Genomic DNA, 57671 nt, shown 5'->3' with positions numbered 1-57671 from the left:
TTTGGAAATTCCACCGATGACAACCACAGAATTAATGGCGACACCTTCTTGTTCAAAGCGTTCGGTAATGGCGCGAGAGCCAAATGCCGTGGCTTCAACCAATGCTTTAAACAAGTGAGGAGCTTCTGCCCCCATCTTTATGCCCATTAATGCCATGCTTACTGTCTGATCGGCATCAGGAGTGCGTCGACCATTGACCCAGTCTAGTGCTGTAATGTCAGAGGTTTTGACCGGTAACTCAGACGCCGCTTTAGATAAATTAGCTAAAATATTGTCTTCTAAGGTAGACAAAAGTGCTTGTTGAGAGTCGTCACTAGCATCTAATAATTGTCGTGTTGGCCATAGGACAACATTTTTAAACCAAGCATATAAATCACCAAACGCAGATTGTCCCGCCTCAAGTCCGATCATGCCAGGAATCACAGAACCGTCCACTTGACCACAGATGCCTTTCACACAGGTGTCGCCTAACTCTTGTGGTGAAGTGACAGTGATGTCACAAGTGGATGTCCCCATTACTTTGGTTAGTACGCCTGATTTCACATTGGCAGCTACCGCTCCCATATGACAATCAAAAGCTCCATACCCCACAGCAATACCCTTAGGTAAACCTAATTTATCAGCCCATTCTGAGGTTAAGTGACCCGCAACTTGATCACTGGTTTTGGTTGAGGCATTTAAGGTATCAACCACTCCATCAAGCAAAGGATCGATTTTGGTGAAAAATTCATTGGGTGGGAAGCCTCCCCAGCTTTCGTGCCACATTACTTTATGCCCGGTAGCACATCTTCCTAGCGTGAGATGTTTGGGATGCGTGGTACCGCACATCAAAGCAGTCATCCAATCACAATGTTCAACCCAACTATAAGTAGCAGCCTTTACATTTGCGTCCTGTCTGAACACTTTAAGAGCTTTTGCCCAAAACCATTCAGAGGAATAAATACCGCCCATGTAAGCAAGATAATTAACATCATTTTGATTGGCGGCTTTGGTAATTTCAGCAGCTTCAGCAATTGCGGTGTGGTCTTTCCAAAGCACAAACATGGCATTTGGATTATCTGAAAAGGCCTCCGTTAGGGCCAGAGGTGTCCCCTCTTCATTAATTGCCACCGGCGTAGAGCCTGTGGTATCAAAACTCATTCCAATTACATTTTCAGCAGTCCCAGCAGGCACCTTTTGCCATAAGGCGTTGACTACCTCAACCAAACTTTCTATGTAATCGAGAGGATGTTGGCGATATTGATCAATATCAGGCGCGCAATATAGTCCTTGAGTCCATCTTGGATAATTGACCATATGGCTTGCAAGCTCTTCACCAGAACTAACATCAACTAAGAGTGCGCGGACTGAGTCTGACCCATAATCAAGGCCAAGAGTATACTGTGGCATAAACACCTTTAAAATCTTGCGTTCAAATGATCAACCAAACAGTTAATCAAAATTAATTGTATGATAATAGCAATATTTAAATAAATGTAAAGATGTTATGAAAATAATTCTATCATCTTGAGGTGTTTTCTTAAAACCAAAAAGCTTTATATTTAAGGTACTTGTAATTACTTTTATTAGTCTTGTCGTTATTATTTTCTAGAATGAAAAAGACCTATTGAAAAAGGGAACGAGTACTTTTTATCCTGAACAAGCTGTGACACTGGCTAAAATTTTGACTGATTGCAGATGAATACGCGACAGATCGGTTTACTATTATAGTATAAATAATTGCGCAGATTGTGGGTGTGCTAAAAGCAGCAACTGAAATGCGTTACTGCTTTAATTGATTAACTTACAGGTACTGGGCGTGAAACCTTAGATGATCTTCAATGTAGGTCGCAATGAAGAAATAACTATGATCATGCCCTTGTTGATAGCGGATGTTGGCATCGGTGGGTACCACTGCTTCAAGGGGTTTAGTTAACTTCTGACTATCTAAGAAGTTATCTTTGTCTCCTTGATCTACCAACAAAGGTAAATCAAATTTAGTAGATCCGCTTTTCAGCAGTTCTGTGGCGTCATAGGCTAACCATTGTTGCTGATCGCTACCCAAATATGCCCCTAACGCTTTTTCTCCCCAAGGACACTGCGAAGGATTTGCAATAGGCGCAAATGCACTGACAGAGGTAAATAATTGTGGATTTTTGATAGCAAAGATCAAAGCTCCGTGGCCACCCATGGAATGTCCAGAAATGGCTATTTTATTGCCTTTGGCATAGTGGGTCTGAATAATCTCCATCAACTCTTGGGTAATATAAGAATACATTTTAAAATGCGCATCCCAAGGCGATTGGGTTGCATCGACATAAAAACCTGCACCCTGACCTAAATCATAGGCGGCGTCATCGGCGACCTCCTCACCGCGAGGGCTTGTGTCTGGACAAACAATGGTAATACCCAATTCAGACGCGACTCGCTGTGCCCCTGCTTTAGTGACAAAATTTTGATCAGTACAGGTTAGTCCACTTAGCCACAATAAAACCTTCCCATTGTCGTAATTAGGATCAGGCTGATAAACACTGAACTGCATGTCGCAATTTAGACAGTCGGACTTATGTTTAAACTGGTATTGCGTACCTTCAAAGCAGCGTACTGCACTTAATTGTTCGAGAGAATCGCTCATTTTAGATAATTGACCTTATTCGATTGTTCACATGTTGATATTACAATTATATTTTTCCAACATATTTTTTAAATTTAAGCTTAACAGTTATAGTGGAAAATACCCCGACTGGTTTACTCTCAGCAAAGATATTTTGCCGTACAATTCAAATTATTGGATAACGGCTAAATGTGGCAGAATCGCCGCTTTTAATTCTGGTAATTTAGCTTCTAATTGTTCATTTACAGCGTCAAACCAATGATGGCTAGAGATAAAGAAGCTCAAACTATCTGAAGGAGGCAAATCTTCAATTCTCAGTGGTAAAATCGGCATATTAAGCGTAACACTCTGCTCTATTTCCCTTAGCACATAGCGTGATTCATTAGCGGGACCAGAGAAGATTAGCACTGTTACCTTACTGCCCTTGATTCCCTGCATGATAGCTTGTGACCACAAATCACCAACGGGAATGTCTCTAGGTGCCATCCAACAACGAATCCCTTGAGACTCAAGATAATGGCAAACCGCTTTAGTGGTTAAATGATCTTTACTGCTATGACTGAGGAAAACATCCCATTTACCTTGAGAAGATACCGCTTGGGGCATTATCGACTGCTCTGTAATTTCAGGTGAAGGTACAGAAAGCGTTAAGGCATTAGACAATTGTTGAGTGCTGATAAGTTGACTGGCTTCTTGTGCAATCGAAAGAGATTCAAAGGCACGAGCAAGCAGTCCCGAGATGAATTGGTCAGCCACTTCATCATTTTGGGCTAGCGCTACATTGGGATAACCAAATTTTGCGTTCTCGTCGGCAAAATATTCTTCGACTAGATCACCGATATATTGAATACCTTGTTCTGTACTACAAGCAAAATATTCTTCACCAATCCAATGGGCTTTTTGAGCTCTAGCTGCAAATCGTCGTTGCTGTTGGACTAACTTTGCAGGAATACCCGGTGATTCTTCAAGTTGCACTATTGATTTTCGAATAAATCGATTCACTTCATTGCTATCAGTCATTAATCCGAAGTTTAATTGGTAGCAAAAATCCACCTGACTCATGGTCAAGCTGGTGACAATTTCCTCAAGATTTGTCAGTAACACATAGTCTGTCACTAACTCAACTTTGCCAGCTATATATACTTGATTAGGGACCATTGCCATATGGGTAAATTCTTGAGCAAATTGCTCATCGAACCCAACTCTGTCAGTAAAAACCTTTTCCACAAGCGCTTGTCTTTCAAGCAAATTAATAAGCTCAAAAGCCTGCGCTTGATTACCTTTAAACGCAATTCGAATGGTGCGATTAATCTTGCCTTTTTTCACATCTAAACGTAGAGATAAACTCGACTCTTGCAATCGATGTAACTGAGATTCTAACCAAAGCAACAATTGCTTAGACTGGGATTCATCTGCACTACCTATGCAAGCGCCAATCTGCACTAAATCAAAACTATCGAATTCATAAACTGCGCAATACGACATAATTAGCTCCTACGAAGGAATCCTTTTCTACCTGATTTAGCCTTAGAATCCCCCTCTCTAAGCACTGATCGGCGGTCACTGCGCTGAATTTGAAAATCAAATTCTTGATCAATATTCTTTTCTTTTTTCAATCTGCGGACAACACGCGTTAAACAAGCATGCACCCACTCAATAAGAAAGTTAGCATCGGAGATGTCATATTCATTTAAAGCTTCTAACGAGCGTTGCACATCTTTGTATTCGACCTTAACTTCATTAGTTGCATCATAACCAACACCTGTACTTTGCTCATCCCACACCCCTAAGTTTAAATAGGCTTCCCAATCCACATACAAGTCATTGCCATAGCTATGCACTTCAATAAAGGCGATAGCGCGTCGAAAATTAACAACAATTTGCGTACGGTTTGCTTTACCCGTATTCGCCAAATATGACACTTCTTCGTATTCAATTAATGCATCTGGATGTTTGCCGTCGACGAGTTCTTGAAATACATCAGTGCGCACTTGTTTTGCGAGCTCTCCAAGATCAATAATCACACTTTGCCAAGAATCCATTCGCACTAAATTTCTCGGATTTTGCGGTGGGCGGCCTATAGCTTCAACACGTACCGGCGCAAAGATTAATTTAATAAGTGGAATACTACAGGCCAGTATTGTCACCACACCTAAACCAGGGTGAATGGCCAATCCAAATGCGCCTATCATTGGTAAAAAACCAAAAACCGCGACTAAAGTGGCGCCAGGACGTTTTTTGACTTTATTTTTATCGAATATGATGCCGTGACGCTTATAGTTACTTTTACGTAACTTTTGACTAGGGGCAGAGATAAAACTTATAAGATCATAGGCAGAGGTTTCGTTAAATTCAGTGATTCTTTTAAGCGTTCTCTTTTTACCACCTGAAGTCGCTTTAATTTCTACCACAATGGGATACCGAAAGGATGGTTTTGCGATAATGTCTATTTGCGCTTCCCCACGATGCTGGCGAGAAGAATCCTTGTCGCTGGTTTTCCACAATCGAATTAGCACCCTAGTGTTATATTCATAAGGGGCCGACTTAGTCACTTCCCCCTTAATTCTCAGTTTGACTAAAGCATCATTGAGCAACATATATATTTGATCGCGATAATCTTCCACCTTTTGGAACAAAGACTCTTTGTTCACGTCTAACCGTGGGCAAGCATCTATTATTTCATGCATATTTTGGTTATCCACTGTTTGTTCACTCATCTCAAGTTCCTTTGCTAAAAATTATCGCACTGTAAATATGAACTATCACTTGGTAATGGCGTGGTTTTGCCAAAATAGTCATAGTTTTGGTGCCATACGTTGAACTGTAATTGATCCACAGGATCGTTAAATATCTCGCCATGGCGTAACCAACTCATAGCGATACTAGGTGAAAATTCCGTTTCGGATTTACATTCTTTGGCGCATACCCAGCGAATATCGTCTTGGTTATGCATCACACCATCAGGCCCTGCTGAGCGCAGTTCATAGGATTCATTGGTTAGCCAATGAAAGATAAATTTGTTATCCCAAAAATCCGTTTCAATCACTCTATAGGTCGAATCGGGATAATATTCTTTGATAAATTCATTTAAAAACCCTAACTCTGTTTCATCATCTTCAATATAGAAATCATTGTTGTAGTATGCTGAAATAGCGGTTCTAAGTGTATTGTCTAGTAACTCTTCTGTTGCGACTATTATTTGGTAACTTCGTACGCTAAGTTGACTTTTACCTTGGACCACACTGCTGTAGCCCATATTCTCCTGAAACCCAGATTCGTGATTGGCTAAAATACTGTTGTACAACCAGAAGAGTATCGAAAAGACTATGGTGATGATTAATTTGTAAGAACCTATCCAATCCGCTGTTTTAAATTTATCTAAGCTAAACTTACCAGCACCAAAGATGATCAAGAGGACATTAGCAAATGCAAATATCATCAAAGTGTCGAAATCTTTTTCCAACAAATCGAATCCTTGGGAATATAGTCCGTCAATCACCAAAGCTTGCAATAAGCAGGTAATTACCAACACGCCTGCAGCCAATCGAGTAAATCTTCCCAAAAGAAGAAAAAAGCATGCAATCAATTCGATAGCAGCCACAGAAACAGTGACCATTGAAACATCGCACATCGCGCTATTTTGGAAAAAACTTAATGTTCGCCCAACTTCCAAAATAAACACGAAAGAAACTACAATGCCAAGCCTGAGAAAAAACAAGCTTGTGGAAGATATAACCCATAAAGTATGGCGGATATTTAACTTAGATTTGTGACTTGGCGCTTCATCTAAATAGGAATACTCATCTTCATAATGCTCATAATCTGACTCTGAATTTTCTAGCCAATCTTCGACCTTGCCCCGCACCCTAGTCAGTAGCGTAAATAAAATGAACCCGCAGAAAATCAGTAAACTGAACGCCCCTCCCGACGAGATCAAGTCATCAAACGGCGATAGCATCAAATCGAACAACGAATACAATGATGATGATATGGCAAGAACCACCGCCAACCGTTTAACACTGTCCAAATTTACCACTACTATATAGGTTGCTAATCCAAAGAAGAGCAAGTAAGACGCAGTGTGCAGTGGGATTAATAACCACCCCATAATTTGTAAGCCATTTCTATTTAAGCCACTAAAAATCGGTAAGTTAAATAGGAGCGAAATTAGGACCAGTAAAATAGGGGTTACCAGCAGGATCTTTTTAGCTCTAGCTAGACTTTGATTTGTATCTAACTTGCCAATCCAAGCCATGACAAAAACAACATAAACGATAGACAGAAAGCGTGCGATTTGCGGAGTACTAGAATTAAGTTCCCTGTTGCCTCCACCATAATACGACAAAAATATTATGGCGATGACTAAAGAATATAGGGCATACAGATGCCATAGTCTGAAGATAGATGTAGAAGGTGGTTTCGTAGTTTTCTCAGAGGGTGGCAATAAAAACAAAGCGAAAAACACCAAGGTTAGTGCAATAAGGATAATAGCGCCAAAGTCTTGCTCAGTTACTGTTGCTATATCAAACACTGCATAATAAACATAGCCTGAATATTCGTTAACAATAAGCGATACAAATACAATGACCAGCAAATGTTTGGGGGAATGCTTTGCGTTGAGATGTAAAAATAAACTAGTAGCAAGCGCTATAATCGCAACCTTAGTTGCGTATGTTAAACCTATTAAAAGATTTCCCGAGAATTCAAATAAAACGTCATAAAATCCCAGCGTATTAGTAACGATTAATAACTCAAAAAACAGTAGCAAACCTGCCGCGATAAATCTTATGCGATTGTTTTTAAAAGCGACAACAATGAATACCGTCAGAAGTATTCCAAGCGCAAGCCCAGATGCCCTTGCTTGATAGAGGTCTAGGTAATCGTTAAAAGTTTCACGATAGGCTTCAATAACATTGAAAGAAAAATGAAAGTTACCGGTTTGCGCCACTGCAAGAATGAATATGAGCAGTAAGAAAAACAAATTCCGTATTGTTAGAACCTTATCCTGCATGTGCGAGCGAGTACGACTTTTTATTGTTGTAGATTGATACTAATTTATATCCTCACAAAAGTAAAAATTTGAGTGGACAAAAAATAAACTATCTTTCTTTAATCAAGTTTACTCATTATCAACGACATTTCCTTCTGTGTTATTTTCTTCTATATTATCTCCAGGAGGCTGCGCAAAAGGCGAGCGACTGAACCCTGGAAGCTCAGCGTTGCCAATGCTGTCAGTATACCAATCAGTTGCATAGGAGTGCGCTTGAATAAACAAATCGATATCTGGCGGTGTCGGTATTTCAAACAAGGTGTAGTTAGGGTGAAGATTACTATCCGGCGTACCTTCCGCTAACAAGGAGGTCACATAAAAATCGACTTGGGCAAACTCTGCCGCTCTCAGCAAATCATCGGTCACAGCTACTGGAGTATCCAATATAGTAATAGTTGTATCTTTGCTTGCTAGACCCAGATCATGCAGAACTTGAGCGGCTCTAGTCACTAAAAAGCCCCCTGCACTATGACCGATGAAATGCATAGGTTTATCTTGACGAATTTCGCCACGCGCTATCTTTTGGGCAATCTTGTACCCGACTAATTCACCTAAATCTTCTGCACTGGGGCGAATGGCAGATACATCCTGAAGCATTTCTAGCATTGAGAATGTCCCGCTTTCAAAGTCTTCAGTGTCTATTCCCAACAGCGAGGTTTTCGAAGGCCGAGCTAAGTTTTTCCAATCTATTAGCGCAATGTTAGGTTGATAACCTTGCGTTTTGCTTTGCAGTCGCTTTTGCAGTACCGCCATCCAATGAGGATTACCTTGGGCATCTATTTCACTGCTAACGCCATCGTGTAATCCGTGCGCAATGAAAATAACCCCGTTTTGAGCACTTTCGTCGATAAACCAACCTTTGGCATCTGCACTGGATAAAATTCGCCCATCAATTAATCGCAATGTACTGAGCTGTTCAGCGTCTTCAGGCGTCACATATGCGATGCCGGCGGTAGTAATAATAAACGAGGCTGCCACGACCAAAATGCGATCGAATATCAGCTTAAATAAAAAGGTCAATGGCGTTGAGATATTACTGAAAATCTTACCTTTTACCGTAGGGGTTATATCTTCAGTTGAAATTCCATCAATAGGTCGATTCTTTTTATCTGCTCGCTTTTTAAGGCGATAGTAAATCTCAGAGTTTTTGGCTTCATAATACCAATCGATGACTTCTGACACTAAAGCATGCTCTATTTCATAAATAATAATTTCAGCTTGTGATGGATTCGGGGCCGCAAGTAGCTTTGATTTCAAATGTCCAAGGATTTGCATCTGTTGAGCATATTTACCGGTTCTTCTGTCCAGCTCTAAAAACGATCCCAGTTTTTGTATTAACACAGCGACTAATGGCAAAGTACAACCAATTAGCCCAAGAAATAAACCAGCGCCGGTTAATCGAAATAAACGTTCACTGGAATCCCCAAACACTAATACTAATCCAGCAACAGCAAAAAACACTGAAGCATCCATGGCCCAAGTAATATAGCGGCTAAGTTTAAGTCGCTTTTGCTGGGCTTGGTCATATTTGCTCTGATAATAACTTAGCTGGTCACTTAACCGATGCTCGATATATTCATCGATATTTTTATTTTTTATGTCCTGAGTATCGTCAGTGGTATCCTGAATTAAATGTTGAGCAAAATGTTCAAGATCTGGGTGTCCCTCGACGACCTTTAAAGTAAGTTCTTTATTAAAGTGCCTAGAGTGTAAGTAAGAGCGTGTCACTTCTGCCAACAAACGAAGCTGAATCCAATTAGTTCGTAATGCTCGCCAACGTATCCACCAAATAAACCCCACCATAAACACTGTAAACAGCAGCACTAAAACAGCAATCACTGAGGGTTCCCAATACTGCTTTGTTGTCATAAACCAAGATAAAGGCAGAGTGATTGCCAAGGCTTCTAAAATAACCAGTAAACGCCAAGATTTACGGTTATCAGGTGCCATATTGGTAGAATGCTGGTCGGTGACATTAAAGATGTCTTGAGCTGATGTAGAGTCAGTTAATCCCAAACTCTCCAGACAATTAGTTGTCCAATCATTTTTATTTTTTTCTGTCATTGATTAATCTCTGCGCTTACCCAGGCTCTGACTCTTTTACCTCATAGATTTCAAGCCAGTCTGATACTTCTTTACTACTCACTTTGGTTAATTCGTTTAATTCTGGATCAAAAATGTCACTGATAACTACCTCGGAATCACTTTCAACTTTATAACTGAAAAACAAGGTGATCTTATGGTTTAGACTACTGATAATGCCGTTGAAAAACGCCAGCATCGAACGTGAACGTTGCGCCGATATATCTAATTCAGAATGGTTTCGGATAGCAAACACAGCTGTACCTAAAATGGGAAATACCGCCGTGAGTAACCCGCTTAATTTATACACAATGTAGGACACAGGATGAGCACTCACTTGTACCGCAAAAAATTCTTCTGCAATATAAAGACCTGCCTTAATACTAAGGGCAAAAACCGTGCTGAAGAATAAGGTTAAGGTGAGTTTTGACAACCGAGCGCCTATGCTTTGCATCACTGTACAATTAACACGGTGATATTGCGTTTGTCCGTTTATCCAGCGTTGTTGCAAAAAATGTAAGACATTTTTTATGTTGCTTTTGCGATAAATACAATTAGTAAATCCATGATGACGGTTAATTAATTCCGATTGAATACAGACCCATTCAGCGCCACTGTCTTGATGCCCGATCAACCCTCTGTACTTATATTCATTGGAGTTTTTATCACGAATAAAGGAAAAGTTTCGTCCTAGTGGACTCAAATAGATATTAGGACGAATAGCCTCTGCCAAACATCGATTTTGAAGCCAACGATGATGGTTACCATGATCAATCTTGTACAGTCGGTATATTCGGTACAAACATATAGCCTCAACGATAATTAACACGCCAACGAGGCCATGATATTTTTGAAAAGTTAAAGCTGTAGCTGCGGTGATTAGGGCAAATGCTGCAAATACATAAATTAAGAAGTAGGTACTTCTATGGATTGAAGCGTATCGAATAGCAAGAGAGTCTGCTCGCAAAAAATGCGCAAACATATTATGTTGATATTGAATGGAAGCATCATCTTCAGAATAATCCTTTGAATCTAAGACGCTCTGAACTATTGAAATTTTTTCCTTATTTTTATCCACATCTTTTCGGTTAACTGCCAAACGTTTAAAACTATCAAACGCAAAAAGTCCCTTGACGTTATCCATAATCGAAACAGGTGAGAGTATTGGCCCTGAATAGTCGAAATCTGGTTGCCGCTGCTCATCTACAGCTAAACAGGTTTTATCTGCAATGTGAGCTTTAAATTGTTTGATAATGGTTTTAGCTCTTTTGTCTGTCACAGATAATAATGCCGAATCTTGTACTTCGGCGTCTAAAACTGGTTCGAGTTTTAAAATGTCTGTAAATAAAACAACTTGACTTAAAACTCCAAAAAGTGATTTTTTTCCATATCGTTGATTTTCTATATTGGCATCAAACTTCGGCGATTGACTTATCTGTATATTGGCAGCGTCATTGTCATCTAAATGAATTTCAATACAGGGCAGACCAGCAGCAAGCGCAAGTGATTTAGTCGTAGCCGTGCCTGCCCTGTGATATTTTGGCGCGGAACTGGGCGTTGATGGGGTGACCACAATTAGTAAATCAATATTCTGCGTTAAAAACTCGGCACATCGATAATGGGCTTTGTCTCGTGAATCAGCATCAGTCAAATCGCCATCTAAGGCTACAACTCTAGGTACAGGTTGATTTTCGATGCGTTCATATAGCGCACTAAAGGTAAGTTGATTGTCTTTAAATGTCGGGCTGTTTAATGATTCATCCGCCTCTTTTTCACAATATTCGGGAGCAAAAGGTAAAACTGTTGCAAACTCAATGGTTGATGTATTCGACAAACCCGCCAATACATCTGGATGCATCAGTAATCTATCGGTTCCTTCTGCCAACGATGAGGTTAATCGTAAAATGGGTAAAGGATGCTGTTCTAAATTATAAAAATGAGCCGCAACGGGTTCTTCATCAATCCACTTACATAACTGATGATTAATATCTTGGGTAATGGTTTTTAAACCATCGATAATTTGCGAGCTTTGGGCTTCAGTTAAATGTCGAGGTCCGGCGATGCCTATTCTCAGCGTCAACGGAGTTTTCGGATTATCAGCAATTCGCTGATAAATAGATACCAAATCCTGTTGTGCACTTGAGGCGCCTGTCTGCTCCATTAGATTCAATCCTGTTTACAAATAATATTTTCCAGTATTTGAACTGACCATTGTAAGAGCATTTTCAAAAAAATGACAAATAGAAATTTATTTCTCGAAATTAAATGTCAGAAACTTTTACAATAATTCATTCAGTTTGATTTAAAACTTAATATCTATTTGAATATTATACTTTTTATTTCTTGGCATGAAATTAGCTGGTAAAAATTTTCACAGAGGTTGTCCCCTCAAAATTGTTAATGCAGTAAAAGGTAAATTATGAAGTATTCCCTTATAAAAGCGTCAGTTTTTGGTTTTAGTTTAATCATCAGTGGCTGGGTAAACGCCAGTTTAGTCATTGGCAATCAAGAATTTCTCGATCTAGGTCTCACAAAAGCAAAAACCGTAGCAGAAGTAGAAGCTATGATAGCTTCGGATTCCTCTCTAGCAGGTTACACAGTAGCAACCGATCTAGACGCTGCTATGATTTGGTCTAGTCTATTGTCTTTTACCGGCACTCAAACTGGTTGGTATAGCCTAGCACCGGTAACATTAAACGCTGAACAACAGGATATTTTGACTTGGGCAACCACGGGTATCGCGACTTATGTATATGGTAATCGTAATAATTTAAATCCGGTTAATGGCCAAGCGTTTTACACCGCACAATACTATGGCTACATAAATTTTAAAGACGCAGTCACTGGTCAGTTTGAGTCCGGACATTATAATGTATTAGTGGATGGTAGTTCTCCTTCCGCCGTTTACAAGCGCTCTGCTACTGATAATAATAATCTGACCCTGCCTAATCTTACTGGCAGTGATCATTCAACTCAAAATCGCCTTTATAACTATAGTTTGTTTGTTAGAAGCGCTACGTCGCAAGCAGATGCTGTTCCGAGCCCTTCCTTAGCAGCTTTATTTGCTCTAGGCTTTTTAGGTTTATTTTTTTATAGACGCAAATAGGCGAAATATTAAAAATAAGAATATAAAAACTAGGTCATTTTTATGATGAAAGAATGACCTAGACTGCTTTCCAGTACTAACTGAACCAATGCTGCGTTCGATTAGCAAACCATACCAAAGATAACATTACCGGTACCTCAACCAACACACCAACAACTGTTGCCAAAGCAGCGCCTGAATGCAACCCAAATAATGAAATTGCAACCGCAACGGCGAGTTCAAAGAAATTCGAAGTACCTATCATGCACGCAGGGGCAGCTATTTTGTGAGGTAGTCTGATTTGTTGTGCGATGATATAGGCAATGGCAAATATGCCATAAGTTTGAATTAATAATGGAATCGCAATGAGCACAATTGCTTGAGGTTGTGCCAAAATTGTTTCTGATTGAAATCCGAACAGTAAAACTACAGTCGCCAGCAACCCTATGATCGACCATGGCTTCAAAGTTGCCAACAATTTATCAATCTTAGAATGATCATCTGCCTTGTCTAAGGATTTACGGGTGACTGCCCCCGCAATTAGAGGAATTAGCACATACAAGACAACGGACAAAAACAGGGTATCCCAAGGTACTGTAATGTCAGTGACACCAAGCAACAGGCCAGCAATAGGTGCGAACGCAAATATCATAATAATGTCGTTTATAGACACTTGAATAAGGGTGTAATTTGCATCACCTTTGGTTAATTGACTCCAAACAAATACCATGGCAGTACACGGAGCAACGCCGAGTAATATCATACCAGCTATATATTCTTCTGCGGTTTGCGGATCGACCCATTCAGCAAAAATTCCTTTAAAGAATAACCACCCTAAAGCTGCCATAGTAAAAGGTTTAATTAACCAATTGATGACTAAGGTTAAGACTAAACCTTTAGGTTTTTTGCCTACATCTTTAATAGACGAAAAATCGATTTGTACCATCATCGGATAAATCATTAACCAAATAAGTACCGCTATCACTAAGTTCACTTGGGCAAGTTGGATGTCAGCAATAATGGAAAACATGTCAGGCAGTAAATTACCTAAAAGGATACCCACTAAAATGGCTATTCCGACCCAAACCGATAAAAAGCGTTCAAACAATCCCATTGGCCTTCTCCTTAATCTACTAGCTCAAGTAGAGCGCGTTTTAATTCTTCATGGGACAGGCTTTGCTCAGCGATCTTTTTAAGCTTTATTGCTCTTTGTTTGATCTGCGCAATACAAGCACGAAACCCTTCAGCCTTTTGTTGTTCGCTACCTTCTATTTTTGATGGGTCTACCAATCCCCAATGAATTTTTATTGATTTACCAAACCAAACTGGACAAGCTTCACCCGCTGCTGAATCACACACAGTTACTACAACATCAGGCGCAAAACTTTCGAACTCATCCCAAGATTGGCTTTGTAATCCTTGAGTAGAAATATTTGCCTCTTGCAAATATTGAATTGAAAGGGGATGTACTTCACCCACAGGTTGGCTACCAGCACTTTTGGCGTCGATAAGGTCACCTGCTATATGATTTGTTATTGCCTCTGACAAAATGCTACGACATCGATTATGAGTACAAATAAAGAGAATTTTCATTGTGGTCCTTGGCAAAGTTAACAGATAGGTTTATTTGTTTTAGTCTTATCGAGCTTTGCTAATGCTTCCCGATAATAGTCTTGATTATTCTGTGCTGTTTGCGCGATAACATTAATCGCCCACTCTGGTAGCCTTGGATGCAATCTGTAATACACCCATTTACCCCTGCGCTCATCGATTAACACATTGCATTTACGTAACTCAGCAAGATGGCGAGATACTTTCGGCTGTTCAAGTTCCAGCGCTTGCATTAGGTCACATACACAAGCCTCTTCTAATTGGTGGACAATTAACACAGATTTAAGCCTTGTATCATCAGATAAGCATTTAAAAAATTGTAGAGGAGACATTTAGGTTTCCATAGCTATAACACATTCGAAATATCATATATATGAAATAACGAATGTCAAAGTGATCTTAATGAAAGTTTTGTGACGACTTATAAATGATACCTAGGACATCTTGATTTGAGACCACACTGTTAGCATTTGAAATCAAGAAAATAAAAATTTATTTATTTCTGATCTTTTTAGAAATCTTCAGCATTTAAACGGTCTATACACTATAATTTTATTAGATCTTGATTTTTAGGGAAATTCAAAATGAAGCGTTCCGTCTTGTTGGTGATAGGGGTTGCTCTTCTGTCGGGTTGTATGAGTAAAGAAGCCGTAAATAACGATCATCAAATGCGAATGCAAAGATGCGAACAATATATTGGTGACGCTAGAGAAAAATGTCTTCAGGGTGAGAATGTGACCATTGAAGATTACAAGGAAGATCTAAAAGAATTCAAAAAGCAGGAGCATTCTGAGGAAGAACAAGTCAATCCAGTCACAAAACCAATAGACTAAGTGATAAAGACTTTTGAAAGTGGAGTTAATATGGACAACCCAGATCTTTCGCAATTGTCTGATGAAGAATTATTAGCCGAAGTAAAAAAACAGCAAAATGTAGCCTTAATTGATGCTGTTATCGTGGGCTTTTTATTTGGCGTAATCATTTATAGCATTATGGTTCAAAGCTTTAGTTTACTAACTCTGATCCCTTTGTATGTCATGTTTAAATTTATCAATAAACCTAAATTCGATAAAAAAGTGTTCGAAGAGGAAATTACGAAAAGAAATCTTAGGTAATAGAACGCCTTTAAGATGACAACATTTGCCGCATTAGAGAAATTTGCTGCGACAAAGTGTTCCGGATTATTCTCGCTAATTGCATGATTGGTTTAACCTTTTAATTTTTGAAACCAACAATGTCAACCAAAATTTGGCACCTTGTTTGCGTATCAATGTGTGAATTTAATACCCAAAAAGGAGTTCCGATATGAACACAAATGGTTATGCTATACCAAATGGTGCAAAGTCTATTACCCATCAAGTGAGTCTAGAGTATATTTTCGATAAATCTCAAGGCATTCGTGGTGTAAATACTGAAAGCTACGGAAACTTATCATCTTAACAATACGAATTTAGTTTTAATAACCCAATCAACCCTAAGCATCCACTCATGACCCACCGTTACACAAATTTAATAGAGAAAACTGTGAAAGTCTATATAAAGCATGAGATACAGCGATTTCACAAAATTTTCTTTTATTCTCAATAAAAAAAATGAGAATTGTGATTGATAATTTACTAGTTTTCTCACGTTGTCTCAAAGAGTTAGAAAGTTCACTTTCCGAAACAACTTAACAGCTAGGTCAGTTAGCTGAATTGGTTACAACTTTACCTGACAGTTTCGCAACTAGAGCTGAACCAAATCTGACAGTCTTTTGTGTACGGTTAGTTTAATCTGGTGCATTCATTCTTTCAGATATCTAGGCTTCATCAATTTTGGACTTTTCGCTTTTTGCGCTTATCTGATGCCAAACCGTGCGGTTGTTGTAAGTAGCCTCATCCTATTTTATGTCGTAACTTTAATACCCGTGGACATAACCTTCCTTAATTTTGATGTTCCACCAAAGTTGGTTCCTTATGTTATTGGTATGCCGACGGATGACGTCATTTTTGCATCTTATAGAGGGGACGTTGTTCTTGGTGGCTGCATATTAAATGGTTTGCAAGCATCGAAAGTTCTAGTGTGGTAATGACTTGAAAGGAAATGTCTCTTCAGACGAACTATACAGCAAACACTGTGAGCGATAACCAGAACTTCATTAATGCCCAAAAAGATGTCTGCTTTTTGAGTGTAAGCAGATATGAAGCTTATAGCTTACGTGTTTCTGAAATTCTGAGCAGCTATCATGATTGTATTTAAGTGTGCAGGCATTTATTAGCATCTGTAGTGTTCTCATGCCATTCGTAATTTTCATATCCAAAACTTGTGGTATTTTTTCAATCGACTTAAACGAGCTTTGGGGCACTTTCACCTCTTAAAATTTTAAATCCTAAAACTTCATTCTTGTGGCTGTTTGCAATAAACATTTCCGCTGCTTTTTGACCTTTCTCAACGCTAAATTGTTGAACTGTAGTCAGTGTTGGATGAAAACGCTGCCCCTGTTCTATTCCGTCGAAACCGATAACCCTTAATTCATCAGGAATTCGAATACCCAGACTTAAGGCTTCCTTCATTACCGACATTGCAATAACATCACTCATGCATAGTACAACGTTTGGTCGGGGCTGCAGAGAAAGAGCTTGTTTGGCTGCAAGAGAAGCATTTCTATAGGTGTTTTCAGGAATATGCCATATACGGTCATAACCTATTGAAATATGTCTTTCCTTAAGCGCTTTTAGATACCCATCTAATCTGCGATGCGCAATTGAAGACTCGTGTTCAATTAATGATTTATCTTTGATTGTGCAGATTTTGTTTTCTGCAATAAGTCGTAACCCTAATATCACGGGAACAGCATTGTCCTTCTCGAGTGCTATGCATGCGGATTGATATGCAGCTTCTTTGTTATCAATATTGATTGAAGGAGCTTTTTCAATATCGAAATCAACAGTAACTATTTTTTTATTTAAATGGGACAACTGCTTTAGCAGGCAGGCGTTTCTTGGAGATCCATAACAAATAAAGCCGTCAACAAAATCAATAATTTCATTAAGAGAATCGTTGCTACCTGAAAACAAAAGTAAGTGCTTTTCCGTCGTTTTCAGAGTTTTGGCAACGCCTTCAATAAATTCACTTGCAACAGGATCACTAACCATGTAATCAAGCTCATCAGGTAGAATCAACGCAATAATATTTGACTTACCCTGACGCAAAGATCGAGCTGCTTTATTTGGACCGAAATAACCAAGATCATTGCATGCCGCCAAAATACTTTCGCGTTTCTTGGCTGAAAGTTGGTCAGGTCTATTAAACGCATTTGAGATTGTCGCAGTGGACACTCCCAATTCGTTTGCTACCTGTTTGATTGTCAGTTTATTTGCGCTCATTAATATGCTTGCTTTAATGGATATTGCTTCATGGTTATCATACTTTATTTTGTTCTTCGTTAAGAAGTGAAGCTAAATTAATTTTTTTATTCTCTTTTTCTTGGTTAATTACTATCGTTGCATCAAGCGTTTCAACATCAAGATCCAAACGCGCGATTTCTGTATCCAGTTTCCATTCCAAAGAAAGGTTGCTACCTTGACCTTTAACTGAAAACTCACCACTAAAAGCTGAGCAATTATTGCGTGTATCAATTAATGAAATAAGTGCTTTCACAACAGGTTTTTTGAGGGATTCCAACAAAACGTCTTTGGAAATATAGGGACGATTGATGTCCCGACCAACGTTCGTTTTTTCAAGTAACCCCATATCATTTTCACATGCTAAAAAGCCTGCATAATAAATTTGCGGTATCCCAGGGCAGAACAATTGAATCGCTCGAGCTAGGAGGTAGGCCTTATCATCTCTAGCTAAAGCATCATAAAACGTACAATTAACTTGATATAAATCTACATTGCTTGCAGATGCGCCTGTTGCTTTGCGAGATTGATTCGCTGAATTTCTATGTATAGTCTCCACCAGTAGGTCAATTTCTTTTTCACCTAACAGTCCTGGTTTACCCGAGGAAGGGCCTACATCTACAATACCAATGCCATCATGCGTATCGAGCACAGTAAAACAGTTACGTGGTGAGATTTTGAGCCAATGACTTAATGCATCAACGTTTTTTGAAAACAGGCTATGGAGTATGAGCGGTGGCAATGCAAAATCATAAACAGCACTACATTTTTTGGCTATATCTATCTGTGTTTGATAATGGCTGTGTACCTCAACTAAGCATTGCAAGCCTAAACACTGTGCTCTCTCGCTAAGAGCTTGAATAAACTCGAATGTTTCGTTTAGCATGAAACAACTCGAGCCAGCCTTTTTAATCGCATAACCAGCGGCGTCCAAGCGAATCAATTTTATATTATTTTTTGCAAAAGCAGTTAAAATCGAATCAAGATAATTTTTTCCTTGTTTTGATGTTACATCAATATCAATCTGCTTAGCGGTAAAAGTTGTCCAAAACGGTACCTTTTTCCCATCCGCAAGTGTGTAATCAGAAAAAAATGATGTCGGTCGTGGACGGAATACTTTTTTGATATCTTCTTCCTGCTCTTGCTTAAAGACCGAATCTTTTCTAAGAAACAGCTCCCAAAACTTTGATTTTTCACAGTGCTTTAATACATCTTTAAAGGCATCACTGTCGGCTGATATATGGTTGACAATCATGTCAGCCATAATATCGAATTCACTGCCAATAGCGGCGATATCTGACCAACTTCCCAAACGATTGTCAACGGTCGTATGATCAATTGGATCAAACCCTGCATCAGCACCATCAATCGGATAGTAAAATGGCAATAAATGTACACCCGCAAAAATTCCTTTTAATTCTTCAGTTAATACGTTGTGTAACTCACTAAGTGTTTTTCCACCAAAGCGGTCAACGTAGGTTATAAGTTGAACCTTATTGTTATCAGACATTTTGCTGCTCCAATAAAAATTAAATGATTTTCAAATTGAATGTGGTCTCGATTGCGCCAATGCAAACGCGCCCAATAAACCGCTGTCTTCCGTTAAACCGGTTGGCACTATTATTTTTGATAAAGATGCTGAAATAGGACGACTGAGATAGCCACCAAGACTACGTTCTGTTTTTTCGACAATTGTGTTTATTAATCGATTGCTAGCGAGAACCCCACCACCCATGATAATCTTTTGCGGTGAAAATGTGACTAACAAATTGTGACATAACTGTGAGAGAACAAGCGTTATAATGTCCCATGCTTCATGTTTCTCTTCTATATCTTCCGCAGATTGCCCCCATATTTTTCTTATGGCGGTACCTGAAACTAAGCCTTCTGCACAGTTAGAGTGAAAAGGGCAAGTACAGGTTATATCAGGATGACCAGGCAATAGTATGTGCCCAATTTCTGGGTGAATAAGCCCGTGTAATGGTTGGCCATTTATAACTACACCGCCGCCAACACCAGTACCTACCGTGATGTAGATAACTATATTTTCTTTCTTTCCTGCACCCCAATGATATTCGGCAAGGGCCGCACCATTCACATCGGTATCTAAGATCACAGGACATTCCAAAATGTTTTCCAGCGGCAGGATTATATTTGTGCCTGACCACCCTGGCTTAGGCGTTTTTGTGATATATCCGTAGGTACTAGAACGCGGCTGTAAATCAAGAGGACCAAAACTTGCGATACCTAAAGCTTCATATTCCCCAATGCTCTTTTTGTGGAGCTTAAAAAAATCTCCTACTTCCCTAAGCGTTGCTTCGGGGCTTGTTGTTGGTATACGGGTCTGTGCAATAATCTCACGTTGTTCGTTTATTACAGCACATTTAAATTTAGTACCACCGGCCTCGACGGCGCCAAAATATTTAGTCATATCGTGTTTCCCTTATCCATTAACGGAACGTTGAAGAATTGTTTCAGCATCGTCATTAACCAAGTATTCTGATCGTTCGATCTCTGCTAATCGTTGTTCAGTAGGTTTTTTTATTACGTTGTAGAGCAATCCCAAAAACAGCAACCCTGAAAAAATCGTTGCAACGATAAAGCCATATTTTGCATCCCCTCCGTTTGAATCAGTTACAATACCCATAATAAGCGGCCCTGCAGCAGCGCCTGCCGCAGTGAAAAACAAGATCACGCCAGCGACAGAGCCATGTTGAGCTTTTGGAAAGCAGCTAATACCTTTTGAATTGAAAGTAGGGTAAATAACAGACATAAAGATACCTGTAAGGGGAAATAAATACACAGCCAAAGATTTTCCTCCCAACAAGCCTCCGATAAAGCAAACAAGAATAAAAAAGCTAAACCAGACTAGAACTTTGCTCCATTCAAATCGTTGCATCAACCAAATGCCAATAAAGCGACCGATTGCACGTAATGAAAAAAAGATAGAAACAGCATACAGAGCTAACAATTTATTTGTGTCATTTGAATAACATGAAAATATATCGCTTGCAGAACTCGCATCACACATAAGATAGCTAGGCATCCAAACATAAATTGCACTTTCGGCGGCAACATATAAAAATGCACCGATCGAAAACGCGATAGCATACGGCTCTTTCAAGAGGCGAACACTTTGCCTGATATTTATAGGCTCTGCGTTTGCCTGTTTGTGTGTTTTGGGATAGTCAATAAAAAGTGCAATCACAATTAACAGAGTGCAAAGAGCACCGGCGATGACATAAAGCCAAATCCAATCAATACCAGCCCTTATCAGATAAGCAACGATTAAAGGACCAATTATGGCGCCAACACCAAAGTATGCTTCAGCCCCATTCATGGTGCTTGTATGCTCTTTGGTCGAGCGAGATATATCTCCAATCAGCGCAAGAGCTGCTGTTTTAAAAATTCCAACTGCTAAGCCAGAAAGTGTTATAAGCCCAAGAATAAAGTTAAAACCACCTCCCAGCAGAAATAAGTAACAAGACACTGCAAATAAGCCAAGACCTACAATGAGTGTCGGTTTGCGACCAAACCGATCAGCAAGAAAACCAAGAAACAGACCCGAAAACGCTATTCCAACCATGAAAAGTGAATGCAAAAGACTCGCTTGCGTATTAGAAACATCAAATTCTGCTTTTACCTCTTTTATGATTTCGCCCACGGAATCAGATGTCATTGCAAACATCATGAACATTAAATAGGTCAGCCACCGGATCAACATAAGATTTTTTTGTGATGCGACTGCATTTGTCATGAATTACTCCTGAATGAGGATTAAGCATGCAGAGACGAATGTCTCTGCACATGCAAGTTAGTCGAATTGATACTTCAACTGAATTGAACTTGTTCGTCCATTTAACGGACGAGCTCTTATAATATCGCCAGCTATTGCGTTTGCCTCTTCCGATTCAGTAATGACAAACTCGTCAGTTGCATTGTTGATGTTCAGAGATATTGAGAATGCGTCAGATATATAATATGTGGCAAATAAGTTTACTAGCATATACGCATCTTGCTTGAGTTCATTTGAATCTTGTACAAAGTATTCAGTTGACCCCTGTAATGTAGCTCCAATTGAAAATTTTTCAGCATCGTATTGTGGCGTAATGGTGTAGATAAAATCAGCTTGACGACGCGGTGTTTTACCCACTAATGCAGGATTAAACCGGTCTTTGCTGATTTCTGCATCTGTCCAAGTTCCATTTCCCGAGATCATAAATCCATTGCCAAAATTATATCTCCCTTCTATTTCAATGCCTTTTGCTTCGTATTCACGAATAAATGTTAATCCGCTAGTCACCTCAGCTTGAGTATCCTGAGTTACAGTGCTGAAAAAAGTACCATTCAACAATAAGTCGCGAGTACCATATTTTATACCAATCTCCATTTGTTCTGTTTCATCAAAACCCGATGTTGTGCGCGTTAAACTTCCGTCGTTGTTTAGCGTGCCGGCAATCTGTAGAAGCCGATCTGCAAGTGCTCTTCCGCCCTCACTATAGCGGGCAAAAACTGTCATTTCATCACTGTAAAGATATGATCCGCCAAGAGAAAAAGAAGTGTTACTCGCTTCGTAATTAATGATTTGGCTAGCTGCACCAGCGCGGTTGAGGTTGATGACTCCGCCACCAAAACCAAATCCATTAGATGCAGAAGCATCTTCAGTATTACCCGAGATAATACCGTCACCATTGAGATCGAAATCCGTATTACCACCACAACAAGAATTAATTAATTCGCCATTCCCTTTGACAGAGTCGCGACGTGCACTCACGTCAAATAACCAATTGTCGTTTAATTCAAACCCTATATTTATATATGGAGCAGTAGTGGTGTAGTTCAGATCCCATTCCCAGGATAAGAAGCTTGGCGCCCACAGCCCATTGTTTACGAGTGCCTGTCCATCAGCATCCTCAATATGTAAATATTGTGAGTTACTTCCGTCAATAGTCTGAATGAATGTACTCCAGCTATTCCAACTCGCGGCAATATCCTGCTTGGAGTAATAATAGCCGCCGGTTATAGAGAGACCATTATCGTATTGCTTAGTTAAGTTAAGATCATTGATAACATTACCCAAATCATTCAATGAGGTGTCAAATAGTAAATTTAAAAATGCTAGGCCATTATATTCTTCGCCAGCTCCTGGTCCATTTGCCAGGCTTACAGTGGTTGAAGTACAGTTAAAGGGATTACCTTCACCATCTAATGCAGAAGAACAAATAGCAGATGCCATATCACTTGCAGATTGAGGGCCATAAGCACCAAACGTATCTGTAAATGGCGATATAAAGCTTCCAGATACATCAGACATTCTGAAGCGATTAAGGAGTATAAGTTCAGGTGCAACCTCTAAATCCAATTCGAACCCAATGGAAGTTACTTTCGATTCTATACCATCTGTTAAATCACGATTTTTAGGGTTGCCGAATGAGTCGTAGGTTGAGATATTTGTGGTGTATGCGGAATGAAGTGTTTGATTACTTGCATCAAAATTTTCTACAGGGCCATAGTCACCATTTTCATTTACAAGTACAGGGGCAGGGAGATAGGTAGTGACTCTATCATTCAAGTTTTTGAAGTAAAAACGAACATGACCATTATCCAACATCTGAGTGACATTGAATTTTACTTGACCACCCTGGTCACCATTGTAACCAGTCTCCCGAGTGCCCTCTCCGCCGCGAGCAAAACCTCCAATATGAAAATATAAATCATCATTTATTTCACCACCGTATGAAAAGTCTAAGCGAAACTCTTCATAGTCGACTCCGAAAGAAGTCCCGATAGCTCCCCCTCCGGTCTGCCCAGTTTTGCTGATCATATTGATTACGCCACCAGGAGAGTTACTGGCAAATGTAGATGCTGATCCCCCTCGCACTGATTGAATGGACTGCACAGACCAGTCATATCGCAGAAAGTTATCGGCATTACCAAAATTGATGTCTCCAAATTCAAGTACAGGTAATCCGTCTTCATGTAGTTGCATAAATTTTGAACCACCCGTCGCTAACGGAATTCCTCGGATTGTAATATTGGCATTACCGCCTCCGCCGGATGATTCTGCGCGAATTCCTGGCAACCCTCTGAAAACTTCTGCTGTAGAACGCGGAGCAAGCTTCAAAATATCATTAGGTGAAAATGTACTGACAGAAACTGAGGCCTCTTGGGCTTCGACACCGGCTGGCGCTGCCGTCACAACGATAACTTCATAGTCTTGTCTTTCTTCATTTTCATCCACATTCTCTTGCGCTATGACTGAACTACTTAATGCTATTGTGACTACGAGCGAAAGTGCTGTTTTGTTGTATTTAAACCTCATTTGTTTTGCCTCATCTTCAATTTGTTAATTTGTTATCACATTTAAAAAATGTTGATATGATTAAATAACGAACAACTTAATCGATTAAGTAAATGTTAATTAGATTAACTTATGATGTAAACAATTATTTGTTGTTATTTTGTTAATTTGCTTTAAACGCTTGTTCTTATTGAATATATTTATTTTATTATAAGGATTTTTATTAAGAATAATTTTAACAGCCAAGTGATTACTGAAATAAACTTAATATATTGAAAATTAAATATTAAATATGTAAAAACTGAAAATATGGCATGGCGGACAAATCTTTTGTAGATATGGTGGTGCTTCAGTATTTGTAGAATCGAAATGAATTAAAAAGTAGCTACTTTAATCACGTGTCGAGAGTTTTCTTTTATACTTCGTGATAGACCTTGCGAAATTTTTCATAGTGCCAATAATACTTTGAAAGTCAGCTGTTCAACCACACCTGCTTTTCAAGTAAAAAATTAAAACGTCGGCAAATGGCCTTGAGTTCAATTGGTGAGTGCAACACTATCCTTATTGCGAGAGGACAGTGCCATGAAACAAAGAAAACGTACTTAGTACTCACCTGAACAGAAAACACTCATATGGGATAGATATAAACAGGGAGATTCCTTGCATGACATTGTAAGAATGTTTGACAGAGGACATTCTTCCATTATGCCAACTATCTACCAAGCGGGTGGTTATCGTCCTCCAGAAAGAAAAAGACATTCCCAATCTCTTTCACTTGCCGAACAAGAGGAAATCTCTAGATGCTTAGTCATAAAACAGTCAATTCGAGAAATCGCTAGGCGTTTATCCAGAGCACCATCTACTATCAGCCGTGAAATAAAACGAAATGGCGGACTAAAGAATTACCGAGCCGCTAATGCAGAGCAAAGAGCTTTGGATAAAGCATTACGACCCAAACAGTGCAAGTTACTTGTTTGCCCAGACTTATGTAGACTGATTGCTATTAAACTTGGAAGAGCATGGTCGCTCCAGCAAATAGCAGGTTGGCTGAAGCGACAATACCCTGATAATGGGGAAATGCAGGTGTCCCACGAAACCATATATAAAACACTTTTTATTCAGACTCTTTGAGGTTGCAGGTGCAGTCATTGATTCGTGAGAAATATTTTGACGTAAACCTTTTACATCTTAGTGAATTACTGCAAACCAATGAACACCTTCATGTTAAGCGAGAGACACTGCGAAAATGGGCGCATGACATTCATCACGTTAAGCCCGCGACAACGGATAATGAGTATCGACCGATGCCAGTACACGTCAACCTCGATGATATCTGCATTACCAAAGCTCACCGTAAAATACGGAATGATCATAACTTCACCTACAAAGGCCAGTTTTACTTTATTGAGTCGCCTATCAAACACTCTATTGCTCATCAGAAAATAGAAATCAGAAACGTCCAAGGTAAGCAATTTGAAGCGTACTTTGCCGATAGAAAGTTGACAGTATCACCTGTGAATGAGCCGACCAAAGCGCCATTAACAATCTCTAATAATGGTTTTTTAAGTGATCAAAATAATGCGCTTAAAGATTTAGGAATTAGCCAAAAAGATATTGAATCCTGGTCACATTTAACTGGACCTGAACTAGCCAAAATCCGGGCGGAAAAAGTAGCAGAACTGACAGGAGGCAAAATAATTATGGCTGACTCTGCCGTTACTAACAGCAGTTTGTATCCACAAACATTCACCTATAACAGTTCTGAATTAAAAGCGATAGACATGATTACTCGCATGAAGGTCAACCACGCTATGGAATTTGGGCTCTTTCAACGCTCAAGATAGTTTTTGGCCTGAAAAGACCAATAAGAACAGCAGGTGCTAAACCAATTCTCATTGTAGAAGAATGATTTTTTTGAGTTAGTTCTGTCTATTTTATTTCTAATGTATAACCAGTAACAAATTGTAAGATTGTATTTCGCCCTATTGTGATCTTCAAACAATTTGCTAACCTTTAAGCTCACTTACTGGATTAAGGAAAAAGTTATGCAGTTGACCAAATTAATGAGTGCAGCAGCATTGGGTGTGGCATTGGCATTGAGCAGCGTTAGTTTTAGTCATGCCTCTCAAGTGAATGAAGAAAAGTACTGTTCCGATCAGGACTGTCAGATTCAATTAAGAAATCTTAGCAAGCTAGCCAAAAATGGAAGTGGGCGAGCTGCGGCAATAGTAGCCATGGCCTATGCTTCAGGTGATGGGCTAGAACTAGACCATGAAAAGGCAAAACACTTTATTACTTTAGGTGTTCGCTATAAAGATCCCGTTGCAACTCACTTGATGTCAGATTGGCTTCGAACTGGCTTTGTGGTTGAGCAAGACGTTGAAAAAGCCGATCAAATGTTAGAGCGGGCTGTCAAATATGAATATGGTCCTGCGATGTATCAAAAAGCCCTAGCCCTTTTACAAACAGACGAACCTGAAAACGCCACCGAAGCGGTTGAACTACTTGAGCTAGCCTCTGAGAAGAAGCTTATGAGTGCGATGTTTTTATTAGCGCGCTTAAAGCAAACAGGGATAGCAACAGAGAAAGATTTAGAAGGCGCAGGCCAGTTATATAAAGCATTGACTCGAGCTAAACATCCAAAAGCTCATACACATATGCAGGAAGTGATTGAAGAGATGTCGGGTAATGCGCAAAACCCAGAACTTGTAGCCGAACTACGAAATGTCAAAGATGTAGAGGTGATAAAAGTAAGCGGTGAGCGTTTTCAAGTAAATTTAATGCTTGATAGCTTAGTTGATTCCCTTAGAGCCTCCGGGAAATTCGACAGCAGATCAATTGGCAGTCGCATACGAGGCGTCAGTTGTGCCGAAGTGAGTAATTGTGGGGCGATAAGCCCTAGTGACTCCCCGGGCGCAAGTAGTGTGCTTGAACTTATGTCTGGTACACAGGGTAAAAGGTAAATCCAATCGGTAACATAATGAGCACCAAGGCAAGTATTGTCCTTGGTGCTGAACAACATACTAATTTTTACCTAGTAATCTAATAAATTTTGACTCTCTATTTATGCTTTATAATTAGAGTGTCTTTGTTTTTGTTCGTTGGTATTCAAAGCAAATTCTCTAAATATTCTCCCTCATTGGACATTAGTCCGATATTACTATCATTACCCTTTGCTGCCTTTAGGTTGAATTATTCCTATCAGCCCAGTAACTGATAGAAGGATGAAAATAAAAGCAAAAACCTTATTCCAAAGGTGATTAAAGTGCCCTTCCCCAGAAAAATCGAGGAAGTGTAGACGTAACATCCATGTATCAACTAAAGATTTTAGATTTGAGGCTCCCACGTACGAAGCGGTGGAAGCATCCAAGTAATGTCGAACATTCTGTTCATCTACAAATGAAATAACCCTGTGTTCATAGGGATAAAAAGAATCCGAGTCGCGAAAGCTATGAGGTTTAAAAGGTAAGCTTTGGGTAATTAAGAGTTCATTAATTTCTACAGGCCCTTGCATATTCAATGTATAAATTTGCGAGGCATTTTTCATTGCTTCTTGGGGAGTATTAGCCTCAATTTCAACAAACCAATTATTTAATCTGCTCACAACAGACGCTCGATTAATGCTTGAGCCAAATTGGAAATTCGAGAATACCACCTGTTCTGATGAAACCAAAAACTCTGGCGGTTGAATAGGAATCGGTTCTGGTTTTTGGCCCTCAAACCATACCAAATAGCTACCAGTAACTAGCCAAATTGTTACTGGCGCCAAACAAACTAGCGCCGTAAACCTATGCATATAAGCGTTTAATTTTCTGCTATTTTTCCTTTCCATGGCTGGTATTGCAAAGGGCTTTTTAAAACACAAAATACGAAAGCATAGAAAGCAAAATCCACAAACAAAGGCCATCAAAGCTAAAACAGAGAGCAGTTTAATTAACCAGTTTTGCGGGTTGGCTCCGTCATCATAATCCATGATGTGAAACTTCCACATCCAATCAAATACTCGCCAGCCCCAATAGCGTTTTGTGACTATTTCGCCAGAAACCGGCTCAATATAAAAGGTATGAGACTGCCAGCCTTTAAATTCAACAATAAAGGCCTCTTTATATCTTGACGATACTTCATCGGGCAATTCGTCAGAAAGCGCAATATGCTTTATGTCTTCTTCAATAAAACCCATGGTATTGCGTTCAACTGCAATCTCCATCACTTGGGACTCAGTAAGCACAGGCATTTCTTGCCCGGTCTTTGCATCAACAAGCCGAATTGAATATGGGATATTACTTAACACAAATTTATAAACCGGACGCTGCAATCGGTATTCGAGGTCTATTCGTAGAAACGGGCGAGAGTTGTTTATCACCTCGGATAAAGGAAAGCTGAAATCTGAAACCCTGACGGATGGCGTTGGTTTGACAAAATTATCACCTCGTATCTGGTGAATATTAATCAGCACCATAAAACAGCCAGTCACAGCCCAAATAGCCCATTGCCACCCGCTTACGCGCATCAGTTTCTTATGATATTTAAAAAACAGATTAGCGTTTGCTTTTAAAGCGCGCATACGGGCGGTTAACTAGCGAATTTTTGAAAGTAAACGATTAGATAACAGCATCTTATTATTCTGACTTTTTCTCATCTGACGCTTCGTTATTTCGCAAAAATCCAGCCGCTTCTTCGTCTTCCTTGCTCAGACGCTTTTGATCATTTTCAACAAAGGCTCTGGTTTGTTGATTTACTTGGTGAATATTGGATGCGTTTTTTAAGTCTGATTCACTGGTAATCGATGCAATGGATTCTCTATCACGTAAGAAACCCTTAATTTCCTTTACGATCTGCGACATTTCTTCGTCATTTTTCGACATGCCCATTATCAAACGAGGGGATTCCAAATTGGCCGTTCCACTAGTCGCAAAAATCGAAGAATCAATTCGAGATGTTATGATCCAAGGCGTAATGGAGCTTCTAACCACTACATTCTCAGAACGCGTAGAATCATGAATAGACATACCTGTAGATACTTTTGATTCCGTATATGTACCTTCACTTTTCAGATACATTAATAATGAGTTAAAATGAATTTCACCCCAAAATAAATGTGCGCCATTGTTTAAAATACTGCCCGCGGCTTTAAAGGTTAACCAAGCAAATAATGAGAACAGGGCACTGTTATGCAAGGCAACCAAACTGGCATTTGCCACACTTGCGCCATCCTCAGAGTTCAATGCAGCTTTTACGATATCCGCAATGTCCATAATCAACATGTACAGTAAGCTAAAGGCAATTAGCACAACCAATTGAGCCAATGCCGAGCAAATAACACGAAAGATATTTTTGTAACCAATTTGGCTTTCATCCGCTAATTCTGGCTGGGTTTCAATTAACAGCTCGCCGTTAAAACTGCCTTTGCCTTCCGCCTGTTCATTCAATCTTGGATCGAACTCTCGGTATACCCGGTTAGGAATCTCTTTATATCGGCGGTTCGCCAAAACGATGTTTTCGATATTAATGAAGATTTCATTAGGATGTACATTTTCCTGAAAATTATCTCTATATTCGCTGACATCGGTCTTTGGCGTGACCTTACTTAATCTGGTAAATAAATTTGGCAAAATACCCGCTAGCACTAACGCAATCGCTACTAGCAACAATAAAATATTTGGCCAAGCACTGAATAGCGGGACTGATTCACTGAAATCCTGTACTTGTTGAACACTGATGCCAAAAATCTTTTGCACAACATAACCGACTATTACAGGTACTAGAATAGATAAAGATATCAAAGTAGCAATAGAGGCATTTTTGGTTTTGGTTACGCCTTTTTTGCCAGGGTTATTAATATGTTTTGCAGTGCGTTGCCATCCCACCAATAGATAAACGAGCAACAGAATCGAGAGTATGGGAATCGCTACTTCTTTCGCAACTTCACCAGCCAAGCCCGTCGTTACCACAAAAAACACTATAGCCAAACACAAAAGGGCCGTAATTAAGTTAGCCACCAAATTGCCGATTTCTTGGGCAAGATTTCGAATAGGATGAGGTAAAAAAGTTAAGTTTGGTAAAACAGAATGAAGCAACCTGGCTACCCAACCCATAGGCTCAAGAAACGTCAGGTTCTTTCGTCCCATGAGCATTGAATGTAATTGTTCATCATCATAAAACAAAAAGCGTCTTTCATGTTCTGCATTGTCTCGTTCAGAGCGCGCTTTATTAAATGCTAAAGATGTCGGCACTGAACGCCCGACAAAATAGCGAAATAATTGAAATAGACCTATTCCAATATGGGTAATCCCAGCAGCAACCAAAATAAATCCAGCGATGGCATATGCATAGGCATAAGCAGGATCTGAAGGTAAGGTCGTTGCAACGTTTAACAGTGGCACTATTCCAGCTAATAGCAGTAAAACACCAGTTACAGTGCGAAGTTTACCTTCTGTTTTAAATGGATTTTTTATTCCAAGGGTTTGCGAACCAAAATCGTATGCCATTTGTCATCCCTGTATCTGTTTAAAGCAGGTTAATAAGAAATACTCAAAAATATCGTTAGATGCTGAAATATAAGAATGATTCTATATTAATTAAATTGAATTAACGATAGAGAACTTGCTTACAATGTTAGTTCTGGTAATAAGCGAATTTGATCTTTACGGGTGATTAAAATTCAGTATCCAAATCTTGCCGAAAATTAAAATATGAATCATTAATTAACGATTTATAAACTCCTTCGATATTATATGTTAACCATTCATCATACATTTTAAGATTACTAAACTTATCAAGCTTTATGCTATTTTGAAGTTCCGGTAATGTTTTACCTGCTAGCATCCCCTCCTTTACCGCAGAATACAACGTTTCTAAATAATCTAGGTAATGCTCAATATCTTGCCTCGTACCCATACTTGCATGCCCACCAATAAACAGATCAAAGTCTTTAGTAGCTAACACTTCTTTGGTTGAATTAATCATCCCCGTTATGTCATAGCCTATAAGATCTTTGTATGGCATTCGACCCACGACGATCCAATCTACTACATAAAGAACATTCGCAGGCTGGATTAAGTAACTAACGGAACCCAAGCCATTATTTGGTCCATGATAAGTAAGATCGACACTTGTGGTACCAGAGTTTACTGTAAGGTTTCGAGTAAATGTAATATCTACGAGCCGAGTGGGAGCCTTGGTAAATGCGATATTCTGAGCGGCTAATTTGTGAGCAATAACCTGCGTCGAATCTTGCGATAAAATTTCGCCACCTGTTACATGGTCAACATGATTATGACTATAAAACATGTATGTTATGGGAAGTAGATTTTGTTCGCGTAAATAAGCGCGAAGATGCTTAGCTGCGTCTTCGCTTATGGGATCGGTTACTATAGTGCCTTCTTCAGTGGTTATAAAAACCGAATGATAGTTGCCAGCAGTAAAACGAAAAACATTATCTTTAACATTTTCAATGGAGTAAGTCTGCGCAAGTACAACGTTAGATAAACTCAACATTGATACTAGCATCACTACTGAAGCTATCATCACTAAACACTTTCGGTATATCACCATTTAAAAACACCTATCCATTTTTTCTTTTAAAATAGTTACGGTGTTTGTCATATATTAGCTCAAAATTCGAAAGTAATTTAGGCAGGTAAGTCCTTAAAAACTTGTCATAACACCTATACTTATCGCCGAATTAGACAAATCATCTCCAGCATGATTTTCAGCTTTTATAGCGGAAGCTTCAAACGCCAATGTGAATATATCCATTACTGGATGATAAACGCCAAAGGTAGCTTTAGTTTGTTCCGCTACTTGTACACTAGTATCCAATTCAGTTAAGTCGACATTAGATTGACCATAGTTTACGCCGACCTTTGTATTTCCTAATATGTGCGTTGCTTGCAAAAACCAACCATCGCTATCTCTTGGATTCACTTGAGTATCTGCAGCATCAATCAACAAACCATAATATCCCATGCCTTTAGAAGAATATGCTGAAGCGACTAAATGAGTTTTGCCTATATCTATCGCACCAGTTACATCAATAGCAGACGCTGAATAGTCATTAAATGAGGTTTGTACATCTTGATTAATGAAGGTTGTTGATACATAACCTGAATCAAAATTAAATCTCAGTTTTCCGTGCACACCAAAACGACTTGAACCAGTATCTCCAGTGTAACCATTACCACCGAATGAAATGAGATCTAAAGGCTGGTAAATACCTATTGCCATATCAACGCCCGAGGCAGTGGAATATGAGTAAGTAATTTGTGACAGACGGTCAGTAAATATATAGCCATAACCTGCACCACCAAGGCTGGTATTCAATGGAGTTCTTACACTTGCTGAGGCTCCGACACCACCGAGTGACATATCTTCTAACACAATGTCAATGCCAAACACGCCATAATCGCGACCGGCTTTTAAACTACCATAATCAGCGTGAGACACATCAAAAAAAGCTCTGTAAGCTTTGTTATCACCACTGCCATTAAATGCTGTGTTGTCGGTATTTCCAGGTTCTATTGCTAAGGTCGCTTTTAACGTCCATCCCTGTTTTTCAGTTTTAGCTGAAAAACTAAAACTTGCAGGACTGTAACCATTGGAAACTGAAGTGGCATTCTCGCCCAGACACAACAAAGCGTTACCAGCAACTACTGCACTGCCACTATCGCAATCAACATAGACTGCATGAGTGTTGAGAAAACCATTGAATGAAAAATCCCATCCTTTATTGCTTAGTGTCACTGCGCTGGCTGAAAAAGTAGTGCTGAACAGTAAGCCCGCTGAAAGGGCTGTTTTTTTGTTAAAAACTTGCATGTAAAAATTCCTTCTAATCAAAATTTGGACACAACTATCCCGTCGAGCCATGCTTGATGGCTCTAAACAATGTTGTTAACGGGAAGTTTTAGTTTGGGGTTATCGAATAACCATAGGGTTGACAGGCGATCCAGTTCCACCTTCCATCTTCAATGGAGTAGCGGAGAAGAAGAATGTGTATTGGCCGTCTTTTGCACTTGCATCGGCTAAATCATCTAACCAATAAAGCTCGGTTAACACTATGCCCAAATCACGAATTAGTGCGCCATGCAGTGGAATAACATAATCTTGGCCATCAATTTTTTGGAAGGATTTTTCAACTGCTAAGTTATCAGCTGCGATAACTGGAATTTCCATTTGATCGATCCAATCAATTAATGCTTTGCTGTAGCATAATCCAGGCTCTGTTAACGCCGACCAATTTTTTGCGTCGTTTTCATCATAAAATCTTCCCATCGAACCGGTTCTAATGACCAAAATATCACGTTTTTCAACACTGACTTTTTGCTCTTTCGCAGCCGCTTTTAAATCGTCCAAAGTGACACAGTCGTTTGGTGCTAGTCTATGGTTGGTGTCACCACGTAAACGACCAATATCGAGTAATACGCCGCGGCCTGTTATCCCTTCTTCACCTAATTTTGAGATATCCACAAAATCATGACCATGAATTGAAGATTGCGAAGATTTTCCATTATAGACTTCATCGCCATACCAAGCGTGACCTAAGGCATCTACGTGAGTGGTCCCTTGGAGGTACATAAACACAGCATCATCAGAGTACTTCATACCGCCGGCCAAGGGTTCAGATTTCTTAGATGAATAAATACCTTCATCTTGTGACATAAAGTGCATTACTGGTACTCGTCCCGGAAAAACAGGACCTACACCATGAATCATAGGTAGTTGTAACATGAATTTTTGCCCTTGTTTTACTGCTGACAAACCGCGCATTAACTGTGCTTTGTCTAAGTAGTTCAAAGCACCAATTTCATCATCATTTCCCCATTTTCCCCAATTCTTAGGTTTATCCTGCTGAATGGTTGTCATAGGGCTGTCGTCAGCTGCTATAGAAGTACCAGCTAAACAAAAACTCATGGTAGCCAAAGTTACTGCTGTTTTTATTGCTTTGTGTGTAATTCGGATGTTGAACATAATTATTCTCCTATTTAATTCATTCCTTAAATATAGCAACGAGATAAGGAACATCCTTTGTTGACGCTATAGCCCTTTTTGGCCATAGCATTGATATTTCATTTCTAAATATTCTTCGATGCCAATGTGCGCACCTTCGCGTCCAATACCACTCGCTTTAACGCCTCCAAAAGGCGCATTTGCGGCGGAAATAACACCGGTATTGATTCCAACCATGCCACTTTCAATGCCATCGACAATACGCTGGACTTGGTGGATGTTGTCTGAAAATAGATAAGCCGCTAAACCAAATTCGGTGTCGTTTGCATATGCAAGCGCTTGCTGTTCATTATCAAAGGAAATTAGCGGAACCAATGGGCCGAATGTTTCTTCTACACAACATTTAGCATAGCTAGGCACATCTGACAGAACAGTTGGTGCAACCCATAGCTTTTCTTGAGTTTCATCTATGCCACCACAGAGTAATTTAGCGCCTTTTGCTAAAGCATCATCAATATGCTCTTTCACCTTATTGACAGCACTTTGATCAATCAAAGGACCAATATCCGTATCGTTAGAAAGTCCGTCACCTAGCTTAAGTTTTGCTACTTTTGCCACCAATGCATCGCAAAATGCTTGGTAGATACTACTCTGTACATAAACTCTATTGGGTGAAATGCAGGTTTGCCCCGCATTTCTGAATTTAGCTTTAATTAATTCATCAGCTACAAAGTCAACGTTTGTGTCTTCGAAAATTAATAATGGCGCGTTTCCGCCCAATTCGAGTGATATTTTCTTTACGTCTTTTGCACATTGCTGCATCAGCAATGAACCAATTTTTGTGGAACCAGTAAAGCTTAACTTGCGTACTTTGCTATTACTTGTGAAGGCTTCGCCGATTTCTGCGGCCTTACCTGTCACCACTTGTAGCACGCCATCAGGCAACCCAGCTTTGCAGGCTAACGCCGCCAGTGCTAATGCAGTAAATGGGGTTTGCTGCGCTGGCTTAACCAACATAGTACAACCAGCAGCCAGTGCAGGAGCTACTTTTCTAGTGATCATGGCTGCAGGAAAATTCCATGGAGTAATTGCTGCACAAACACCCACAGGATCTCTAGATACAATAATTTTTTGATCATTGTTTAAACCGCCTAATGATTCCCCTTCAATACGCACTGCTTCTTGTGCAAACCAGCGCACATAACTTGCTGCATAAGCAATTTCAGCTTTTGCTTCATGCAACGGTTTACCTTGTTCACAGGTCATAATAAATGCTAATTCGTCTTCATGGTCTTGAATTTCATTAAACCAAGCTTGTAATAATTCACTGCGGTGTTGAGGCGTTTTTTTACGCCAAAGCTTAAATGCTGACTCTGCATCATCAATCGCTTTATTGACCTGCTCTCCAGTAATAACTGGCACTCTTCCTATCACTTGTCCAGTGGCAGGATTTTCCACATTAGACGTAGCGTCAGTTTGGTACCATTGCCCATTTAAGAGACATGATTGTTTAAAGATTGGTAGTTCGGTTAATTTCATTAAGAGGCCTTGAAGTTAGCTTGATAAGCTTGTCTTTTTTTAACTAAAGTTGATTGGGTAATACCGAGAGCCGCTGCAGCCGCCCTGGTTGTTTTATGATTGTGTAACGCGGTTTCAATTAAGCGTTGTTCTAATCCTTGGACTTGCTGCTTTAACGTTATTCCCATCTGATCATCGCCAATAGCTTGAAGCGCGCGCATTTCCTCCGGTAAATCTTGCGCCTTAATTATTTTTTCTGGACTAGTTACAACCAAACGTTCTGCGGTATTAATTAATTCTCGAATATTGCCAGGCCAATCATAGTGAGTTAACCATTCTAAAGCTTCTTCAGAGAGTTGATATTCGCAGTCATACTGTTGGCTAAAATAACCAAGATAATGCTGCAACAGGCTAGGTATTTCTTCTGTGCGATAGCGCAAAGCTGGCAATTCAATAGGTAACACATTAATTCTGAAATAAAGGTCCTGACGAAAATGCCCTTTATCTATGGCTTGACGAAGATCATGGTGGGTAGCCGTAATTAATCTAACATTTGTAGATTTTTGTTTAGTACCACCAATGGGTAAGTATTTATTGTCTTCGATGACTTTTAATAATTTGGCCTGTAGTGAAAGAGGTAAATCACCTATTTCGTCTAAAAATAAGGTACCGTCGTTAGCAACCTCTAATAATCCAGCTTTACCTTTACTAGATGCGCCAGTAAAAGCGCCCGCTACATAGCCAAAGAGCTCGGCTTCAATTAATCCTTCTGGCATTGCTGCACAATTTAATGCAATAAAAGGCTTGTTGGCACGTAAACTTTGTTTGTGGATAAATTTGGCCAGCCGTGTTTTCCCAGTACCTGTTTCTCCCTGAATTAACACTTTTACATCTGTTTTAGCTGCTTTTTCTGCAATTCCATAACAGGCCCTCGTTGCTCGGCTATGCACCAAACCATCGGGGGCATCGGTAATTTTATTTTCTTCGTTGTAATGTTCAACACGATTTAGAATATCCTCAAGCTGTTCTTGAGCATGTTTTGCTTGCAGTAATTCAGTCACATCTCGAACATTGAGTACAACATAATCCAGTTCACCGGCTTCATTGAACATGGGATTACCGCTGACTAAAATTTTGCGATCTCCCATTATGGTTTGTTGTAACGTAACGGGTCGACGTTCGCGTATCACTTCTAAACTTACACTTCGAGAAATCAATCCATCAGCTACCAGTTGGCTAACGTGTTTCCCTATTATTCGGTGTCGTTGCAACCCAGTGATTCGCTCATAGGCTTTATTAATACTTAATGCTAAACCTTTGCCATTAGTAATAAATACGCCGTCTTGAAGGGCATCTAAAACCTTCGCAATATTGCTTAATTCACCCACATTATTCATCATTACTTGTCCTGATGTTTAGTGAAAGTTTTATCAGTTTCCCCGCGGAAAAAATCCCGTCCGTAAATCAAAACTGTTAACAATATACCCACACCAAAAGCCCAAGCCGCCCCTTTTACTGAAAGTACTGCGGCAATAACGCCTGCAATTCCTAGATCTCTTTGAGAACGGGCTTCCAATACCCCAATGCGAACACTTACAAATCCTTGAATTAGTAGCGTCAATGCTAATGCTATTCCGAGAATTGGTTGCACAAGACTGACGATGGGTAATAACAATAGTCCAGTGTTAGTTCCCCATCGAAATGATCCTGAACCACCAAAAATTGAACGCATAGCTTCTTTACCTTGCTTATAACGTTCAACTATCACAACATGCATTGCCGCCCACAGAGGTCCGCACATAACAACATCAGGTCCAAAAATACTCATTATTAAATTGCGTCCACCGAAGATTAGGTGAGACCGATTTGGGTCATAATCGATTTTTTCGTCTTTTCTTATTTCATCAGCTTCTGCAAGTAACGCCTCGGTCTGTAACACGTCACCAAACACCACTATGTAAGCAGCTAATACTGTGGGAATTGCAGTTAAAAACATTAACAATGGAGGAAACCCGATACCAAACACTGTGTATTCTGTCCACATGAGCATAAAATCAGGCTGAGTAAATCCCCATTCAACATCTGGCCAAGGCGCTTCACCGAACAAAGGAGCAATGATCACAGCAAGTACGATGATGGGAAACACACCGAGTTTACCCACCAAAGCCCAAATACTATTGTGATGGCGTAATTTGGCAAAATGGGGAGAAAATATCAGATAAAATGCGACACCCACGGCAATACTGATAGTAAATGGGTATTGATCAAAGCGACCACCGGCTTTAAAGACAACTGCTATCGCCGCTATACCCGCGCCAATAATAATGCCGGATTTAATGGCACTTGGTATTTTATACACCACCTTGGTTGCCAAGCCTGTGATGCCTAAAAAGATCACCAGCAAGCCAAACATTATTTGAAACGCAATTAACGCATGCACCCTATCAGCACCAGGATCAAAGGTTTCTACATAGGCCATTAATATTGGAATTGCAGGCGTTATCCAGCCTGGCACTACTGGGTCACCTAATAAATGATGCGCTAGATACAGCAATCCATTTAGCATAACGATGGCAATGGCTGCCTCAAATGGCATACCGAGCAACTCGGTCATCAATGGAATAGCCGCAAGATCCACGGCGCACATAAGTAAACCCTGAAAATAATCTGGCCATTCCATTTTATAATGTACAAATGGGAGTCGGACTTTGAATGGTCCTAGGGGCCAGTGGGCTGTTTCGTTTGATTCCGGTGTAGGGTTGCTTGAGGACATAACTAATTGCTCAATTAATAGGCTTGGCGATAAATTGACTCTATGTCAACAGGGTCAAGATCTCGAGGATTATTTCTTAATAAACGCGTTACCTTACTAGCTTCTTGCGCTAAAACGGGAATGTCACTTTGCGCAATATTAAAATGTCTAAGATTGGAAGGTATTTCAACTTGACGGCAAAGTGATTCAATAGCGTTTAGTACGTTATCTACGATAGCGTCTTTGCTCAAACCCTGTGTGGGGAGCCCTAATACTTGAGCCACTTCAATAAAGCGTGACTGACAAGCTATCGCATTCCATTTCATTACATGAGGCAACATCACCGCATTGCTCATGCCATGAGAAAGATGGTAGCGACCACCCAAAGGGTATGCTAACGCATGAACAGCACCTACCCCTGCATTTCCGAATGCTAAGCCTGCGAGCAAACTGCCAGTTGCCATATGTTCACGGGCTTGCAAATCGTCTCCCCTCGCAAACGCTTTAGGTAATGCATTAAAAATTAATGGTAGGGCCTGTTTCGCTAGTGCATCGGTCAGCAAACTAGCATTTACAGACAAAAATGCTTCTAACGCATGTACAAATGCATCTATGCCACTCGCCGCTGTTATTTTTTTAGGACAACTTACTGTCATCTCAGGCGCTACAATTGCGATGTCAGGCAAAAGGAAGTCACTTACAATTCCCTTTTTTAATTGTTCTTCGGGATCAGATAAAATTGCAATATTGGTAACTTCAGACCCAGTGCCAGCAGTGGTTGGAATTGCAATTAAAGGCGTTGAACGACCCTTTACGTTATTTTCACCAAACATGCTGCTTATTACATCTTGGTGCTCAATTGATACAGCAAGAACCTTTGCACTATCGATAGCACTGCCACCACCAACGGCAATAATGCCATCAACCTTATGGTCTCTTAAGTGACTGACATAACCTTCAATCACATTCACTTCAGGTTCTGGGGGAATATCATCAATAATAATTAAATTATTGCTTTTAATTTGTTCAGTAATATTGTCTAAAATTCCAGATTTGGTTACGCCTTGGTCAGTAATTATTGCAGGTGACTGTATATTTAATTGTTGCATTTCTTCTGCAAGTTTTTTTACTGAGCCAGATCCCGTGATAAGTTTTCTCGCAGTTTTAAAATAAGCTACTGACATTTGATTTTATTTTTATATTCCTTTGGTGATAGCCCCTCTGCAACTGTTAGGCCAACTTTGTTAAATAGCTGTAAACAGCCAAAAATACGATGTTACAACATTGTTACTCATAACTTGGCTTTCTCAGTTGATATATTTTTTGCATCAATTGATTCGATATAGAATCAAATTATAAATAAAATGAGTGAATGCCAATATAGCCCTATGGTATTAGGCAAGTGTTAACCTTGTACCTTGTCGACTTATATTGGCTGTCTCTCATGATGACTACTATTTTAATAGGCGATACTACTAGCAATGGCTAACCGTGCAGCCTCAGTGGCGTGAATTCTGGTGGTGTCGTAGATGGGAACAGTTACGTGAATTTGTTCAATTAGCATGGCAATTTCAGTGCAACCTAAAATGATAGCTTGTGCACCTCTATTATGTAAGTCTGCCATAATCGCTTGATAGCATGCTCTTGATTCTTCTTTGACAACTCCTTGGCAAAGCTCCTTGTAAATTATGTTGTGAACCTTGGTTTGTTGTTCATCATTTGGAACGATAACTTCTATTCCAAACCCTTTAGTTAGATGTTGTTTGTAAAAATCTTGTTGCATAGTAAAGCGAGTGCCAAGCAAACCAACCTTTTTAATACCATCAGTCTGCAATCGAATCGCGGTCGTATCCGCTATATGCAACAAAGGAATAGAAATACTTTCCCTGATTTCTGGTGCTATCTTGTGCATAGTATTGGTACAAATAACAATAAAGTCTGCCCCTGCTACTTCTAACGATCTAGCTGAATCACATAAGATCTTAGTCATTTCTGGCCAATCACCCTGTTGTTGCAATTTTGCTATTTCATCAAAATTTAAACTGTTAAGGAGTATTTTGGCGGAATTCAATCCACCTAATTCTGATCTCACTACTTCATTGATAATTTTGTAATAACTGATGGTAGATTCCCAACTCATACCGCCTAACATACCGATTGTTTTCATTAAAGTGTCCTAACTTTCTGTCGTAATTGACTGTTATTATTATAAAATTGTTACAACTTAATATTCTCGCGCTCTATACTTGAATATTAAAATCTGAGTATACTGGTAAATAGTAAATGATTAGCGCTTCGAAATGGACTTTTTTTATGCTTATGCTAGGTATCTTGGATGAAAAACTATCTTACTTCTTTGCCCAATAAACTGCCTTGGTTCAATAGGCTAATTGCTTTTTTTGCAACTAGGTTGGTTAGGTTTAAACGTTTTTTTTTCAAACTTAATTTTTCCCAGAGAGCTTATCTGATAGCGGCAGCGCTTTGGTTATTGACAATAATCTTAACTAGCGAACCTGAGTTCTTATCTTATCTAGCGCTATTCTTCTCGGTCATTGGGTTTGGTCGCGAAACCTATTTGTTATTTCACAAATTTTGGGAAACCAAAGGCGGCAAAATCGCCATTATTGTGCTCTATGCTTCCATGGCGAATGTATCACTTGCCTTCGCAGCGCTCAAAATAAATGAAATCACCGGCATTGAACCCTTCCCTTTTGTATTTACTTTGGGGTTTAGCACATTAGTTATTGCGCCCTTCTGGATTGGTGTTTCTTCGCTGATGATATTGATATTGACGCTAATCATTCTAAATATCTGGATCATTATTCGCCTGCTACTAAAACCCTTTGGGGTCAACATTAATATCCATTGGGAAGATAAGGAGTACGCTGGCAGAACCATGCTACTTAGAATTTTATTGATCCCACCAATGATTGCAGGTATGACAGTACTTATTGCCCCTTATGTGGTAGATGATCCTGAGTTAAGCACGTTAGAAATAAACCTGAGTGAACAGAATGATAATGTGGTAAATACACGCAAAGTCAGTGATTTATCAGAAGAAGACATTGAATATTTTAATCAATTTAAACAGGTCAACCTGTCGATTAAAAAATTAATCGCAGATTTTATTTTCACCTTTGAAGCATACGAAAAAAGCATATGCACGAAAGAAGAAAATCAGCGCAGCGTAATTATTGATGAAAATTCAGTGTTGCTGATCAGTGAAGATCCTGACAGTGAATTAGGGTACAAGTACACGCTGAAAGCTTGTGATCCCGCGTATGAATAAAAGGTATTAGCTTAAAGGTTCAGCACTTCGTCTAACCTCGCGGGGGCTCTTACCTATGACCTTTTTGAATACCCGCGAAAATGCCGATTCGGATTGGTAACCAATATCCAACGCGATAGACAATACTGTGTCTTTGCTAAGTGTTAACTTGGAAAACGCAAGCGACATGCGCCACTCAGTTAAATATTCCATCGGCGTATCTCCCACCAAACGTTTAAATTGCTGAGAAAAGCTCGTTCGAGACATTCCGACTTCTTTGGCTAATCCCTCTAAGCTCCAGTGTTTGTCCGGTGAGTCATGAATCAACTTCATGGCTTTTCCTATACGGTCATCTTCCAAAGCTCCCAACCAAGCAAGTGATGTTTCATTCAGTTGACCTAAAAATTCGCGTAATGCTGCTATTACCAAGATTTCGGCCAATCGGGAAATGACGGCTTCTGCACCTAAAGAAATTTGTTGTGATTCTGATTTTAGTAACTGGCTAATGCTTTCAATTAAACTCGCAGTTTCTACGTTAGACTTTTTTATCAAAATGAAAGAAGGCAGTATTTCGACAATTTTTTTTGCTAACGGATGATCAAATACCATGGCACCACAAACTAAACGAGTAAGCTCCCCATTGCCTCCAAAGGTTAATTTTTCATAACGCTCAGTAATGCACTCAATAGGCAGTTCGGCCAAGGGCGTTGCCGTCTTGCATTCTCCGTCGGATACTATATGCCCTTCGCCTTTTGGAAAAAGGATGAAATCACCTTGCGATAATTCAAGACTCTCGTCACCGCAAGAAAAGGTCGCATCTCCTTCTACAACAAAATGGAACATCATACATTGCAGCATTGGTGGCATCTGCGTTGACCACGGCTTTCGTAGCTCAGAAGCAGTATAGAATGCGCTTTTCATTTGCAGATTGTTCAGCAGCTTACTAAGAGAACCATCGTCAATTGTAGTGGCTGTTCGCTGAGTATGATCAAACTCCATTCGCCTATCCAATGTTACATAACTTATATCCACGACCAATATACGATAGATGATCATGAAATTCGACTGCTATCTACTCTGGAATAATCAAGCATTTTTAAATCTCGCAAAATTTAAAAAAACTCGCCATTATTTGGTGAAAATATTAGCTCTCACAAAATATTGCTTTTCTATTCACCTTACTTTTCATGAACTTAAAGGACTGGTTTGATTTTTGCGTTCGTACTGTGAACAAACTTAACGAGAATCTAAGAATGAAAATTTCTATCTCCATTATTTTTCTATTCATTACCACTTGCGTTTTCGGCGATGAATTCGACAGCGAAGAAATAACCTTTATTAGTCATAAGGAAAAACTTTCTGGCACCATTGTTTTTCCAAAGAATGGAGAAATCCGATCTGCGGTTGTTTTTGTTCATGGTTCAGGAAAACAGAAACGAAATATGCATTGGGCGACGCGCTTTGCTTCAGATGGTGTTGCTGCTCTGGTTTACGATAAGCGAGGTGCAGGTCGTTCGGGCGGTAACTATGAAAGTCAGCAAAGTGTGGGTGAAAAAAACCTTCAATTGCTAGCTGATGATGCAATTGCGGCACTAAATGTTCTGCGCGATCATCCAAGAACAAAAACGCTTCCTCTTGGTTTAACTGGTATTAGTCAAGCCGGTTGGATTGTTCCCTTAGCTGCTGAAAAAAGCGCGGAGGTGGATTTTTTGGTGTTATGGAGTGGGCCGGTTTGCAAAGTGAGTGAAGAAGACATTTTTAGCAAATATACCTCAGATTGGGATCAAGAAAATGTTCCGAGTTTTAAAGAAGCGCTTAGCGCCAGACATCAAAGGTATATTTGGCCAGATTTTCTCGGTAAGGATACGGACTCAAGTGAAAATTTGGCAACACTGGATATTGCTGGTCTTTGGATATTTGGAGGGAAAGATGGAAGTATTCCTGTTGATTTGTCTATTAGCAAGCTCAACAAATTAATTGAGAGTGGCCACAAATACGAATATATCCTCTATTCAAATCAAGGTCACAACAACATGGAAGCAACATTTTCTTCAGCCACTAATTGGATAAACAATTTCGCCAACAAGCACTGAAATAATCTTTATTGAACTTCGGCTAACTTGTTTGATAACTGCCGTGCAATGGGCAGTAAATTGTGAGTTTCGAAATTTTTATCAGCAGTTCCAAACCAAGCCATGACAAAATTATTTTCGGATGAAACATATAACCCTTGCCCAGAAAAACCATCTTTGAACATATCACCGTTAGACCAAATTAGATCCCATTGCATTTTACTTTGTTGTGGCGGGTCGCCATTAAACAATTGGTTTAAGCTTTTTTTTCGGGCTGCTGAAAAAGTTTCTGACCTACGCTCATAATTGAGACCGTAAACTTCTTTGTGAAATTTTATCGATGAATTTGCGTTCGAAATCATCAGCAAACCAAATCTAGCGATATCGTTTAGCCTAGCACTAATACCACCACCAGCATACGACTCACCAAAACTATTTATTAACATCAAACCATCAGATTCAGCTCCCATCGGTTGCCATACAAGCTCTGCCAGAGCTTGGTACAAAGGTTTGGTTGTTACAGCTTCAATTATAAATCCCAAAATAAGTGTATTTGCCGAGTTATATTCTGAAAATGAAGTAGCAGAAGGGTTTGTTTTTACCGCCATTAGGTAGTCTTGGGCACTACTTAATGACAGCGTTTTTTGCGGTACTATGTTAAAAATTTCATCAACACGATAGACACAGTTTTGAGGATCATCGTACTCATGACTATCGTTGCAGCCCATTTTTGACTGCATGTCAGCTACGCTCTGAACCGACACCTGCCCCCAATCAGAATGAGAAAAAGAAGGTAAATAGGTTTTTACAGGCGCTGTTAAGTCAATTTTTTCTTGCTTTACTAATTCAGCTAAGGCAGCTGATACCATTACTTTTGAAACCGACCATGCCGCATGTCGGTCCAAGGCTGTATGTGAGTTGTAGTGTTCAAAAATTATATTGCCTCTATACACCACAACTACGCTATCAATACGATCATCTGATTTTATATAAGCGTCTAATGTTCGCGGTTTTTCATCAACTATAATTTGCGTCTGAGCAAAATCTAGGCTGTTCTCGTTCTCCAATGGTAAAGCTTCAGCCGCCGTTATAGCAGTGTGATTAAAAAAGGCAGGCATATTTAACCATACAAAACGTGTTTGCTCGCCCCCGAGGGGAAAAGACGTTATCTCAAAATGTTTGAACTTATCCCTACTGTGCTCAAGCTCGTTAATAGGTTGATTCGCCATCGCAATGTGAGGTAATAAGAAGAGAAAAGCGACAAGTATTTTAAAATAGATAGACATAGCCTATGACTTGTTAAATTACAGACGTTGTTGCCAAGCTAATCTAACTGAATCGCCATTAATTTACCAGCCCCCTCAGAGTTAGATACAGGGTAAGCCAATATTGATGGATTTCCTATAACTAAAATTTACGCATGGAGATGAATGAGGGGTTATCACAGAAATAGTCCAGATTTGAAAGGTAAATCAGGTCTTCGATTTTTTATAAATTAGAGGCAACACTAACCACAATATAGCCATCGAATTTTCGAATGCGAGGTTTTATACCATGAGTAGACGAGAAGAACATGAGCGTTTGACAGGGTTGTAATTTCCTGAAAAAGGAACGTATACGCAAGAACAGTTAGCGCCAGAAATTATGAAATAATGTCTATACTATTCTGAACACATTTCTAGGTAGCGAGAAAGTCCTAGCCCTTACCATCTTATTCGACTTTGGGGAAATTAAGCTATTCCCCCACGATCATCAACTTGCATCCTACGCCAGATTAGTCAAATGCAAGGCCGTATCCGCCCTTGCTCATAAAATTGGCTTTATCTTGAAAAAGTGAGCAAAGGATTTTCTTTTTTCATTGACAGGCCTGAGGCTCATATGTGTTATGTGACTTTGCCAATTTAGTCTTCGAACTCTTCAGGTATTTCTTGTTTGAATATTTTGATCGCTCTTTCAATCAGTGCAAGTGGTAACTCTTTTTTGTACAAAGTTACTTCTCTGGTTCTTTTCGTATCGTCTCTGAAGATTTCCATGATCATTATTCCATGGCAATAATACTCTACTCCTATGCCGTCTCTGTCGCCTACGTCACTTGCGATAGTATAAGATTCAATTTCCAAAAATTCCGTTTCCATATGGTCAACAACCAGTCACATAACACTTTCGATAAGCGGTTTTTACGCGCTCTTTGTAAAAATTCGTTTTCATCGTTTTGTTAACTTTTTTCCCATCTATCAATAATGATAACGGCAAGAGATTACGACTATTGAATCGCTCTCTACGGCATAAACTAAACGATTGGTGTCATCAATTCTTCGCGACCAGAAACCGCTTAGATTTTCTTTAAGCGGTTCAGGCTTTCCAATTCCTTCAAAAGGTGAGCGTTTTACATCCATTAAAAGTTTATTGATGCGTTTAAGCGTCTTCTTGTCCTGAGTTTGCCAGTACAAATAGTCTTTCCAAGATTCATCAGTCCATGACAATAATCTTTTATTCATCCACCAAATCCCTCTGAGTATATTCACCCTTTTTGTATTGGGAAATAGACTTTGCTAAATGAGCAGCATTAGCAGGCGACTTAAGTAAATAGACTGTTTCCATCAAACTGTTGTAATAGTCGAGGGACATTACCACGGCATCTTCAGCGTCCCGTCTAGTAATTACTGTGGTATCTGCATCATTGACCACATTATCTAAAACCGTCTTCAATCCGTTTCTGGCTTCTGTAAAAGATACAACTCTCATAATATTTTCTCATGTACAGGTTATAAGACAAGTCTATCTAATAAGTACTAAGTTGTACAGTTAAAAAGACAAGTCTTGTGCGATTGAAAGTTAACGATCTTTTTATCTACACGTCTAGATATGACCAAATTGACAGTTGCTAGATATGCTTACATAAGTCAATTTCATGCCAAACCAGACGAAATGTCAATGTAAGGCGTATTCTTTCGCTTCAACAACTCTCAAGAAAAGATCCATGGGGTGAATTCTCGCTTTCAACATTATTATTAAATTCAATTGGTTACTTACAATCTATTGTTTATTGAGTGCAGGAAACCGAGACTAGCTATGTATTCGAGTCGTTTTTCATGCTTAGATAAAATAAAAGTCCGCTAAGCAGAGCTTAATTTCACTGATTAAAGTAGTTCTTGATATAGAAGCATTAGCGTATTCCAAGGAGATAGTGACTTTCGTCACTATGGCGCTTCTTCGTAGTTAAGGGCTAAAATGCGTACTAATAAATCCTCAATTTCTCTTGGATGACCCATAAAAGCCCCTGCAATCAGTTTGACCAACTAAAACAGAAGCGGTTAGGCTTAAGCGGACACATCCGCTGGCATAAAGCACTCAAGATTACCCGCAATAAATTGCTTGAAGCTATTTGCGGGACGACCTAACGCTTGATGCACACCTGCGCAGCGGTATTCATTCCGGCCATCTAATACTTCATTAAAAAGATAGGTCAACATACCAATAGTGTCCCCATCAACGCCTAATGCTTGCAGATTCTGCTGAAATTGCTGCATGCTAATTTGTTCAAATTCAACCCTTTCTCCCAGTTGTTTACTAAAGAGATCAGCTAATTGCTGAAAGTTTAACAATTCAGGCCCCGTCACTTCATACAACTGACCGCTGTGGCCTTCTTGAGTCAAAGATGCCACTACTACGTCTGCAATGTCATCCACGTCAATAAAAGGCTCTTTTACATGACCGACAGGGAGGGATAACTTTCTATCCAAAATGAATTGTGTAAATAGACCTTCACTAAAATTCTGATTAAACCAACTTGCCCTCACTATGGTCCAAGAAAGCCCAGAGTCTTGTAGAATTTGCTCACATTCTTGGGCCGCTTTTTCGCCTCTACCGGAAAGTAATGTAATGTGTCTAACGCCGTTCTGTTTGGCAATTTGACACAATGCGAGAATATCACCTTTAGCTTGTGGCATCGCCAAGTCTGGAAAATAAGTGGCGTAAATGGCATCAATCCCATTCATTGCCGGTGCCCAAGTCGAGCTATGCGACCAATCAAAATAAACTTCAGCCTTTCGAGCCGCTAGTTTTAGCTTGTAGCCGAGCTTTTGCAATCTGCTTGCGACCCTTGAACCTGTTTTACCTGTAGCACCTATGATTAAATGATTTTCGTACATGCTTAAATCTCCTTAGTTTTATGTAGGAGACTTATTTAACTATAAACTGCGGATACTCATATTCGCCCAGCGTTCAGCTTTATTAACTGAACGTACAAAAACCACGGTCGAGTGACCAATATTTATACAACATTTGTTACCGTAATAATAAACAGGTAGATGCAAGGTTAAATTTATGTTAAAACCTTTATTTTTAACGGCTGTAGGCACGTTTTTATTTACTCAAGAAAGCCAAAAATGTATACTCATTAGACTTTTGTATAGCTCTAGCAGCTGTTTTTGCATTTGCCTTTTAAGAATATTTTCGGATTTCCGATAAGTTAATACCACGCAGTTGATGTAAAAAGAGGAAGTTAGAAAATGTACAAATTGTCTCCAAAAATTCAGATAACCTCTTTTTATCAAGGCTAAGTTTCAGTCGATGAGACTCTTCATCTCTTGTTCCCTTGTTTTAATAATGCTTTCATTCAGTAAAGCAAGTAACGCTAGTGAATCCTTGCCAGGCATTGAAAGGCAAGTGATAGTGCTAGCAACTGCTCCAATTTCTCAAGAAAAGGTCATCTCAGATACCTATACTCGAGATAAAGTGAAAAGCATTGTTGCCTGTGCTTTTAATGCAATTAATTACCGAGCAATCATTAAGGAAGTTCCCTGGACAAGAGCGAGACGAGAAGTCATTAATGGTAAGATGGATGGTATATACCTTACCGATAGCAAAGGCGCAGCAATAGGTGTTTCTTCACATCCTGTTTATCTTGAAAAGTGGTTTGCATATTCGCTCGCACAAAACGATTTAATCGACAAGCATCCCAAAATTGGGACCATAAAAGGCAGTTCAGAGGAAACTTGGTTACAAGAACAAGGGACTAGGTCTTTTATTCATGCACGTAGCATTGATCAACTTGTTTCTCAATTTGTAGCGGGTCGATTTGATCTTTTTATTGCTGATCGCCACCAGACACAAAAAAGTTTGCAACAGAATTTTAAACAGGTGAGTGTGAGAGAGTCTTTTGTTAGATATTCACCAAAACGACTCACCTTCTCTAATCAGTTTGTTGACCAACATCCCCATGTCGTTGAGGCATTTAATCAACAGATTGGAAATTGCAACAAAGAAATTACCAAATTAAGTGCGTTTGAAAGGGAAAAAGTGATCAACTTTATTGAGCATGACCTGTTACCACTATTCTCCTCAAACAGTTTTCGTCAAATTCAAAAAGAATTTGATGACCATAATTACACCATTGAAGAAGTGCTAAGCTTAGACAAAGCATGGCGACACTCTGTAGAGAACAACCTTGTACCCGACTTTGCTGAAACCATGATGGAGCTTCCAATGTCGAAATTTGTTCAAGGTGTTAAACAGAAGAAGTCTTTTATTCATGAAATTATGATTACCAACAGTGAAGGTGCGCTAGTTGCCACTTCAGATGTAACGTCTGATTTTTGGCAAGGCGATGAAAGCAAAATATTAAATTTGCAAGAAAATCAGTTTTATTTATCTGAAATTACCTATGATGAATCTTCCAACCACTTTATTAGCCACTACAGCACACGCCTTATCGAAGATGAAAAGACACCTGAAAAGTCGTTGATTCTGGTTGTTGGAATAGCATTGGAAGGTTTACTGGTCGATGACGTTGCATTGGCATTTCAAGCACATAAAGAATAGTGCTCGGCTAAAACAGAATTCAGATTGTTGGAACGGTGCTTCCCTGCGCCATGACTTAGTTCCAAATCTTTGTCAATTTTCCCAACTTGAAATCTGTTCAATTGATAACGCAAACGCGTTTAAATCCATCGGTTTGTGAAACATACGAATATCACCTTTGTACTTCTTCACATTACCGTTAACGCCTTGGCTACCAAAAATAAATATCTGTGGATTGTAATCATTCATACTTTCCAATTGCGCTAGCAATTCACCCACTTCAATATTACTGAGCTCACTGTCTACCACGATTAAACATGGGCGCTCTTTGGCTATGCAATATCCAGCCTGCAAGGCATTTTGAAAATGCATAACATCGAAATCTGCATCTCTGGCGATGCGTTTTACATGACGAACAAGATGCTTGTCATTAGCAATGAGTAAACAACCTCTTACTTCGATGTCATAACTGAGTTCAGCAGGCATAGGTATATGATTTTCCTTTAAAAATGAAATTAAATCATCTTCTCGAATTCGGTTGTTTCCTCTACCAGGCAACTTAAACGCATTCAACCTGCCTGCGGTGATCCATCGCATCACTGTTCGTGAAGTGACATCACACATAGTAGCAACATCTCCACTTGAAAATGTCTTCATGTTGTACCGACTACTTTCTGGTTAACATGCTGAGATAGTAGCAAAAACTCCTTAACTAGACGACAAAAGCGACACTCCTGCGTTTATACTGAGGTATGTAAATTTATGCCTATCCTCAACCGCTCTAACTGAACAAATGAAAGAAAAAAGCGTTATTTAATACCACTGTCACGTTTTACGACTATGATTAGGGTGCATAATAAGAAAAACAGCGAGACAACACTTATGATGATACTCAAGCTGAATAAATCCGGAATGCCAAAATCTTGGATTAGCGCTGAAGAAGCCGCCAAATGCTACTGCCAAGGTAAAGTTATCTTTGAATTAGGTGAGACCGAACAAATCTTGTATGGTGGGTGGAACAGTAAAGGCGAGCAGAGCCAACTTAAAATTTCATCTATTATTGGTTGTGATGGACAAATTACTGAAGATAAAGGCCATATTTCACTCACTAATCGTTTCTTGTTTCGTCGTGACCAGCAAATGTGTCTTTATTGTGGTGGACACTTCGCCCTTACTCAATTGACCAGAGATCATATCATTCCGCGTTCGAAAGGCGGAAAAGACACCTGGACCAATGCCGCTACAGCTTGTCGACGATGCAATCATATTAAAGGCGCAAAAACACCTGAAGAAGCAAATATGAAACTACTCGCGGTGCCTTTTACGCCCAATATGTACGAGCGATTTTTCTTAATGAATCGTAAAATTTTAGCCGATCAAATGGCATTTTTAAGCGCGCATTTTTCCGCGCGAAGAAACTGGCAATAGACCCATTATTCTGGTTTTTGGGCGATTAAGTACCCATGGCGCTCAGGAAATTGATCGAACTCTAAATGTTTTAACTGCATTCCTTTAGAAAGCAGAAGTTCAATATAGCCGTTAGTGCCTAAGGTCGAATAATACATCGCTGGCCCCATGGCTGTGTTAACATGTTTATCAGCGTTTTCAGTTCCGCCGAAAGAAAACAAAAGTACGCCAGCAGGCGCTAAAGCATTGACTAATTTATCCATAACAGCTTGTTGCGATGCCAATGGAATATGCCAAATACTGTCCCATGCTGTAATAAAATCATATTGCTCAGTAAACGAATACTCGCAAATATCACCGCAAATAATGTCTATTGTTGGATGGCGCTCTTTTGCTAAAGCAACCATTTGTTCAGATACATCTATTCCCTTGGCTGTAAGCCCATGCTCAATAAGTAAATCAAAAATGCGTCCTGAACACCCGCAACCAACGTCAAAGGCTGATGCTGGATTTTTTACAAATTTAAGCGCTCGCTTATGCTGTTCTATGCCATAGCTGCGATTAAAATCACTGCTATTAAAAAGAGGGGTTAATTGGTCATAGGCAAGGCCTATTTCATTAGGTTGCATTGAAATTCCTAAAGATGAAAAGTTTGCGCTAATAGGTTATCAATGGTGTAAATTCTGCCACAAATTGCATAATAGTGGCAGAATTCAAATGGATAAGTTGATTAAAGTTGAGTCTGCGTCACTTGGATATCAGTACCAACTTGGCGCAAGGAGACGGCGTCGGTAACTAAATCATATTTTTTCAGATAGCGACCTATGCTAGTGAATGTAGCTGTTTCTACTTTATCTTTATGATCACGGGTGGACACATCTTCCATAAAAATACCTCCTAACATCAGTTTAAAGCGGCTTGTGTGCACTCGTTGTGCATCAAAATAGCTTCTAGCATTGGCTTTTAGCCTAGGGATATCTGTAGTGCTATAAATAGCGCTATTGACCATGTCTAACGTAAACTCTGTGCAATTTTGATAGGTGCTGTTAAATGGACTCGCAATGACTGAGTAGTTTTCATTGTGCAGCGCTTTATAGTTGCCCGATGCAATCAACTGAATTAATCCTAATTGCACATCTTTGTTGGGAATGATAATCCCGGCATTTAATTCCTGAGCTCCCCAGAAAAAATCCACAGGATAATCTGTCATTAAAAAGCTATGCTTTTTATCATCCGCTTTTTGATACAAGTTATAGATGGCATATCCAAAAGCTTGTTCTCCAGAATCCAATGTCACTTGTGAATAAATGGCTACTGCAGTATGCGTAAAGTGAATACCTTTAGGTAAGTCTTCACTTGGTCTTCCCACTCTTGCGATTAAAAATGCTCTAGCACCCTTTTGCGCCGCATACTGCTCTACGCTTTTTGCAAAATTTATTATCTCTTCAGGGGCAAATTTAGCTTCTGCATTGGCCTGACTGCCAGCCTGTACATCAGTGCTGGAAAATAAAATCAAACCGCAAGAGATTAAAATAAATAAGTACTTTTTCATGGCTAGCTCCTTTTTATAAGCTTTAGCGACTATTGTTCAATAGTCGTTTTCTTGGTTTTAGTGGTCTGAGTTTGCTCTATCACCACCTTATTAGGGGCAGGGTCTACCGTGATTACTTTTTCAGTGATGATTAGAGGTTGATCACTATCAGCAATTTGAGCCAGCTTCTCTCCAGAAGCCACCAATACACTTCCTGTTGCGACGCTAAATCCACCAGCCACCATCACAGGAACAGATGCAACCGCACTGGCAGCCTTCGCGGTAGAAGCTGTACCATGAGCAACCGCTAGAACTGAATGTTTGCTGGCTTGGCCGCTATGTTGCGAAGCGCCGCCCTCTGCAAATGATAAAAATGAAGTGGTTACTAAGAATGTTGCAATAATTAATTTAGGTGTTTTCATGTTTTACTTTCCTTTTGTTTAGATGCGGGATCCAGATTATTGCTAGGTATCAAATATGTAAACCATTGTATGAAATGTATAAAATTAGTACGCTTTAGGTATACTATAAATATACTTTTTCGTGGATTTACATTATGAGTCAAATTAATCAGGTCGTTGCCACACTTAAATCTCTACTCAAAAATCAAAATATCACCTATCGATTTATTGCTTCTTCCCTTGATATGAGCGAAGCCAATATAAAACGCATGTTTTCACAGTCGAGTTTTACTTTGGAAAGACTTGAACAAATCTGCGACTTGGTAAACATGACCTTGGCTGATTTATTCGCCATGACGGAAAAACGAATAGACAAAATCAGCGAACTGACCTCTGAACAAGAAAATGAATTATTGGATAACCCTAAATTATTATTGGTAGCGGTTTGTGTAAGAGATGGATGGACCTTTGAAGAAATCATAGCGCAATATACCATTGATGAGCACGAAGCTATACGTTTACTGGTTAAGCTAGACAGATTACGCATTATTGAGCTGTTACCGAATAACAAGTACAGAAGTCTTATTGCACAAGATTTTCGTTGGAAACCGGGCGGAAAATTAGAGAGCTTTATGGAGCAAGAAGTCATGGTGAAGTTTATGGCGCCAAAAAAAGGAGAAAAATGGAATTTTCGTTTTTATTTAAGAGGTCGGTATTCAGATGCCTCAATAAACATTATTCAACGCAAACTTAATCAAATTACTAAAGAAGCCGCCCAGCTTAATATTGAAGACCAGGCATTACCCTTGAATCAACGACAGCATTTTGGTCTGTTGTTGGCCATGCGGCCTTGGGAACCTTCATTGTTTGAAAACCTGAGACGACAACCGAAATAAATTTACGAATTGTTAGTGGCTTAGGAATAGGTAAAGAATTCACATTAATAAGAATATTTTTACCAATCCTATTGCTGCGTTAGGCTGTCCATCATTTTTTTTATTATGTTTTCATGTAGTTAATTACTTTGCTACTCAATTTTTCTTTGGCGTAAAAAATGCAAAAAGCAGATGGAGTTTAAATCGGCAATTACTATCAATGCGCTGTGGAGACAACGGAGTAAACATGAAAAGAAAAATAACGCCAACGATAGGGATCTTTATAGTTGTATTGTTCTCGCTAGCGGGATGTGCAACGAACAACGCAGATAATCAACAAACAGCGACATCCAATCAAGAAAATACCCAAGCTAATGATAAGGTGACACAATTATCTCAGGCTAAACCTACCACTATACAAACTTCTAATGGCGAAATTACTATTAACCCTACGGTAATAAGTGCCACAGACGCAAACTTAGGTGAAGACTCACTAGCGCCAGATCAGGCTTATTACGACCCATTGGAATGGCTAAATCGCCCTATATTTACCTTTAATCACTATGCCTATACTTATGCGCTTATTCCTCTCGCCAAAGGTTATAACAAGGTGGTTCCAGACCCTGTGAAAAAAGGCGTAGATAATGCCTTTGACAATATTCGAGAACCGTTAAATCTCCTCAACAATGCACTCACTGGAGAGTTCTCAGATGCAGGTCGCAATCTCGGGCGATTTCTGATCAACAGTACAATTGGTATCGTGGGATTATTTGATCCGGCCAGTGATTGGTTTGACATTAAAAAAGAGCCCAAAACCTTCGCTGAAACACTGATGGATTATGACGTGGGAAGCGGTGCTTATATAGTGTTACCCCTTCTGGGCCAATCAGATTTGCGTGGAACTACATCGATTATAGGCGAAGGATTAATTCATCCCATAGGTGAAGTAGTAGATAGCCCTGATGACTTTTATCTGCGAACCTTTGATGGATTTGATGATTTTTCAGCACAAGCGGATTTATACATCGAATTATATGAATCTTCTGAAGACCCTTATCTTTATTTTCGTAACCAGCACATCCAAAGCACCAATAGAAATGAGTTGATGAATGCTACGCCTGAGGAAACGCCGGAGGATGAAAATGAGTAGTAGTTCGGGTAAACAACATCTCATAAGTCAAACCATTGCAAAATTTATAGTAAGTGATCGCATACCCATAATCATCTTATTTGCGATAACGTTTGCAGCATTAGCTTATTTTTCAACACAGTTTAAAATTAATGCGTCTGCTGACACGCTGTTAACGAAAAATAACGAACTCTACATTGAAACTCAGCTTGCGAATGAGAAATTCTCCCCATCCGAGTTCATTTTAATTGCCTACCAACCACGTAATCATGCGCTTTTTTCTGAGCAAACGTTTCAAGATTTAGCGCAGTTAACAAATCAATTTGAACAAATAGAGCGATTGGAAACGACCAACTCGATTCTTAATGTCCCCCTAATTTCAAGTGCTACTAACTTACTGCAAATTGATAATGTGGCTGATTTAACCTACCAAAAACAGCAATATTCTGTTGAGCAAATGCGAAATATGCTCAGTGAGCATCCCATTTATACGGATCTTTTGGTTAACGAACAACAAGATGCCACGTCAATTCAATTGGTGTTTAAGAAAAATTCAGAATTAGAAGCATTAAACGCGCAAATGTTAGATATTCAAGCGCAAACTTTAGATGGAGAATTGTCTGACGAACAACAACAAACCCTTGACTCATTAAAACAAGAAGCCAGTAAAATTGAGGAGCAGATAGGGAAAACTCGACAACAAGAATTAGCACAAATCGAGCAAATAATTGCGTCTACAGATGCTGATGCTGATATCTTCATTGGGGGAAGTTATGTTGTTGGCCTGCGTTTAATTGAAATAGTAAAACAAGATCTTGTTTATTTTGGCATTGGCATTGCCGCGCTTATCTGTTTGTTACTGGCAATACTTTATAGAAGTGTGAAATGGGTCATCTTTCCAATACTGGCCTGTGGTGCTAGTATCACTGTGACTATGGGCGTATTGGCAATTTTGCAAATCCCAGCCACTGTCATATCTGCCAACTTTATCGCCTTACAACTCATATTAACCTTGGCCATAATGCTTCACTTAATTACCTGTTATCGAGAAATCAGCCGAGATGACGAAAGTTTAACTCAAAAAGAACGAGTGATAGCCACACTTACAGATAAAATAGCACCTTGCTTTTTTGCCGCCATAACCACTTCAATCGGGTTTGCATCGCTGATATTTAGTGGCATTCAACCGGTAATGGATTTCGGTATCATGATGCTAATTTCCAATCTTGTGACTTTACTAGTGGCTTTACTGCTGTTTCCTGCGATATTGAGCTTTTTGCCAGCGACTAAAGAAGCGCATGAGTATACTTGGGTAAAGTCGCTACTCAACAAAGTTAAGTCATGGGTAATTAATCACCCAGCCAAAACCGCCATAATTCCGCTAGCAATTTTAATCGGTTTAAGTGTAGGAATTAGTAGGCTTACCGTTGAAAATAGTTTCATCAACTACTTTCACCAAGACACCAAGATCTACCAAGAGCTCAGTTTTATAGACCGGCAGTTTGGTGGTTCAACCGCATTAGATGTGGTTATAAACTTGCCTAATGCCCAAGAGGGTGACTTGTTCTTACGTGCCGAGACCATAAATCAGTTGCACTTGAGTCATGCCACTATTGATGCTTTTGAAGCATCCGGCAATGTAACCTCTTTAATTAACTTCACCCTGTTAGCAAAACAAGTTAATCAAAATATGCCGCTCACTGAATACGAATTAGACGTTATCTATGAAGTGGTGGACAAAGAGGTTATTGATCAACTGTTAGGGGCCTACGTTGATACAGACTCAAAAACTTTGCGAATATCAACTCGAATAAAAGACTCTTTACCTGATCTAAATCGCCAGCAACTACTGGACAACATCAAAGCCGATTTAGCCGCGTCTGGTTTAGAACCAGAACAATATAAACTAACCAATCTGTTCATTTTGTACCAGGATATACTTTCACGCCTTTTCGATTCACAAATCACTACATTAGGCATTGTTTACATAGCACTCGGTATTGTACTTTTGATTATATTCAGGTCGTTGAAGCTAGCGCTAATTGCTCTGGTACCCAATATCATTACCACTACTGCAATTTTGGGGCTTATAGGATGGCTAGGTATCCCATTAGATTTGATGACAATTACCATAGCTGCGATCGCCATGGGCATAGCGGTAGATGACACTATTCACTTTATGGATGCCTTTATAACAGGACAAAACCAAGACAAACTTAGTGGACTAAAAAGCGCGTTTTCTCATACTGGATTGGCGATTACTTATACCACGACGCTCATTGCATTAGGCTTTGGCATGTTTATGTTCTCTGATTTTATGCCTAGCGTGTATTTTGGCTTATTGACAGCCAGCGCTATGCTATTTGCTCTGTTCTGTGATTTAACAGTGTTACCGACTTTGCTACAAAAATTTGTAGTTAAGCCGGCGACAGACATCAATGAAGATGAAGTAGCGCCAGCTAAGGCTTAGAAGTTAATAACCTGCACATCACCGGCTGAACCTTGATAGGTTTGGCCGTTGTATGTGTAAGGACCAAAATCGCGAATGTAATACACAAAGTGAGGTAAATTTCCACTGGCGAACGTACGATCCCCATATTGTTTACCGTACGCGCACATTTCAGTAAAACCAAATGAATTCCAACCATCAGCAAGTGCTGACGCAGGATTAGAAACTCCATTAACTGTCTCAGAGCTGTTTAACAAACGGGTCCAGAGATTTACGCAAAACTGTGCGCCACTGCCATCACCTGTGGGATAGCCAGAAACAGAGTCTATATACACCGTTTGATCGCCTACGGTTAATGGAGATGTTTGGCGCATTTGATACAAACCATACACTAATTGAACAGAAGTTTTGAAGGCC

General features: G+C 39.5%; 50 protein-coding genes and 1 pseudogene (2 of these 51 cut by a window edge). 15 read left to right on the top strand and 36 right to left on the bottom strand.

Annotation, left to right across the window (positions count from 1 at the left end; genetic code table 11):
* The 7 genes from ACNKW3_RS04400 to ACNKW3_RS04370 all read right to left on the bottom strand — a co-directional run.
* On the bottom strand, positions 1 to 1389 hold the 5' portion of the coding sequence (locus tag ACNKW3_RS04400; RefSeq protein WP_427398051.1) for a ribulokinase. It extends 267 nt beyond the left edge of the window; the window shows 1389 of its 1656 coding nt (coding positions 1-1389); it begins with the start codon at positions 1387 to 1389; its stop codon lies off the left edge, out of view.
* A gap of 394 nt (positions 1390 to 1783) precedes the next feature.
* The gene (gene fghA / locus ACNKW3_RS04395; RefSeq protein WP_427398050.1) at positions 1784 to 2614 is read right to left on the bottom strand and encodes an S-formylglutathione hydrolase; all 831 of its coding nucleotides are present in this window, start codon (positions 2612 to 2614) and stop codon (positions 1784 to 1786) included.
* A gap of 150 nt (positions 2615 to 2764) precedes the next feature.
* Positions 2765 to 4078 (bottom strand): toll/interleukin-1 receptor domain-containing protein, encoded by a 1314-nt coding sequence (locus ACNKW3_RS04390; RefSeq protein ID WP_427398049.1) that lies wholly within the window; start codon positions 4076 to 4078, stop codon positions 2765 to 2767.
* 2 nt (positions 4079 to 4080) lie between these two features.
* Positions 4081 to 5310: a hypothetical protein gene (locus tag ACNKW3_RS04385; protein ID WP_427398048.1), complete on the bottom strand. Its 1230-nt coding sequence runs from the start codon at positions 5308 to 5310 to the stop codon at positions 4081 to 4083.
* 14 nt (positions 5311 to 5324) lie between these two features.
* Complete coding sequence (locus ACNKW3_RS04380; protein ID WP_427398047.1) at positions 5325 to 7604, bottom strand: DoxX family protein; 2280 nt, start codon at positions 7602 to 7604, stop codon at positions 5325 to 5327.
* Between the two features lie 108 nt (positions 7605 to 7712).
* Positions 7713 to 9707, bottom strand: coding sequence for a hypothetical protein (locus ACNKW3_RS04375; protein ID WP_427398046.1), 1995 nt, complete (start codon positions 9705 to 9707; stop codon positions 7713 to 7715).
* A 16-nt stretch (positions 9708 to 9723) separates the two neighbouring features.
* Positions 9724 to 11886, bottom strand: a complete 2163-nt coding sequence (locus tag ACNKW3_RS04370; RefSeq protein ID WP_427398045.1) for a hypothetical protein — start codon at positions 11884 to 11886, stop codon at positions 9724 to 9726.
* Positions 11887 to 12144: 258 nt separating this feature from the next.
* On the opposite strand from ACNKW3_RS04370, the gene ACNKW3_RS04365 reads away from it, so the two are divergent.
* Positions 12145 to 12831, top strand: a complete 687-nt coding sequence (locus ACNKW3_RS04365) for a hypothetical protein (RefSeq protein ID WP_427398044.1) — start codon at positions 12145 to 12147, stop codon at positions 12829 to 12831.
* Between the two features lie 76 nt (positions 12832 to 12907).
* Here ACNKW3_RS04365 and arsB read toward each other — a convergent pair whose 3' ends face one another.
* The 3 genes from arsB to ACNKW3_RS04350 are packed head-to-tail and all read right to left on the bottom strand — an operon-like array spanning position 12908 to position 14753.
* The gene (gene arsB, locus ACNKW3_RS04360; protein ID WP_427398043.1) at positions 12908 to 13924 is read right to left on the bottom strand and encodes an ACR3 family arsenite efflux transporter; all 1017 of its coding nucleotides are present in this window, start codon (positions 13922 to 13924) and stop codon (positions 12908 to 12910) included.
* An 11-nt stretch (positions 13925 to 13935) separates the two neighbouring features.
* A complete protein-coding gene (locus ACNKW3_RS04355) occupies positions 13936 to 14403 on the bottom strand; it encodes an arsenate reductase ArsC (RefSeq protein WP_427398042.1) in 468 nt (155 codons plus the stop codon).
* A gap of 17 nt (positions 14404 to 14420) precedes the next feature.
* Positions 14421 to 14753, bottom strand: a complete 333-nt coding sequence (locus tag ACNKW3_RS04350; RefSeq protein WP_427398041.1) for a metalloregulator ArsR/SmtB family transcription factor — start codon at positions 14751 to 14753, stop codon at positions 14421 to 14423.
* A gap of 252 nt (positions 14754 to 15005) precedes the next feature.
* Between ACNKW3_RS04350 and ACNKW3_RS04345 the strand changes: the two genes are divergently transcribed.
* The 3 genes from ACNKW3_RS04345 (at position 15006) to ACNKW3_RS04335 (ending at position 15861) form a co-directional block, all read left to right on the top strand.
* On the top strand, positions 15006 to 15254 hold the full coding sequence (locus ACNKW3_RS04345; protein WP_427398040.1) for a hypothetical protein: 249 nt from the start codon (positions 15006 to 15008) through the stop codon (positions 15252 to 15254).
* Between the two features lie 30 nt (positions 15255 to 15284).
* Positions 15285 to 15536 (top strand): hypothetical protein, encoded by a 252-nt coding sequence (locus ACNKW3_RS04340; protein WP_427398039.1) that lies wholly within the window; start codon positions 15285 to 15287, stop codon positions 15534 to 15536.
* 190 nt (positions 15537 to 15726) lie between these two features.
* Positions 15727 to 15861 (top strand): hypothetical protein, encoded by a 135-nt coding sequence (locus tag ACNKW3_RS04335; protein ID WP_427398038.1) that lies wholly within the window; start codon positions 15727 to 15729, stop codon positions 15859 to 15861.
* An 884-nt stretch (positions 15862 to 16745) separates the two neighbouring features.
* Here the strand turns inward: ACNKW3_RS04335 and ACNKW3_RS04330 are convergent.
* The 5 genes from ACNKW3_RS04330 to ACNKW3_RS04310 all read right to left on the bottom strand — a co-directional run bounded on the left by ACNKW3_RS04330 (position 16746) and on the right by ACNKW3_RS04310 (position 24126).
* On the bottom strand, positions 16746 to 17786 hold the full coding sequence (locus ACNKW3_RS04330; RefSeq protein ID WP_427398037.1) for a LacI family DNA-binding transcriptional regulator: 1041 nt from the start codon (positions 17784 to 17786) through the stop codon (positions 16746 to 16748).
* 37 nt (positions 17787 to 17823) lie between these two features.
* Positions 17824 to 19314 (bottom strand): sucrose phosphorylase, encoded by a 1491-nt coding sequence (gene gtfA / locus ACNKW3_RS04325; protein ID WP_427398036.1) that lies wholly within the window; start codon positions 19312 to 19314, stop codon positions 17824 to 17826.
* Between the two features lie 30 nt (positions 19315 to 19344).
* Positions 19345 to 20235 (bottom strand): ROK family protein, encoded by an 891-nt coding sequence (locus ACNKW3_RS04320; RefSeq protein ID WP_427398035.1) that lies wholly within the window; start codon positions 20233 to 20235, stop codon positions 19345 to 19347.
* A gap of 12 nt (positions 20236 to 20247) precedes the next feature.
* On the bottom strand, positions 20248 to 21501 hold the full coding sequence (locus ACNKW3_RS04315; RefSeq protein ID WP_427398183.1) for an MFS transporter: 1254 nt from the start codon (positions 21499 to 21501) through the stop codon (positions 20248 to 20250).
* Positions 21502 to 21618: 117 nt separating this feature from the next.
* Entirely contained in the window at positions 21619 to 24126 is a 2508-nt protein-coding gene (locus ACNKW3_RS04310) for a TonB-dependent receptor (protein WP_427398034.1), read from the bottom strand.
* Between the two features lie 609 nt (positions 24127 to 24735).
* Here ACNKW3_RS04310 and ACNKW3_RS04305 point away from each other — a divergent pair.
* From ACNKW3_RS04305 to ACNKW3_RS04295, 3 genes and pseudogenes are all read left to right on the top strand, one after another.
* A pseudogene (locus tag ACNKW3_RS04305) lies at positions 24736 to 25230 on the top strand (transposase); the annotation flags it as partial.
* A 14-nt stretch (positions 25231 to 25244) separates the two neighbouring features.
* On the top strand, positions 25245 to 25949 hold the full coding sequence (locus tag ACNKW3_RS04300) for a hypothetical protein (RefSeq protein WP_427398033.1): 705 nt from the start codon (positions 25245 to 25247) through the stop codon (positions 25947 to 25949).
* Between the two features lie 201 nt (positions 25950 to 26150).
* A complete protein-coding gene (locus ACNKW3_RS04295; RefSeq protein WP_427398032.1) occupies positions 26151 to 27068 on the top strand; it encodes a tetratricopeptide repeat protein in 918 nt (305 codons plus the stop codon).
* Positions 27069 to 27271: 203 nt separating this feature from the next.
* Here ACNKW3_RS04295 and ACNKW3_RS04290 read toward each other — a convergent pair whose 3' ends face one another.
* The 10 genes from ACNKW3_RS04290 to ACNKW3_RS04245 all read right to left on the bottom strand — a co-directional run bounded on the left by ACNKW3_RS04290 (position 27272) and on the right by ACNKW3_RS04245 (position 40487).
* The gene (locus ACNKW3_RS04290; protein ID WP_427398031.1) at positions 27272 to 28615 is read right to left on the bottom strand and encodes a PepSY domain-containing protein; all 1344 of its coding nucleotides are present in this window, start codon (positions 28613 to 28615) and stop codon (positions 27272 to 27274) included.
* Positions 28616 to 28724: 109 nt separating this feature from the next.
* Positions 28725 to 30593 carry a hypothetical protein gene (locus ACNKW3_RS04285; protein WP_427398030.1) on the bottom strand — a complete coding sequence of 623 codons (1869 nt, stop codon included), beginning with the start codon at positions 30591 to 30593 and terminating at the stop codon, positions 28725 to 28727.
* Positions 30594 to 30759: 166 nt separating this feature from the next.
* Positions 30760 to 31632 (bottom strand): MBL fold metallo-hydrolase, encoded by an 873-nt coding sequence (locus tag ACNKW3_RS04280; protein ID WP_427398029.1) that lies wholly within the window; start codon positions 31630 to 31632, stop codon positions 30760 to 30762.
* A gap of 120 nt (positions 31633 to 31752) precedes the next feature.
* Positions 31753 to 32919: a porin gene (locus ACNKW3_RS04275; RefSeq protein ID WP_427398028.1), complete on the bottom strand. Its 1167-nt coding sequence runs from the start codon at positions 32917 to 32919 to the stop codon at positions 31753 to 31755.
* A 99-nt stretch (positions 32920 to 33018) separates the two neighbouring features.
* Positions 33019 to 34071, bottom strand: a complete 1053-nt coding sequence (locus tag ACNKW3_RS04270; protein WP_427398027.1) for a cyclase family protein — start codon at positions 34069 to 34071, stop codon at positions 33019 to 33021.
* 66 nt (positions 34072 to 34137) lie between these two features.
* Positions 34138 to 35589: an NAD-dependent succinate-semialdehyde dehydrogenase gene (locus ACNKW3_RS04265; RefSeq protein ID WP_427398026.1), complete on the bottom strand. Its 1452-nt coding sequence runs from the start codon at positions 35587 to 35589 to the stop codon at positions 34138 to 34140.
* Positions 35589 to 36968: a sigma-54 interaction domain-containing protein gene (locus tag ACNKW3_RS04260; RefSeq protein ID WP_427398025.1), complete on the bottom strand. Its 1380-nt coding sequence runs from the start codon at positions 36966 to 36968 to the stop codon at positions 35589 to 35591. The genes ACNKW3_RS04265 and ACNKW3_RS04260 overlap by 1 nt, the downstream gene beginning before the upstream one ends.
* Positions 36968 to 38341 (bottom strand): hypothetical protein, encoded by a 1374-nt coding sequence (locus tag ACNKW3_RS04255; RefSeq protein ID WP_427398024.1) that lies wholly within the window; start codon positions 38339 to 38341, stop codon positions 36968 to 36970. The genes ACNKW3_RS04260 and ACNKW3_RS04255 overlap by 1 nt, the downstream gene beginning before the upstream one ends.
* Before the next feature lie 14 nt (positions 38342 to 38355).
* Complete coding sequence (locus tag ACNKW3_RS04250; RefSeq protein WP_427398023.1) at positions 38356 to 39504, bottom strand: iron-containing alcohol dehydrogenase; 1149 nt, start codon at positions 39502 to 39504, stop codon at positions 38356 to 38358.
* Positions 39505 to 39779: 275 nt separating this feature from the next.
* Positions 39780 to 40487 carry an aspartate/glutamate racemase family protein gene (locus tag ACNKW3_RS04245; RefSeq protein WP_427398022.1) on the bottom strand — a complete coding sequence of 236 codons (708 nt, stop codon included), beginning with the start codon at positions 40485 to 40487 and terminating at the stop codon, positions 39780 to 39782.
* A gap of 168 nt (positions 40488 to 40655) precedes the next feature.
* On the opposite strand from ACNKW3_RS04245, the gene ACNKW3_RS04240 reads away from it, so the two are divergent.
* Positions 40656 to 41609 carry a hypothetical protein gene (locus ACNKW3_RS04240; RefSeq protein ID WP_427398021.1) on the top strand — a complete coding sequence of 318 codons (954 nt, stop codon included), beginning with the start codon at positions 40656 to 40658 and terminating at the stop codon, positions 41607 to 41609.
* A gap of 6 nt (positions 41610 to 41615) precedes the next feature.
* On the opposite strand, the gene ACNKW3_RS04235 is transcribed toward ACNKW3_RS04240, so the two are convergent.
* On the bottom strand, positions 41616 to 42587 hold the full coding sequence (locus tag ACNKW3_RS04235) for an AraC family transcriptional regulator (RefSeq protein ID WP_427398020.1): 972 nt from the start codon (positions 42585 to 42587) through the stop codon (positions 41616 to 41618).
* A 254-nt stretch (positions 42588 to 42841) separates the two neighbouring features.
* On the opposite strand from ACNKW3_RS04235, the gene ACNKW3_RS04230 reads away from it, so the two are divergent.
* Positions 42842 to 43681, top strand: coding sequence for an alpha/beta hydrolase family protein (locus ACNKW3_RS04230; protein WP_427398019.1), 840 nt, complete (start codon positions 42842 to 42844; stop codon positions 43679 to 43681).
* A gap of 8 nt (positions 43682 to 43689) precedes the next feature.
* Here the strand turns inward: ACNKW3_RS04230 and ACNKW3_RS04225 are convergent, their stop codons facing one another.
* Entirely contained in the window at positions 43690 to 44946 is a 1257-nt protein-coding gene (locus ACNKW3_RS04225; protein ID WP_427398018.1) for a serine hydrolase domain-containing protein, read from the bottom strand.
* Positions 44947 to 45323: 377 nt separating this feature from the next.
* On the opposite strand from ACNKW3_RS04225, the gene ACNKW3_RS04220 reads away from it, so the two are divergent.
* Positions 45324 to 45497, top strand: a complete 174-nt coding sequence (locus ACNKW3_RS04220; RefSeq protein WP_427398182.1) for a transposase — start codon at positions 45324 to 45326, stop codon at positions 45495 to 45497.
* A gap of 64 nt (positions 45498 to 45561) precedes the next feature.
* Here the strand turns inward: ACNKW3_RS04220 and ACNKW3_RS04215 are convergent, their stop codons facing one another.
* The 4 genes from ACNKW3_RS04215 to ACNKW3_RS04200 all read right to left on the bottom strand — a co-directional run bounded on the left by ACNKW3_RS04215 (position 45562) and on the right by ACNKW3_RS04200 (position 47811).
* Entirely contained in the window at positions 45562 to 45795 is a 234-nt protein-coding gene (locus ACNKW3_RS04215; protein ID WP_427398017.1) for a hypothetical protein, read from the bottom strand.
* Between the two features lie 99 nt (positions 45796 to 45894).
* A complete protein-coding gene (locus ACNKW3_RS04210; protein ID WP_427398016.1) occupies positions 45895 to 46158 on the bottom strand; it encodes a Txe/YoeB family addiction module toxin in 264 nt (87 codons plus the stop codon).
* Positions 46151 to 46405, bottom strand: a complete 255-nt coding sequence (locus ACNKW3_RS04205) for a type II toxin-antitoxin system Phd/YefM family antitoxin (RefSeq protein WP_427398015.1) — start codon at positions 46403 to 46405, stop codon at positions 46151 to 46153. Before ACNKW3_RS04205 ends, ACNKW3_RS04210 begins: the two co-directional genes overlap by 8 nt.
* A 575-nt stretch (positions 46406 to 46980) precedes the next feature.
* Positions 46981 to 47811, bottom strand: a complete 831-nt coding sequence (locus tag ACNKW3_RS04200; protein WP_427398014.1) for an NAD(P)H-binding protein — start codon at positions 47809 to 47811, stop codon at positions 46981 to 46983.
* A 421-nt stretch (positions 47812 to 48232) separates the two neighbouring features.
* Between ACNKW3_RS04200 and ACNKW3_RS04195 the strand changes: the two genes are divergently transcribed.
* Positions 48233 to 49483 carry a hypothetical protein gene (locus ACNKW3_RS04195; protein ID WP_427398013.1) on the top strand — a complete coding sequence of 417 codons (1251 nt, stop codon included), beginning with the start codon at positions 48233 to 48235 and terminating at the stop codon, positions 49481 to 49483.
* Between the two features lie 72 nt (positions 49484 to 49555).
* Here ACNKW3_RS04195 and ACNKW3_RS04190 read toward each other — a convergent pair whose 3' ends face one another.
* A complete protein-coding gene (locus ACNKW3_RS04190; RefSeq protein ID WP_427398012.1) occupies positions 49556 to 50119 on the bottom strand; it encodes a helix-turn-helix domain-containing protein in 564 nt (187 codons plus the stop codon).
* Between the two features lie 225 nt (positions 50120 to 50344).
* On the opposite strand from ACNKW3_RS04190, the gene ACNKW3_RS04185 reads away from it, so the two are divergent.
* On the top strand, positions 50345 to 50890 hold the full coding sequence (locus ACNKW3_RS04185; protein WP_427398011.1) for an HNH endonuclease: 546 nt from the start codon (positions 50345 to 50347) through the stop codon (positions 50888 to 50890).
* Positions 50891 to 50895: 5 nt separating this feature from the next.
* Here the strand turns inward: ACNKW3_RS04185 and ACNKW3_RS04180 are convergent, their stop codons facing one another.
* The 3 genes from ACNKW3_RS04180 to ACNKW3_RS04170 form a co-directional block, all read right to left on the bottom strand.
* Positions 50896 to 51498, bottom strand: coding sequence for a class I SAM-dependent methyltransferase (locus tag ACNKW3_RS04180; RefSeq protein WP_427398010.1), 603 nt, complete (start codon positions 51496 to 51498; stop codon positions 50896 to 50898).
* A gap of 101 nt (positions 51499 to 51599) precedes the next feature.
* A complete protein-coding gene (locus ACNKW3_RS04175; RefSeq protein ID WP_427398009.1) occupies positions 51600 to 52421 on the bottom strand; it encodes a DUF2145 domain-containing protein in 822 nt (273 codons plus the stop codon).
* Between the two features lie 29 nt (positions 52422 to 52450).
* On the bottom strand, positions 52451 to 52822 hold the full coding sequence (locus ACNKW3_RS04170; RefSeq protein ID WP_427398008.1) for a hypothetical protein: 372 nt from the start codon (positions 52820 to 52822) through the stop codon (positions 52451 to 52453).
* A gap of 134 nt (positions 52823 to 52956) precedes the next feature.
* On the opposite strand from ACNKW3_RS04170, the gene ACNKW3_RS04165 reads away from it, so the two are divergent.
* The 3 genes from ACNKW3_RS04165 to ACNKW3_RS04155 all read left to right on the top strand — a co-directional run bounded on the left by ACNKW3_RS04165 (position 52957) and on the right by ACNKW3_RS04155 (position 57275).
* On the top strand, positions 52957 to 53697 hold the full coding sequence (locus ACNKW3_RS04165) for a helix-turn-helix domain-containing protein (RefSeq protein ID WP_427398007.1): 741 nt from the start codon (positions 52957 to 52959) through the stop codon (positions 53695 to 53697).
* A 226-nt stretch (positions 53698 to 53923) separates the two neighbouring features.
* Positions 53924 to 54826: an MlaA family lipoprotein gene (locus ACNKW3_RS04160; protein WP_427398006.1), complete on the top strand. Its 903-nt coding sequence runs from the start codon at positions 53924 to 53926 to the stop codon at positions 54824 to 54826.
* Positions 54819 to 57275, top strand: a complete 2457-nt coding sequence (locus tag ACNKW3_RS04155) for an efflux RND transporter permease subunit (protein ID WP_427398005.1) — start codon at positions 54819 to 54821, stop codon at positions 57273 to 57275. The genes ACNKW3_RS04160 and ACNKW3_RS04155 overlap by 8 nt, the downstream gene beginning before the upstream one ends.
* Here the strand turns inward: ACNKW3_RS04155 and ACNKW3_RS04150 are convergent.
* A protein-coding gene (locus ACNKW3_RS04150) for a prepilin-type N-terminal cleavage/methylation domain-containing protein (protein WP_427398004.1) crosses the window boundary here: on the bottom strand, positions 57272 to 57671 show its 3' portion. It continues 134 nt past the right edge of the window; the window shows 400 of its 534 coding nt (coding positions 135-534); the start codon falls outside the window, past its right edge — the gene reads right to left on this strand; its stop codon occupies positions 57272 to 57274. The genes ACNKW3_RS04155 and ACNKW3_RS04150 overlap by 4 nt on opposite strands.

Source organism: Glaciecola sp. 1036, from assembly GCF_050306235.1.
In the GTDB taxonomy this organism is placed as follows: Bacteria; Pseudomonadota; Gammaproteobacteria; order Enterobacterales; family Alteromonadaceae; genus Glaciecola.
This window is presented reverse-complemented; position numbering and strand designations above follow the sequence as displayed.

Coding starts and splice junctions, on each gene's coding strand:
- ACNKW3_RS04235 (WP_427398020.1), bottom strand. CDS start 42,587: ATGGAGTTTGATCATACTCAGCGAACAGCCACTACAATTGACGATGGT.
- ACNKW3_RS04230 (WP_427398019.1), top strand. CDS start 42,842: ATGAAAATTTCTATCTCCATTATTTTTCTATTCATTACCACTTGCGTT.
- ACNKW3_RS04365 (WP_427398044.1), top strand. CDS start 12,145: ATGAAGTATTCCCTTATAAAAGCGTCAGTTTTTGGTTTTAGTTTAATC.
- ACNKW3_RS04290 (WP_427398031.1), bottom strand. CDS start 28,615: ATGCGCGTAAGCGGGTGGCAATGGGCTATTTGGGCTGTGACTGGCTGT.
- ACNKW3_RS04205 (WP_427398015.1), bottom strand. CDS start 46,405: ATGAGAGTTGTATCTTTTACAGAAGCCAGAAACGGATTGAAGACGGTT.
- ACNKW3_RS04250 (WP_427398023.1), bottom strand. CDS start 39,504: ATGTCAGTAGCTTATTTTAAAACTGCGAGAAAACTTATCACGGGATCT.
- ACNKW3_RS04260 (WP_427398025.1), bottom strand. CDS start 36,968: ATGATGAATAATGTGGGTGAATTAAGCAATATTGCGAAGGTTTTAGAT.
- ACNKW3_RS04210 (WP_427398016.1), bottom strand. CDS start 46,158: ATGAATAAAAGATTATTGTCATGGACTGATGAATCTTGGAAAGACTAT.
- ACNKW3_RS04180 (WP_427398010.1), bottom strand. CDS start 51,498: ATGCAACCTAATGAAATAGGCCTTGCCTATGACCAATTAACCCCTCTT.
- fghA (WP_427398050.1), bottom strand. CDS start 2,614: ATGAGCGATTCTCTCGAACAATTAAGTGCAGTACGCTGCTTTGAAGGT.
- ACNKW3_RS04380 (WP_427398047.1), bottom strand. CDS start 7,604: ATGCAGGATAAGGTTCTAACAATACGGAATTTGTTTTTCTTACTGCTC.
- ACNKW3_RS04280 (WP_427398029.1), bottom strand. CDS start 31,632: ATGATAGCTTCAGTAGTGATGCTAGTATCAATGTTGAGTTTATCTAAC.
- ACNKW3_RS04385 (WP_427398048.1), bottom strand. CDS start 5,310: ATGAGTGAACAAACAGTGGATAACCAAAATATGCATGAAATAATAGAT.
- ACNKW3_RS04315 (WP_427398183.1), bottom strand. CDS start 21,501: ATGTTCATGATGTTTGCAATGACATCTGATTCCGTGGGCGAAATCATA.
- ACNKW3_RS04270 (WP_427398027.1), bottom strand. CDS start 34,071: ATGTTCAACATCCGAATTACACACAAAGCAATAAAAACAGCAGTAACT.
- ACNKW3_RS04245 (WP_427398022.1), bottom strand. CDS start 40,487: ATGAAAACAATCGGTATGTTAGGCGGTATGAGTTGGGAATCTACCATC.
- ACNKW3_RS04215 (WP_427398017.1), bottom strand. CDS start 45,795: ATGGAAACGGAATTTTTGGAAATTGAATCTTATACTATCGCAAGTGAC.
- ACNKW3_RS04265 (WP_427398026.1), bottom strand. CDS start 35,589: ATGAAATTAACCGAACTACCAATCTTTAAACAATCATGTCTCTTAAAT.
- ACNKW3_RS04240 (WP_427398021.1), top strand. CDS start 40,656: ATGAAAAACTATCTTACTTCTTTGCCCAATAAACTGCCTTGGTTCAAT.
- ACNKW3_RS04340 (WP_427398039.1), top strand. CDS start 15,285: ATGGACAACCCAGATCTTTCGCAATTGTCTGATGAAGAATTATTAGCC.
- ACNKW3_RS04170 (WP_427398008.1), bottom strand. CDS start 52,822: ATGAAAACACCTAAATTAATTATTGCAACATTCTTAGTAACCACTTCA.
- ACNKW3_RS04160 (WP_427398006.1), top strand. CDS start 53,924: ATGAAAAGAAAAATAACGCCAACGATAGGGATCTTTATAGTTGTATTG.
- ACNKW3_RS04155 (WP_427398005.1), top strand. CDS start 54,819: ATGAGTAGTAGTTCGGGTAAACAACATCTCATAAGTCAAACCATTGCA.
- ACNKW3_RS04320 (WP_427398035.1), bottom strand. CDS start 20,235: ATGACTAAATATTTTGGCGCCGTCGAGGCCGGTGGTACTAAATTTAAA.
- ACNKW3_RS04275 (WP_427398028.1), bottom strand. CDS start 32,919: ATGCAAGTTTTTAACAAAAAAACAGCCCTTTCAGCGGGCTTACTGTTC.
- ACNKW3_RS04355 (WP_427398042.1), bottom strand. CDS start 14,403: ATGAAAATTCTCTTTATTTGTACTCATAATCGATGTCGTAGCATTTTG.
- ACNKW3_RS04350 (WP_427398041.1), bottom strand. CDS start 14,753: ATGTCTCCTCTACAATTTTTTAAATGCTTATCTGATGATACAAGGCTT.
- ACNKW3_RS04330 (WP_427398037.1), bottom strand. CDS start 17,786: ATGAGCGCAAATAAACTGACAATCAAACAGGTAGCAAACGAATTGGGA.
- ACNKW3_RS04225 (WP_427398018.1), bottom strand. CDS start 44,946: ATGTCTATCTATTTTAAAATACTTGTCGCTTTTCTCTTCTTATTACCT.
- ACNKW3_RS04390 (WP_427398049.1), bottom strand. CDS start 4,078: ATGTCGTATTGCGCAGTTTATGAATTCGATAGTTTTGATTTAGTGCAG.
- ACNKW3_RS04200 (WP_427398014.1), bottom strand. CDS start 47,811: ATGTACGAAAATCATTTAATCATAGGTGCTACAGGTAAAACAGGTTCA.
- ACNKW3_RS04165 (WP_427398007.1), top strand. CDS start 52,957: ATGAGTCAAATTAATCAGGTCGTTGCCACACTTAAATCTCTACTCAAA.
- gtfA (WP_427398036.1), bottom strand. CDS start 19,314: ATGTCTGATAACAATAAGGTTCAACTTATAACCTACGTTGACCGCTTT.
- ACNKW3_RS04375 (WP_427398046.1), bottom strand. CDS start 9,707: ATGACAGAAAAAAATAAAAATGATTGGACAACTAATTGTCTGGAGAGT.
- ACNKW3_RS04285 (WP_427398030.1), bottom strand. CDS start 30,593: ATGGCATACGATTTTGGTTCGCAAACCCTTGGAATAAAAAATCCATTT.
- ACNKW3_RS04370 (WP_427398045.1), bottom strand. CDS start 11,886: ATGGAGCAGACAGGCGCCTCAAGTGCACAACAGGATTTGGTATCTATT.
- ACNKW3_RS04310 (WP_427398034.1), bottom strand. CDS start 24,126: ATGAGGTTTAAATACAACAAAACAGCACTTTCGCTCGTAGTCACAATA.
- ACNKW3_RS04295 (WP_427398032.1), top strand. CDS start 26,151: ATGCAGTTGACCAAATTAATGAGTGCAGCAGCATTGGGTGTGGCATTG.
- ACNKW3_RS04345 (WP_427398040.1), top strand. CDS start 15,006: ATGAAGCGTTCCGTCTTGTTGGTGATAGGGGTTGCTCTTCTGTCGGGT.
- ACNKW3_RS04255 (WP_427398024.1), bottom strand. CDS start 38,341: ATGTCCTCAAGCAACCCTACACCGGAATCAAACGAAACAGCCCACTGG.
- ACNKW3_RS04335 (WP_427398038.1), top strand. CDS start 15,727: ATGAACACAAATGGTTATGCTATACCAAATGGTGCAAAGTCTATTACC.
- arsB (WP_427398043.1), bottom strand. CDS start 13,924: ATGGGATTGTTTGAACGCTTTTTATCGGTTTGGGTCGGAATAGCCATT.
- ACNKW3_RS04175 (WP_427398009.1), bottom strand. CDS start 52,421: ATGAAAAAGTACTTATTTATTTTAATCTCTTGCGGTTTGATTTTATTT.
- ACNKW3_RS04185 (WP_427398011.1), top strand. CDS start 50,345: ATGATGATACTCAAGCTGAATAAATCCGGAATGCCAAAATCTTGGATT.
- ACNKW3_RS04190 (WP_427398012.1), bottom strand. CDS start 50,119: ATGAAGACATTTTCAAGTGGAGATGTTGCTACTATGTGTGATGTCACT.
- ACNKW3_RS04195 (WP_427398013.1), top strand. CDS start 48,233: ATGAGACTCTTCATCTCTTGTTCCCTTGTTTTAATAATGCTTTCATTC.